61 protein-coding genes, 1 pseudogene and 2 riboswitches (1 of these 64 running past the window's edge) are annotated in these 56,711 nt (G+C 57.6%); of the genes and pseudogenes, 15 read left to right on the top strand and 47 right to left on the bottom strand.

Annotation, left to right across the window (positions count from 1 at the left end; all coding sequences use genetic code 11):
• The 22 genes from dxs to CLV97_RS12255 all read right to left on the bottom strand — a co-directional run.
• Positions 1-170, bottom strand: partial view of a 1-deoxy-D-xylulose-5-phosphate synthase gene (gene dxs, locus CLV97_RS12360; RefSeq protein WP_106345833.1) — the 5' portion only. The gene continues 1,720 nt to the left of window position 1, outside the view; 170 of the gene's 1,890 nt are visible here — the first part of the coding sequence; its start codon is at positions 168-170; its stop codon lies beyond the left edge, outside the window.
• Positions 151-765, bottom strand: a complete 615-nt coding sequence (locus CLV97_RS12355) for a hypothetical protein (protein WP_106345857.1) — start codon at positions 763-765, stop codon at positions 151-153. Before CLV97_RS12355 ends, dxs begins: the two co-directional genes overlap by 20 nt.
• 768 nt (positions 766-1,533) lie before the next feature.
• Positions 1,534-2,430 carry a polyprenyl synthetase family protein gene (locus CLV97_RS12350; RefSeq protein WP_106345832.1) on the bottom strand — a complete coding sequence of 299 codons (897 nt, stop codon included), beginning with the start codon at positions 2,428-2,430 and terminating at the stop codon, positions 1,534-1,536.
• Positions 2,431-2,694, bottom strand: a complete 264-nt coding sequence (gene xseB / locus CLV97_RS12345) for an exodeoxyribonuclease VII small subunit (RefSeq protein WP_106345831.1) — start codon at positions 2,692-2,694, stop codon at positions 2,431-2,433.
• Entirely contained in the window at positions 2,687-4,045 is a 1,359-nt protein-coding gene (gene xseA, locus CLV97_RS12340) for an exodeoxyribonuclease VII large subunit (protein WP_106345830.1), read from the bottom strand. Before xseA ends, xseB begins: the two co-directional genes overlap by 8 nt.
• A gap of 21 nt (positions 4,046-4,066) precedes the next feature.
• On the bottom strand, positions 4,067-4,936 hold the full coding sequence (gene folD / locus CLV97_RS12335) for a bifunctional methylenetetrahydrofolate dehydrogenase/methenyltetrahydrofolate cyclohydrolase FolD (protein ID WP_106345829.1): 870 nt from the start codon (positions 4,934-4,936) through the stop codon (positions 4,067-4,069).
• 91 nt (positions 4,937-5,027) lie between these two features.
• Complete coding sequence (locus CLV97_RS12330) at positions 5,028-5,999, bottom strand: tRNA (adenosine(37)-N6)-threonylcarbamoyltransferase complex transferase subunit TsaD (RefSeq protein WP_106345828.1); 972 nt, start codon at positions 5,997-5,999, stop codon at positions 5,028-5,030.
• Complete coding sequence (nusB, locus tag CLV97_RS12325) at positions 5,999-6,427, bottom strand: transcription antitermination factor NusB (RefSeq protein WP_106345827.1); 429 nt, start codon at positions 6,425-6,427, stop codon at positions 5,999-6,001. The genes CLV97_RS12330 and nusB overlap by 1 nt, the downstream gene beginning before the upstream one ends.
• 46 nt (positions 6,428-6,473) lie before the next feature.
• Entirely contained in the window at positions 6,474-6,704 is a 231-nt protein-coding gene (locus CLV97_RS12320) for a DUF2273 domain-containing protein (RefSeq protein ID WP_245891535.1), read from the bottom strand.
• A 14-nt stretch (positions 6,705-6,718) separates the two neighbouring features.
• Entirely contained in the window at positions 6,719-7,255 is a 537-nt protein-coding gene (amaP, locus tag CLV97_RS12315) for an alkaline shock response membrane anchor protein AmaP (RefSeq protein WP_106345826.1), read from the bottom strand.
• 35 nt (positions 7,256-7,290) lie between these two features.
• A complete protein-coding gene (locus CLV97_RS12310; RefSeq protein ID WP_106345825.1) occupies positions 7,291-7,689 on the bottom strand; it encodes an Asp23/Gls24 family envelope stress response protein in 399 nt (132 codons plus the stop codon).
• Entirely contained in the window at positions 7,682-9,049 is a 1,368-nt protein-coding gene (gene accC, locus CLV97_RS12305; RefSeq protein ID WP_211295744.1) for an acetyl-CoA carboxylase biotin carboxylase subunit, read from the bottom strand. Before accC ends, CLV97_RS12310 begins: the two co-directional genes overlap by 8 nt.
• Positions 9,050-9,066: 17 nt before the next feature.
• Positions 9,067-9,567 (bottom strand): acetyl-CoA carboxylase biotin carboxyl carrier protein, encoded by a 501-nt coding sequence (accB, locus tag CLV97_RS12300; protein ID WP_106345855.1) that lies wholly within the window; start codon positions 9,565-9,567, stop codon positions 9,067-9,069.
• Positions 9,568-9,724: 157 nt separating this feature from the next.
• Positions 9,725-10,264 carry a SpoIIIAH-like family protein gene (locus CLV97_RS12295; protein WP_106345823.1) on the bottom strand — a complete coding sequence of 180 codons (540 nt, stop codon included), beginning with the start codon at positions 10,262-10,264 and terminating at the stop codon, positions 9,725-9,727.
• Positions 10,265-10,295: 31 nt separating this feature from the next.
• Positions 10,296-10,928, bottom strand: a complete 633-nt coding sequence (gene spoIIIAG / locus CLV97_RS12290; RefSeq protein WP_245891528.1) for a stage III sporulation protein AG — start codon at positions 10,926-10,928, stop codon at positions 10,296-10,298.
• Positions 10,929-10,940: 12 nt separating this feature from the next.
• Complete coding sequence (spoIIIAF, locus tag CLV97_RS12285; protein WP_170070503.1) at positions 10,941-11,579, bottom strand: stage III sporulation protein AF; 639 nt, start codon at positions 11,577-11,579, stop codon at positions 10,941-10,943.
• Positions 11,580-11,591: 12 nt separating this feature from the next.
• Positions 11,592-12,782, bottom strand: a complete 1,191-nt coding sequence (gene spoIIIAE / locus CLV97_RS12280; RefSeq protein WP_245891526.1) for a stage III sporulation protein AE — start codon at positions 12,780-12,782, stop codon at positions 11,592-11,594.
• Positions 12,783-12,794: 12 nt separating this feature from the next.
• Positions 12,795-13,184: a stage III sporulation protein AD gene (spoIIIAD, locus tag CLV97_RS12275; protein WP_106345821.1), complete on the bottom strand. Its 390-nt coding sequence runs from the start codon at positions 13,182-13,184 to the stop codon at positions 12,795-12,797.
• A gap of 16 nt (positions 13,185-13,200) precedes the next feature.
• Positions 13,201-13,407: a stage III sporulation protein AC gene (gene spoIIIAC / locus CLV97_RS12270; protein WP_106345820.1), complete on the bottom strand. Its 207-nt coding sequence runs from the start codon at positions 13,405-13,407 to the stop codon at positions 13,201-13,203.
• A 24-nt stretch (positions 13,408-13,431) separates the two neighbouring features.
• Complete coding sequence (gene spoIIIAB / locus CLV97_RS12265; protein WP_106345819.1) at positions 13,432-13,950, bottom strand: stage III sporulation protein SpoIIIAB; 519 nt, start codon at positions 13,948-13,950, stop codon at positions 13,432-13,434.
• On the bottom strand, positions 13,944-14,912 hold the full coding sequence (gene spoIIIAA / locus CLV97_RS12260) for a stage III sporulation protein AA (RefSeq protein ID WP_106345818.1): 969 nt from the start codon (positions 14,910-14,912) through the stop codon (positions 13,944-13,946). The genes spoIIIAB and spoIIIAA overlap by 7 nt, the downstream gene beginning before the upstream one ends.
• Positions 14,913-15,065: 153 nt before the next feature.
• On the bottom strand, positions 15,066-15,527 hold the full coding sequence (locus tag CLV97_RS12255) for a CD1247 N-terminal domain-containing protein (protein ID WP_106345817.1): 462 nt from the start codon (positions 15,525-15,527) through the stop codon (positions 15,066-15,068).
• A 129-nt stretch (positions 15,528-15,656) separates the two neighbouring features.
• Here CLV97_RS12255 and CLV97_RS12250 point away from each other — a divergent pair, with 129 nt between their 5' ends.
• From CLV97_RS12250 to CLV97_RS12240, 3 genes are all read left to right on the top strand, one after another.
• On the top strand, positions 15,657-16,925 hold the full coding sequence (locus tag CLV97_RS12250) for an MFS transporter (protein WP_245891524.1): 1,269 nt from the start codon (positions 15,657-15,659) through the stop codon (positions 16,923-16,925).
• Positions 16,926-17,011: 86 nt separating this feature from the next.
• Complete coding sequence (gene comA / locus CLV97_RS12245) at positions 17,012-17,836, top strand: phosphosulfolactate synthase (RefSeq protein ID WP_106345816.1); 825 nt, start codon at positions 17,012-17,014, stop codon at positions 17,834-17,836.
• Positions 17,837-17,892: 56 nt separating this feature from the next.
• Positions 17,893-18,351 carry a DUF441 domain-containing protein gene (locus tag CLV97_RS12240; RefSeq protein WP_106345815.1) on the top strand — a complete coding sequence of 153 codons (459 nt, stop codon included), beginning with the start codon at positions 17,893-17,895 and terminating at the stop codon, positions 18,349-18,351.
• A 78-nt stretch (positions 18,352-18,429) separates the two neighbouring features.
• Here CLV97_RS12240 and efp read toward each other — a convergent pair whose 3' ends face one another.
• From efp to aroQ, 3 genes are read right to left on the bottom strand one after another with little or no spacing between them, the layout of a single operon-like run.
• Complete coding sequence (efp, locus tag CLV97_RS12235) at positions 18,430-18,987, bottom strand: elongation factor P (protein ID WP_106345814.1); 558 nt, start codon at positions 18,985-18,987, stop codon at positions 18,430-18,432.
• Between the two features lie 25 nt (positions 18,988-19,012).
• Positions 19,013-20,083 (bottom strand): M24 family metallopeptidase, encoded by a 1,071-nt coding sequence (locus CLV97_RS12230; RefSeq protein WP_106345813.1) that lies wholly within the window; start codon positions 20,081-20,083, stop codon positions 19,013-19,015.
• Positions 20,043-20,537 (bottom strand): type II 3-dehydroquinate dehydratase, encoded by a 495-nt coding sequence (gene aroQ / locus CLV97_RS12225; RefSeq protein WP_106345851.1) that lies wholly within the window; start codon positions 20,535-20,537, stop codon positions 20,043-20,045. Before aroQ ends, CLV97_RS12230 begins: the two co-directional genes overlap by 41 nt.
• Before the next feature lie 185 nt (positions 20,538-20,722).
• On the opposite strand from aroQ, the gene CLV97_RS12220 reads away from it, so the two are divergent.
• The 3 genes from CLV97_RS12220 to CLV97_RS12210 all read left to right on the top strand — a co-directional run bounded on the left by CLV97_RS12220 (position 20,723) and on the right by CLV97_RS12210 (position 22,451).
• Complete coding sequence (locus tag CLV97_RS12220; protein ID WP_106345812.1) at positions 20,723-21,715, top strand: DUF1385 domain-containing protein; 993 nt, start codon at positions 20,723-20,725, stop codon at positions 21,713-21,715.
• A 10-nt stretch (positions 21,716-21,725) separates the two neighbouring features.
• Positions 21,726-22,040, top strand: a complete 315-nt coding sequence (locus tag CLV97_RS12215; RefSeq protein ID WP_106345811.1) for a hypothetical protein — start codon at positions 21,726-21,728, stop codon at positions 22,038-22,040.
• 216 nt (positions 22,041-22,256) lie between these two features.
• The gene (locus tag CLV97_RS12210) at positions 22,257-22,451 is read left to right on the top strand and encodes a hypothetical protein (protein WP_146130484.1); all 195 of its coding nucleotides are present in this window, start codon (positions 22,257-22,259) and stop codon (positions 22,449-22,451) included.
• Positions 22,452-22,700: 249 nt separating this feature from the next.
• On the opposite strand, the gene CLV97_RS12205 is transcribed toward CLV97_RS12210, so the two are convergent.
• The 3 genes from CLV97_RS12205 to mntR form a co-directional block, all read right to left on the bottom strand.
• Entirely contained in the window at positions 22,701-23,093 is a 393-nt protein-coding gene (locus tag CLV97_RS12205) for a protease complex subunit PrcB family protein (protein WP_170070502.1), read from the bottom strand.
• Positions 23,083-24,060, bottom strand: a complete 978-nt coding sequence (locus CLV97_RS12200; protein WP_106345808.1) for a patatin-like phospholipase family protein — start codon at positions 24,058-24,060, stop codon at positions 23,083-23,085. Before CLV97_RS12200 ends, CLV97_RS12205 begins: the two co-directional genes overlap by 11 nt.
• Positions 24,061-24,134: 74 nt before the next feature.
• Entirely contained in the window at positions 24,135-24,572 is a 438-nt protein-coding gene (gene mntR / locus CLV97_RS12195) for a transcriptional regulator MntR (protein WP_106345807.1), read from the bottom strand.
• 283 nt (positions 24,573-24,855) lie between these two features.
• On the opposite strand from mntR, the gene hutH reads away from it, so the two are divergent.
• Positions 24,856-26,388: a histidine ammonia-lyase gene (gene hutH / locus CLV97_RS12190; protein WP_106345806.1), complete on the top strand. Its 1,533-nt coding sequence runs from the start codon at positions 24,856-24,858 to the stop codon at positions 26,386-26,388.
• Positions 26,389-26,393: 5 nt separating this feature from the next.
• On the opposite strand, the gene CLV97_RS12185 is transcribed toward hutH, so the two are convergent.
• Positions 26,394-27,143 carry a metallophosphoesterase gene (locus CLV97_RS12185; RefSeq protein ID WP_245891523.1) on the bottom strand — a complete coding sequence of 250 codons (750 nt, stop codon included), beginning with the start codon at positions 27,141-27,143 and terminating at the stop codon, positions 26,394-26,396.
• A 360-nt stretch (positions 27,144-27,503) separates the two neighbouring features.
• Here CLV97_RS12185 and CLV97_RS18195 point away from each other — a divergent pair, with 360 nt between their 5' ends.
• The gene (locus CLV97_RS18195) at positions 27,504-28,157 is read left to right on the top strand and encodes an SGNH/GDSL hydrolase family protein (RefSeq protein WP_170070501.1); all 654 of its coding nucleotides are present in this window, start codon (positions 27,504-27,506) and stop codon (positions 28,155-28,157) included.
• A gap of 49 nt (positions 28,158-28,206) precedes the next feature.
• Here CLV97_RS18195 and CLV97_RS12175 read toward each other — a convergent pair whose 3' ends face one another.
• Entirely contained in the window at positions 28,207-31,515 is a 3,309-nt protein-coding gene (locus CLV97_RS12175; RefSeq protein WP_245891522.1) for a vitamin B12-dependent ribonucleotide reductase, read from the bottom strand.
• A 375-nt stretch (positions 31,516-31,890) separates the two neighbouring features.
• On the opposite strand from CLV97_RS12175, the gene dat reads away from it, so the two are divergent.
• Both dat and CLV97_RS12165 read left to right on the top strand, forming a co-directional pair.
• Positions 31,891-32,760 carry a D-amino-acid transaminase gene (gene dat / locus CLV97_RS12170; protein WP_106345849.1) on the top strand — a complete coding sequence of 290 codons (870 nt, stop codon included), beginning with the start codon at positions 31,891-31,893 and terminating at the stop codon, positions 32,758-32,760.
• A gap of 53 nt (positions 32,761-32,813) precedes the next feature.
• Complete coding sequence (locus CLV97_RS12165; RefSeq protein ID WP_106345803.1) at positions 32,814-33,059, top strand: hypothetical protein; 246 nt, start codon at positions 32,814-32,816, stop codon at positions 33,057-33,059.
• Between the two features lie 85 nt (positions 33,060-33,144).
• Here the strand turns inward: CLV97_RS12165 and CLV97_RS12160 are convergent, their stop codons facing one another.
• The 3 genes from CLV97_RS12160 to CLV97_RS12150 all read right to left on the bottom strand — a co-directional run bounded on the left by CLV97_RS12160 (position 33,145) and on the right by CLV97_RS12150 (position 36,132).
• Positions 33,145-33,267: a MetS family NSS transporter small subunit gene (locus CLV97_RS12160; protein ID WP_106345802.1), complete on the bottom strand. Its 123-nt coding sequence runs from the start codon at positions 33,265-33,267 to the stop codon at positions 33,145-33,147.
• Positions 33,267-34,748 carry a sodium-dependent transporter gene (locus tag CLV97_RS12155; protein WP_106345801.1) on the bottom strand — a complete coding sequence of 494 codons (1,482 nt, stop codon included), beginning with the start codon at positions 34,746-34,748 and terminating at the stop codon, positions 33,267-33,269. Before CLV97_RS12155 ends, CLV97_RS12160 begins: the two co-directional genes overlap by 1 nt.
• A gap of 211 nt (positions 34,749-34,959) precedes the next feature.
• Complete coding sequence (locus CLV97_RS12150; protein ID WP_146130483.1) at positions 34,960-36,132, bottom strand: serine/threonine-protein kinase; 1,173 nt, start codon at positions 36,130-36,132, stop codon at positions 34,960-34,962.
• 504 nt (positions 36,133-36,636) lie between these two features.
• Between CLV97_RS12150 and CLV97_RS12145 the strand changes: the two genes are divergently transcribed.
• Entirely contained in the window at positions 36,637-36,987 is a 351-nt protein-coding gene (locus CLV97_RS12145; RefSeq protein ID WP_106345799.1) for a hypothetical protein, read from the top strand.
• An 86-nt stretch (positions 36,988-37,073) separates the two neighbouring features.
• On the opposite strand, the gene CLV97_RS12140 is transcribed toward CLV97_RS12145, so the two are convergent.
• The 11 genes and pseudogenes from CLV97_RS12140 to CLV97_RS12090 all read right to left on the bottom strand — a co-directional run bounded on the left by CLV97_RS12140 (position 37,074) and on the right by CLV97_RS12090 (position 47,583).
• Positions 37,074-38,042: an ArsA family ATPase gene (locus CLV97_RS12140; RefSeq protein WP_106345798.1), complete on the bottom strand. Its 969-nt coding sequence runs from the start codon at positions 38,040-38,042 to the stop codon at positions 37,074-37,076.
• Between the two features lie 45 nt (positions 38,043-38,087).
• Positions 38,088-38,369 (bottom strand): cory-CC-star protein, encoded by a 282-nt coding sequence (locus tag CLV97_RS12135; RefSeq protein WP_281257611.1) that lies wholly within the window; start codon positions 38,367-38,369, stop codon positions 38,088-38,090.
• A gap of 19 nt (positions 38,370-38,388) precedes the next feature.
• Entirely contained in the window at positions 38,389-40,068 is a 1,680-nt protein-coding gene (locus CLV97_RS12130; protein ID WP_106345797.1) for a carbon starvation CstA family protein, read from the bottom strand.
• 193 nt (positions 40,069-40,261) lie between these two features.
• Positions 40,262-41,035 carry a lipoate--protein ligase family protein gene (locus CLV97_RS12125; RefSeq protein ID WP_106345847.1) on the bottom strand — a complete coding sequence of 258 codons (774 nt, stop codon included), beginning with the start codon at positions 41,033-41,035 and terminating at the stop codon, positions 40,262-40,264.
• 119 nt (positions 41,036-41,154) lie between these two features.
• Positions 41,155-42,135: an NAD-dependent epimerase/dehydratase family protein gene (locus tag CLV97_RS12120; RefSeq protein ID WP_170070500.1), complete on the bottom strand. Its 981-nt coding sequence runs from the start codon at positions 42,133-42,135 to the stop codon at positions 41,155-41,157.
• A gap of 17 nt (positions 42,136-42,152) precedes the next feature.
• Positions 42,153-42,920 (bottom strand): 2,4-dienoyl-CoA reductase, encoded by a 768-nt coding sequence (gene fadH, locus CLV97_RS12115; protein WP_106345846.1) that lies wholly within the window; start codon positions 42,918-42,920, stop codon positions 42,153-42,155.
• A gap of 205 nt (positions 42,921-43,125) precedes the next feature.
• On the bottom strand, positions 43,126-43,794 hold the full coding sequence (locus CLV97_RS12110; RefSeq protein ID WP_245891539.1) for a methionine ABC transporter permease: 669 nt from the start codon (positions 43,792-43,794) through the stop codon (positions 43,126-43,128).
• Complete coding sequence (locus CLV97_RS12105; RefSeq protein ID WP_106345845.1) at positions 43,772-44,809, bottom strand: methionine ABC transporter ATP-binding protein; 1,038 nt, start codon at positions 44,807-44,809, stop codon at positions 43,772-43,774. Before CLV97_RS12105 ends, CLV97_RS12110 begins: the two co-directional genes overlap by 23 nt.
• Positions 44,810-44,845: 36 nt before the next feature.
• Positions 44,846-45,652, bottom strand: a complete 807-nt coding sequence (locus CLV97_RS12100; RefSeq protein WP_106345795.1) for a MetQ/NlpA family ABC transporter substrate-binding protein — start codon at positions 45,650-45,652, stop codon at positions 44,846-44,848.
• A gap of 143 nt (positions 45,653-45,795) precedes the next feature.
• Positions 45,796-45,910, bottom strand: a riboswitch (SAM riboswitch).
• Between the two features lie 128 nt (positions 45,911-46,038).
• Positions 46,039-46,879 (bottom strand): annotated as a pseudogene (locus CLV97_RS17910) (cation:proton antiporter); the annotation flags it as partial.
• A gap of 143 nt (positions 46,880-47,022) precedes the next feature.
• Positions 47,023-47,583, bottom strand: coding sequence for a cysteine hydrolase family protein (locus tag CLV97_RS12090; RefSeq protein ID WP_106345793.1), 561 nt, complete (start codon positions 47,581-47,583; stop codon positions 47,023-47,025).
• Positions 47,584-47,860: 277 nt separating this feature from the next.
• Between CLV97_RS12090 and CLV97_RS12085 the strand changes: the two genes are divergently transcribed.
• The gene (locus CLV97_RS12085; protein WP_245891520.1) at positions 47,861-48,316 is read left to right on the top strand and encodes a ferritin-like domain-containing protein; all 456 of its coding nucleotides are present in this window, start codon (positions 47,861-47,863) and stop codon (positions 48,314-48,316) included.
• A gap of 194 nt (positions 48,317-48,510) precedes the next feature.
• On the opposite strand, the gene gcvPB is transcribed toward CLV97_RS12085, so the two are convergent.
• The 3 genes from gcvPB to gcvT are packed head-to-tail and all read right to left on the bottom strand — an operon-like array spanning position 48,511 to position 52,455.
• Positions 48,511-49,980 (bottom strand): aminomethyl-transferring glycine dehydrogenase subunit GcvPB, encoded by a 1,470-nt coding sequence (gene gcvPB / locus CLV97_RS12080; RefSeq protein WP_106345792.1) that lies wholly within the window; start codon positions 49,978-49,980, stop codon positions 48,511-48,513.
• Entirely contained in the window at positions 49,977-51,323 is a 1,347-nt protein-coding gene (gcvPA, locus tag CLV97_RS12075) for an aminomethyl-transferring glycine dehydrogenase subunit GcvPA (RefSeq protein WP_106345791.1), read from the bottom strand. Before gcvPA ends, gcvPB begins: the two co-directional genes overlap by 4 nt.
• A gap of 37 nt (positions 51,324-51,360) precedes the next feature.
• Complete coding sequence (gcvT, locus tag CLV97_RS12070; RefSeq protein ID WP_106345790.1) at positions 51,361-52,455, bottom strand: glycine cleavage system aminomethyltransferase GcvT; 1,095 nt, start codon at positions 52,453-52,455, stop codon at positions 51,361-51,363.
• A gap of 177 nt (positions 52,456-52,632) precedes the next feature.
• A riboswitch (glycine riboswitch) is annotated at positions 52,633-52,724 on the bottom strand.
• A gap of 287 nt (positions 52,725-53,011) precedes the next feature.
• Here gcvT and CLV97_RS12065 point away from each other — a divergent pair.
• The 3 genes from CLV97_RS12065 to CLV97_RS12055 all read left to right on the top strand — a co-directional run bounded on the left by CLV97_RS12065 (position 53,012) and on the right by CLV97_RS12055 (position 56,501).
• Positions 53,012-54,727: a DEAD/DEAH box helicase gene (locus CLV97_RS12065; RefSeq protein WP_425440571.1), complete on the top strand. Its 1,716-nt coding sequence runs from the start codon at positions 53,012-53,014 to the stop codon at positions 54,725-54,727.
• Positions 54,717-55,520, top strand: a complete 804-nt coding sequence (locus tag CLV97_RS12060; RefSeq protein ID WP_170070499.1) for a YqhG family protein — start codon at positions 54,717-54,719, stop codon at positions 55,518-55,520. The genes CLV97_RS12065 and CLV97_RS12060 overlap by 11 nt, the downstream gene beginning before the upstream one ends.
• Positions 55,521-55,655: 135 nt before the next feature.
• Complete coding sequence (locus CLV97_RS12055) at positions 55,656-56,501, top strand: LPXTG cell wall anchor domain-containing protein (RefSeq protein ID WP_106345788.1); 846 nt, start codon at positions 55,656-55,658, stop codon at positions 56,499-56,501.
• Positions 56,502-56,711: the final 210 nt, after the last annotated feature.

Genomic DNA, 56,711 nt, shown 5'->3' with positions numbered 1-56,711 from the left:
TAATGAAGTGCAAGGGTGAGCTCCACCACTCCCAGATTGGATGAAAGGTGTCCCCCCGTCACCGAAAGGCTCTCGATCAAGAAACGGCGAATCTCCTCCGCCAACCGGGGAAGCTCTTCCACTGGCAATTGTTTCAACTGTTCCGGAGAATTAATTTTTTCGAGGAGCACGAGAAACGCCTCGCTTTCGCTTTCGTTTCCTGTTATTTTTTGCATTAAACAACCTTATATGAAGCTTGTCTTCCAGGAAAAAGAATAACTTGCCAACCTGAAAGATGATCGGATTGGCATAGTGGATGGAAAGGGTTTTCCCCAGCGCTTTCCATCCGACCGTGAGGGCGGAGATGACGGAGACCAAAAACACGTCCCACACCGTCCGGTCTCCACCCACGTCCATCACCAGGGAACCGACCACGGCGAAGGCGGCGGCGCCGCTGATAATCCCGCAGATATCCCCGATCACATCGTTGCAAAAATTGGAAAACTGATCCGCTCGGCGCAGTATCGCGATGGCATGCCGGGCACCCGGCACCTTTTTTGCTGCCATCGCGTGGAAGGGCCGCTCCGTTCCCGCCGCCGCCGCCGTTCCCAGCATGTCGAAGACCACATTGATCGCCACGATCACCAGTACCACCAACAGCCCGCCGCTCCAGGAGACCCCGTTGAGCAGCGCGGTGGAAACCACCGTCATCACCATGGCCATCAGGGCGGTGACAAAACCGATGAACGCGGCCCATCGAACCGATTTTCGCAGTAATTCGCTCATTGCAGAAACCAGCTCCCCGCCACGGACCCGGCGGCAGTAAAATGCCGGCCGCTCGAGGGCCGGCAACAGATCCCGGCTTGACCAGCCTCTTTCCGGCATGGTCCGCCAACGGACGCATGATATTCTCAAAAGGCTCCAAAAATAAAGAGGGACGGAGTGGTGACTACCCGGGTAAACCCTGCGACTTAGGTCCAGTAGGATTTCCCAAAAGGTCACTCGGTCGTCGCCGACCGAGCGGTTTCCCTTTAAGACCTTCTCGGCGCTGTCGCCAAACGCCGGACTGGATTGCCACTTAGTGCGCACTTCAATCCCCGGATAGCCTTGCATCATGCAAACAGTCTAGGAGTTTTCCTCGACGGCACCGCTCCTCCCCCTAGCCTCTTTTGCAGTGCAGGTTTCAGCGGAGCCGCTTACAGGCTACGCCTCCCCGCTGCACCACTCAAGGCAGGCTACACTGCACACAGTTTTTATCCCGCATGCAGGTTCATCCCCCAAGCCGTCCCCGATGGCTCATTGACCATTGAGCACGCACTTGGGCCTCCGCGGAAGAAGGGTCAACGCCCACATGCCCTTGTGGATCGCCCCCCTTCCTTAACTCTCAGCATCAACCCCCGACTGGGCGTCGGAAGCCAACACCAAGAACTTCATCGATGTGCCCTTTGACGGATTTTTAGCCCCGCCTTCAGGGGAGACGGGCCGACTAGAATACTGCACCACTCCTCGGCTAACCTCCATTATAACACACTCGATAATAGGCGACAATGACGCTCACTTTTCGCGAAGGGCGAAGTAATCGGCGACCTGCATCAGCCGCTCGGTATTCATTCCGCAGGGGCGGGTGAGCAACTGCTTCGCCTCCTCCACGGTCCTGCGGAGCAGCTCGCGGGACTTTTCCAATCCGATCAACGACGGATAAGTCGCTTTGTTTTTCGCCTGATCGCTGCCGACGGGTTTTCCGATCGTCTGCTGATCTCCGGCGACGTCCAGGATGTCGTCCTGAATCTGAAAAGCCAGTCCCAAAAGGCCCGCGAAGGAAGTGAGGAGCTCGAGCTGATCTTCCGTGGAGCCGGAGACGACGGCGCCGAGGCGAACCGAATAGACGATGAGATCCCCCGTCTTCCCCCGATGGATCGCCTCCAGTTCGGAAAGGGAAAGCCGGCGGTTCTCACCCTGGATATCCAGCACCTGTCCCCCCACCATCCCTTCGGCACCGGAACGCCGGGAACATTCCTCAATCAAAGCGAGGGCGGTCTCCGCCGGAAGTCCCGCCTCCCTGGCCGCCCGCGCCAAGAGACCGAAAGCTTTGGTGAGCAGCGCATCCCCGGCCAAGATGGCCATCGCCTCGCCGAAAACCTTATGATTGGTCGGCTTGCCGCGGCGGAAATCGTCGTCATCCATCGCGGGCAGATCGTCATGGATCAAGGAATAGGTATGAATCATCTCCACGGCGCCGGCAAAGGGAAGAGCCCTCTCCGCCGGACACCCGAGGGCCTCGGCGGTAGCCAGCACCAGGATGGGGCGCAACCGCTTCCCTCCCGCCAGCAAGGAATAAGCCATCGCCTCACGGAGCGGCCGGGGAACATCCGTCCAGCTCTCCACTTCCCTCTGCAGGAATCGGTGCACCTCTTCGGCCCTCGATTCCAGGTATTTTTCAATCGGTTCCACTTATTCCGCGTCCTCCTCAGGCCGGAAGGGCCTTTTCACCCAATCCCCGTTTTCCCTCAGCAGGATTTCCACCTGCTGCTCCGCCCGCTCCAGCCTCTGGCCGCAAAGGCGGGCGAGGCGCATGCCTTCCTCAAAGAGGCGGATGGATTCCTCCAGGGAGGTTTCGCCGCTTTCCAGCCGCTCCACCACCTGTTCCAACCGCTCGATCGCTTCCTCGAAGGAAAGCGCTTCCCGGTCCTGCTTCTTTTCCAAGGGTTCACTCATCGGACAACGCCTCCCGTCCCCACACTTGACAATCGATCCGCCCGTCGGCGAGCCGGACCCGGATGAGATCTCCGGGCTCCACGTCCGAGACGGACTGAATCAGCCGATCTTCCCCGTAGCGATATACGAGAGAATATCCCCGCCGCATCACCTTGAGCGGGCTGAGGCTGTCCAGCTTCCCTACCCGGTTTTCCCAAAGGGCGCGTCGATTGTGCAGAAGATTGATCATCCCCGCCGCGCACGACCGCTCCAACCGGCCAAGCCGCTCCCTGAGGGAGGAGATCCTCTCCGTCGGGCGACGAGCCCCGAGTCGGGCGACCAAATGCCCCAGTTCGCTGCGCCTCGCGTCCAGGCAGGTCCGAAAGGATTTCTCCAGATCCCAAACCAATTGATCCAGCCGCTGGTCCTGCTGTTTGAGCCTCACCCGGGGATGCTGGAAGGCCGGACGGTTTGTCAAGGATTCCAGCCGCTCCCGCTTGCGGATCAGAAGCTTATCCAGGGAGCGCACCAGGCGATCCGCGAGCAGGGCAAGCCGCTCCTCCAGATCCCGAAGGGCCGGGGCGACCAATTCGGCGGCGGCCGTCGGGGTGGCCGCCCGGACATCGGCCACCAGGTCGGCAATGGTCACGTCCGTCTCATGCCCCACCGCGGACACCACGGGAATGCGCGAACGGGATATGCTGCGGGCGACAACCTCTTCATTGAAGGCCCACAACTCCTCAAGGGATCCTCCTCCCCTGCCCACAATCAGCACATCCACCTCATCCCGCCGATTCACGAGCTCCAGGGTTTCGGCAATCGCCCGGGGGGCCTCCTCCCCCTGGACGGGAACGGGATAAATCAAAATCCGGGCGATCGGAAAGCGCCGGCGCAAAGTGGTGATGATGTCCTGGACGGCAGCGCCGCCGGGAGAGGTGATGACGCCGATTCGCCGCGGCAGAAAGGGAAGGGTTTTTTTCAGCTCGGGTGCGAAAAGCCCCTCGGCCTCCAATTTCTCCTTCAGCCTCTGAAAGGCCACATAAAGCTCCCCGACACCGTCGGGTTGCATCTCCAAGACATACAGCTGAAGCAGGCCGTCTCTTTCATAGACAGACACATAGCCCCGGGCCAACACCTGGTCGCCGTCGCGGGGCATGAACCGAAGGCGGCGGTTGTTTCCGGAAAACATCACCGCCCTTATCCGGCTGTTTTCATCCTTCAGGGTGAAATACATGTGCCCGCGGACGTGGTGATGAAAATTGGAAATCTCCCCGCGGACCCATACCGAAAAAAGACCCTCGTCCTCCTCCAAAACCGTGCGCAGATATCGCACCAGCTCGGTAACCGACAGCGCCTGCCGCTCGGATAACATTCTTCCGTCCTCCAAGATCCTCTAGCCTTGACCGATCCCGGCCGTCCGCTCCGCCGCCCGGACCGTGTTGACCAAAAGCATCGCCCGGGTCATCGGCCCCACGCCGCCGGGAACGGGCGTGATATGCGAAGCGATCGGACGGACCGCTTCAAAATCCACATCCCCCGTCAATCGGCCCTCCTCCGTTCGGTTGATTCCCACGTCGATGACCACGGCATTCGGACCGACGTGCTCCGGTCCGATCACATGGGCCTTTCCCACGGCAACCACCAGGATGTCGGCCCTCCGGGTGTGGGCCGAAAGGTCTTTCGTCTTGGAATGGCACATGGTGACGGTGGCATTCGCTTGCTGAAGAAGAATGGAGATCGGCTTTCCGACAATGTTGCTCCTGCCGACCACCACCGCATGCTTTCCGGCGACGGAGATTCCGGTGCGCCGGAGCATTTCCATGATCCCGTAGGGGGTGCACGGTAGGAAGGCCTCCTGACCGATCACCATTTTCCCCACGTTGATCGGATGAAACCCGTCCACATCCTTTTCCGGCCGAATGCGATGGATGACCCGTTCGGCGGAAATATGCCGGGGAAGCGGCAGCTGCACCAAAATGCCGTGGAACGAGGGATCCTCGTTCAGGCGATCGATCTGACGGAGCAAAACCTCTTCCGGAGTGTTCTCCGGCAATCGGACCAATTCCGAACGGATCCCCACATCGCGACAATCCCGAATTTTCCCCCGCACGTAAGTCTCGGAAGCGGGATCGTCTCCCACGAGGATCACCGCCAATCCGGGCCGGATGCCGGACTCCGAATCCAGCCGGTCGATCCGGGCCGCGAGTTCCCGCTTCACATCCGCAGCCATCGATTTTCCGTCAATCAGTTGTCCAGCCGCCAATCAAATGCTCCTCTCTGTTTAGGGACTGACCCTTTTTTTCTTGAACACAGTGTATCCTTTTTACAAATCGAAGTAAAGAAACGAAAGCGATTTATCCCGACTGCCTTCGCCACATTTCCAGTCCGATCCGGGCTACCCCGAAGCCGTTGTCCCCCGAATAACGGGGATCGGCGAAATGAAGGCGCGCCCCCACCGCCGGATGCTCCAGGCGAAGGCGCAATCGCTCGCGAATCAGTCCGTTGGCGGCCACTCCCCCGACGATCAGCACGGTGCGGCAGTATCCGGACCGGAACGCGTTCAAAAGCCACCGTTCCAAGGTGTTGGCGATGCAGCGCAGGGTGGCGAAAGCGATCCCCTCGGGAGCCAATTCCCCTTTTTCCCACATCCGGAGCAAGGCGGTCTCCGGACCCGAAAAGGAACAATCCAGCCCCCGGACCGCCGACGCGACCGTCACCGGCGAACCCTCATAGCCAAGCGCCAATTTCTCCAACGTAGGGCCGGCGGGAAAGGGAAGACCCATCGCCACGCCCACCCGATCCACCAGCTGGCCGGCGTTCAGATCCCTCGTTCCGCCGAGCCGGTTGATCTCATAACCCTCATCTTTTTTCGCCACCTGCAACAGCTCGGTGGTGCCGCCGGAGAGATGGACCGCTAAAAAGGAATTCTCCGTCAGCGGAGGGCTGGCCGTGGCGACACCTGCGGCGATGTGCCCTTCCTGGTGCGTGGTCTTGCAAAAAGGAATTCCCCACGCCTTGGACAAGGAAAAGCCCCAGGAAAGCCCCACCTCGAAGACCGGCATGTAGGATTCTTCCTGCGGCCGGGGAGCCCGGCTGGCGGAGACCGCTACAACCCGGACATCCTGCAGGTTCATTCGGGAAAGCAGGCGCGGGAGATTTCGAACGTGGCCAAACACGGCGGTGGATTGCTGAAGACCGCGCTCTCCCCGGGGCACCTCCAAACCCTTCCGCTCGTCAAACAAGGGATTTCCTTCCTCGTCGACGAGACAGAGCGAGGTGAAATAATTGCTCGTGTCAATCCCGAGCACCGCCGGACGCTTTCCCATCACGAACCCTCCGCCGCCAGCCGTTTCAGGATGGCCTCGATATTCTCCACGACCCCTCCCAGCACTCCGTTGACGAAACGGCCCGAATTCTCGTCACCGAAGGTCTTGGCCAGCTCGACCGCCTCATTGAGGGTCACGCCGTACGGGATCTCCGTTTCAAAGAGCAATTCATACACCGCCATTCGCAAAATCGAACGGTCAACGACCGCCAACCGGGAAAGGGACCAGCCCCTTTTGAGGTGCTGTCCGATCACCGGATCGATGACCTGCCGTTTCTCCCACACGCCGCGCACCAAACGCCAAAAAAAGGAGCGTTCCTGATCCGGTACTTCCTCCGCCAGACTCTGAATCCCTTCCCCTTCCTCTCCCCGCACATCGGACTGATACAGCGCCTGGAGCGCTTTTTCCCTGGCCACTCTTCGACTCATATCCTCACCACCTCGAAAAAAGACCCGGGCCGTGGACAGCCGGGTCCTATTTGCGAATCCATTTGTCCGAGAGAATGGTAGACACCACCTTTTCCAAATCCTCCCGGCGATCCAACCGCCAGCCCCACAGATAACCCAACCCGACGAACATCGCAAACACCACCGTTTTCCAGAAGCCGACGATAAGATAGATGAATCCCAGAACAAATCCGAAAAGCGTGCCCACCATTCGGCCGCCATGCGTCTCAAACAACTTCTCCCAAGGGATAAAGTTCAAGAGGGATCACCGCCTTAATCGACACGGATGCGGGAGCGCTCAGGCTGAACCGTGTCCTTCACCAGCACCGATACCTGACTCACTTCCACCCCGGCAATCTCCTCCACCTGCTTTTTCACAATTCGTTGCAGCTCTTCGGAAAGGAGCTGAATCGGGGTTTCCCCGTCCACCGTGATTTTCAGGCCGATGCCGACGGACGAGGGCGAATCGCTGGAAAACCGGACCCGCGCCGTCAAGTCGCGGATTCCCTTTACCCCGCGGGCCGCTTTCGACGCGATGCTCTCCAACGTATCCAGGGAGATGCGGATGTAGCCGAACTCCGTCAGGCGGTCCACCCCTTCGTCCTTCGGCCCCCACATGGCCGAAAACAACAGACGAAGGCTCGACAGGAAGAGAAGCAGGCCGATCACCGCAACCGTCCACCGGAAGTGAGGAGTTTCCCAGACCCATTCCAGGGGCGCCGCTCCCGCTTTGGCGAGGGCTACAACGGCGGACAGGACGGCAACAACCAGGCTGTGAAGAATCAGGAGGAGTCTGTCGAACAGACTCATATCCCCTCCCCCTTCCGAATCATTACTCGCGGCCGTTACTTCACCCGTTGCGTCGCCTCGACCGTGTTCGTCTTCTCGGGAAACTTGACCGCTTCCACACGGACATTGACGCTTTCAACGCGCAGTCCCGTCATCGTCTCCACCGCGTTTTTCACTTGTTCCTGAACCGCTTTCCCCACATCCGGAATGTAGGATCCGTATTTGACGAGAATGGCCACCTCGATCGACAGCCCCTCCTCAAATTCCACGCGAATCCCCTGCCGCGGGTTTTTCCGGCCGAGAAACTGGCTGATGTCGTCAACGACACCTCCGCTCATGCCGGCAACGCCGTCCACTTGGACGACGGCCAAACCCGCGATGATCTGAATCACTTCCGGAGCAATCTCGACTTTCCCCAAGTCGGTTGACTGATACTCGACATCCCAGTTACTCATTTCCGCTCGTTCGCTCCTCATCGAGATTGGTAGTTTCCAGGAATTGAATATGGACATCCCCTTCCAAGAACTTCGGGTGATTCAAGAGCTTCAGGTGGAAGGGAATCGTCGTTTTTACGCCCTCAATGGCGAACTCGTTCAGGGCTCGGATCATCCGACGGATCGCCTCATCCCGGTCCTTGCCCCAGACAATCACCTTCGCGATCATCGAATCGTAATAGGGCGGGATGCGATAACCGCCGTAGGCGGCACTGTCGATGCGAACGCCGGCTCCTCCCGGAGGAAGGTAAAACTGGATCGTCCCCGGGGAAGGCATGAAGTTCCGGTCGGGATCCTCGGCGTTGATGCGGCACTCGATGGCCCATCCATCCAGCCTCACATCCTCCTGGCGGATGGAGAGGGGTTCTCCCGCCGCCACCCGGATCTGCTCCTTCACCAAATCCACCCCGGTGATCCATTCCGTCACGGGGTGCTCCACCTGGATCCGCGTGTTCATTTCCATAAAATAAAAATTCCCGTCGCGATCCAGCAAAAACTCCACCGTTCCGGCGCCGGAATAATTCACCGCCTTGGCAGCGGCGACGGCGGCCTGCCCCATCTTCTCCCTCAACTCCGGGGTGAGAGCGGGAGAAGGGGCCTCTTCGATCAGCTTCTGATACCTTCGCTGAATGGAACAATCGCGCTCTCCCAGATGGATCACATTTCCGTGTTGGTCGGCCAAAACCTGAATCTCCACGTGTCTCGGACGAGACAAAAACTTTTCGAGGTATACCCCGGGATTGCCGAAGTTGGCTTCGGCTTCCTGCTGTGCCATCCGGATGGTGCGTCTCAGTTCATCTTCGCTGTGAACGACGCGCATCCCTTTTCCGCCGCCTCCGGCGGTGGCCTTGACCATCACCGGGTAACCGATCGATGCCGCCGTCTCCAGCGCGACATCCAGGTCTTCAATCACGCCTTCGGTCCCCGGCACCACCGGTACCCCGGCCTTTTTCATGGTTTCCCGGGCGGTCGTCTTGTCTCCCATCTTGCTGATCGCATCCGGATGCGGGCCGATGAAGGTGATGCCGCAAGCGGCGCAGAGCTCGGCAAAATCGGCATTTTCCGCCAAGAAACCGTATCCGGGGTGGACGGCGTCCGCTCCGATCAGGGTAGCGGTGCTGATCAGGTTGGTCATGTTCAGGTAACTGTCCCGGGATGGAGCGGGGCCGATGCAGTACGCCTCATCGGCCAGTTTCACATGCAGTGAATCTTGGTCAGCTTCGGAATAGACGGCAGCCGTGGCAATTCCCAACTCGCGGCAGGCTCGGATCACGCGAACCGCAATCTCTCCACGGTTGGCGATGAGCACCTTTTTAAACAAACGGCTTCCTCCCGCGCTCATTCGGTCTTCACCAGGAACAGGGGCTGACCGTATTCCACGAGCTGACCATTTTCCACCAGGATCTCGACGATTTCGCCGCGCACTTCCGCCTCGATTTCGTTCATCAGCTTCATCGCTTCAATGATGCAGACCACGGTCTTTTCGTCCACCCGGTCGCCGACCTGAACGTAGGGATCGGCATCCGGTGCGGGCGCCCGATAAAAGGTCCCCACCATCGGAGAGACGATCTTATGTAATTGGGCGTCATCCTCCGCCTTGACCTCGGCCGCCTTCGGCTCGGGGGCGGCGGCAGTCTGCGGCGACGGAGTCGGTGCGGGCTCGGTTACAGCCGGCTTCGGCGCCGCTTCCACCTTTTCCGGAGCAGGCTGAGGCGTCACGGCAACGGGCTGTTCCTTCGCGCCCTTCTTTATCACCAGTTTCGCGCCGTCTTTTTCCATCTGGAATTCGTCGATTCTCGATTCATCAATCAAACGGATCAGTTCGCGCAGTTCATGCATTCGGAACGGCACGAGCTTCACTCCTCTCACTTTTCAAGCGGTGACGATTTTATCATACATGTTTTTAGCCCCGCTTGGCCACCCCTTCCCTCCATTTTAACCTGGAATGAAAAGAAAAAACCCTCCGGGTGCGGAGGGCGAGAAAGCGCCGAGAGCGTCACGGGCGGTATGCGACGGATACCTGCGTCGCGGGAACGTCCATGTGTTTTTTCACCAGGCTGATCAACTTGACCACCTGGGAATGGGTAAGCTTCTCGCTCTGGACGATCACATCCACGTGTTTGTCTCCCGAGATCACCACCGCGTCGCGAAATCCTTCGTTCCGGATCAGCTCTTCCAATACGGATTCCGTTTTATCCACCTTCATCAGCTGGTCGATCTTGCGCTGTGCCTCCTCCAATTCCTCCTTCGACGACTTGGGATTGGTCAAGATATTCATGTATTCTTCCGTCATCTTGGAGCGAAGGTTGTTACGCTGCAGCTGGTATCCCACGAAATAGTCGCTGCCCGCATTCTGGATGTCGTCCTTTGAATCGGCCTCTTCCGTTTTGAGATCCACCTGCACCTCATTCTCCTTGGACGGCTGACCGGCCTGCTCGACCGGTTCCACGGGTCCCGTGACAATGTAATAGGCGGACAGGACCACCATCAGCGTGAGCATCGTCACCAGCCAGACCGTCTGTTTGTTCATCGTCATCCTGCATCCCTCCCGTCATGGGTTGAAATCGCTATCCTTTCGGCAGCACGGAGATTCGATGAACGGGCACGTCCAACACCCGTTGCACCGCTTCGATAATCAGCGCTCTCCTCTTCAAATCCTCCGCCCCCTCCGCAACGATCAACACGCCGCGCACCCGGGGCTTGATCCGCTTGACCACAATCGGCTTTTCCCCGTCATCCGTCCGGTGAAGGACGACCTTGTCCTCCACGGTGTGCTCGTTGATCTTCCGCGTGCCGCCTTTCTTGTCGCTCTCTTCCGTCACCTGCTGCGTTTCCCGCCTGTCCTTTTCCACCACCGTCTCCTCGGAGGACTCCAGATTGACCATCACCGACACGTTCTCCACGCCGACAATCTTCCCCAGGACATCCCTCAGTTGGGATTCGTACATCTCCTCATAGTCCTGCATGGTCATGTCCTTGTTTCCGAAGGCCGCGGCAGGGACCGAACCCTCCTTCGAGTCCGCCGAAGAGTATGAATTGCCCGGCACCTCCTGCTCAACGGAAAAGAAGGAGGACAAGATCATCAGCGCGGCACCCAGGCAGCCGATCAGAATCAACCAGCGGAAGGTGTTCACCCTTTTGGCTCCCTGTTCGCCACCTCCCCACATTTTCTCCAGCCGGTCAAACAGCCCTTTGAACACCGGTACCCCTCCTCAGGAAGCATCCTCCCAGGCCACATGCACCTGTTCGGGTGACAATTCCCATTTCTGCTGCAGATAACTGGCGATCCGGGAGGGCGCCCGGGGAGAGGGGGAATCCCGCTCCGCGGAAGCGGGCTGATCGGGACCGATGACCACGGGTTCCACCGGTTGAACGGGCATCACTTCACCCCCTTCCCCTTCGTTCCGCCGAGGGGAAATCACCAGCCGAACCCGTTGGATGGCGGGAGATTCCTTTTCCCCGGCCTGGGAGACGGACACTTCGCTCCTTACAACCCTCACGTCAAATTGCCTTTCCACATCCTGTTTGATCGACTCCGCCAACTTCTGCTGCACCTGAGAAAGAACCAACTGTTCCTGGGTTTTTTGAAGGGCTTCCCCTTCCCGGCGGATGGTGCTCAAGTCGGTGACGTTCCCCTCCGGCACCCCTTGACTTTCCGCGGTGAAGGATGCGAGATCCAAATTCTTGTCCAACAGAGAGAAAATCGGATTTAAAATCGCCAAGATGATCAACAATCCCATCACCAGCTTCACATAGCGCTCCATCGAGTGATTGGGAAGAAGGAGATCGAAAAAGGTGGCGACGAGCACCAACAGGATGATCTGTTTGAGCCATCCGCCGACGAATTCCATCATTTCCCTCACCTACCGGATCATCACCGAGATGTTCCCGGCCGCTACGATAATGGTGACCGCCAGGAAGAACATCAGCCCGACGGTGGCCAACGCCCCGAAAATGTACATCAGGGTTTTCCCGATGATGTTCAGGCAATCGATGATCGGGCCGCTCCCGAGGGGCTGCATCACCGCTGCCGAAAAGTTGTAGATGATGGCAAGGGAAATGATTTTCAGTGCCGGAAAGGCGCTGATAAACAGCAAAATCAACACCCCCGCCATTCCCACCGCATTTTTCACCAGCAGAGAGGCGCCCACCACCGTGTCCGCCGCGTCGGAAAACATCCGCCCCACAACCGGAACAAAATTTCCCGTCAGGTATTTCGCCGTACGGATGGTCACCCCGTCGGTGACCGCCGCCGTCGCCCCCTGGATGGAGATGATGCCCAGAAAGATGGTCAAAAGCCCTCCCAACAGCGCCACGCTCACCCTCCGAAACAGATCGGCCAACTGGTTCAACTTGTATTTTTCCGAAAGGCAGCTGACGATGCCGAGCACCGCCGAAAAGAACAGGAGCGGAAAAATCACGGTGTAGATCAGTGTTCCGACAATGTGGATCATGAAAACGATCAGGGGGTGAAACATGGCCACGGAACCGAAATTGCCCATGGACGCGAGCAGCGTCAACACCAGCGGAATCAGCGCCAGCATGAAGTGGATCATCCGCTCGATGGCCGTTTTGGCCGACTCGACAGCCACGGAAAAACTGTCCACCGCGAGGATGATGATCACCATGAACACGACGGCAAAGGCCACTCGGCTCACCTGATTGTGCTGAAAGGCGGTGGAAAGGAGCTGTAGGATCATGCTCAATACGGTGAGGACGATCACCGTGCCGAGCAGCTTTCCGCTGTAAAGGATCTCGTGGAAAAAGTACCGGGCCAAAGCCGTCAGCGTTCCCTCCAGGGAAAAACCGCCCTCCGGGGAAAGGACCGCGTCAAAAAGGTTCCCTTTTTCTCCCCCCGGCATATACCGGCCGTACTCCTGCTTCAGGTCCCGCCAAAAAGACTCCAGCGGTTCCGTGTCCAGCTGCTCCAGCTGGGTCCGCACCAATTGGTCGCTGACGGAGGAATCCGGCTGGTTTTCGGCGGCGGCGCAGAAAATCGGCGCCATCAGGAAGATCACCATCATAAGCCCGATCCGCTTCAGGGACCGTTCCATGGGCAACCATCCTCACGATGGAAGGATTTTGATGATCGTCTCGATGATCATCATCACAATGGGAATCGCCATCACCATGATCAGCACTTTTCCGGCCATCTCAATTTTGGAAGCGATGGAGCCCTGCCCCGCGTCCCGCGTCACCTGTGCGCCGAATTCGGCGATGTAGGCGATGCCGATGATCTTCAGCACCGTCTCGAGAAAGGTCGTCTTCACACCCGCCTGGGTGGCCAGCTGTTCCAGGGTTCGGATCACATCGGCCAACTTGCCTGCAAGGGAGATAAAAATGACAATCCCGGCGAAGGTGGCGAGCAAAAAGGCGAAGACGGGTTTTTGTTCCTTGATGACCAGGATGAGAAAGGTGGCGATCAAACCGAGGCCGACCACCTGGATGATTTCCAAGGGGATCGCCCCCTTCTCACGACTTGAACAGGAAAACGTTTTTGATCGTCTGGAACAGATCCTCCACCATCGTGGCCACCATGAACAAGACCACGATAAACCCGATCAGCGTCACCCATTGGGCATAATCTTCCTTGCCCATCTGCTTGAGGACCGTGTGCATCATGGCGACGATGATCCCGATTCCGGCGATTTGAAAGACAGCGTCCACATTGAACGACATCGGTGACCCCCCGGTCGTAAAAGGCTAGATCATCAGAATGACGAGGAGCGCTCCGGCAAGAAACCCCAGGGTCTTGCACATCTTTTCGTAACGCACCTGCTCGTCCCTGGCATGATTCTCCTCCACCTTCAGATTGGCGATCGCCATCCTCAGATGCTGCAGTTGATCCTGGCGGTCGGACAGACCCAAGGTCTTGCCGAAATCAATCATCACTTCCCGCTCGGGCACGCCCATCGCCGTACGCGGCCACGTCTCCTCCACGGCCTTTTTCCAACACTGGTACGTGGATGCTCCATCGAGGGTCTCCAGATATCGGACGCAGGAGGAAAAGAGGGAAGCGACCGGGTCCCGCTCCCGTTTCCCGATCAACCGAAAGGCTTCCACCAGCGTGCGGGATCCGTAGGCGATATCCGTCTCCAACAGGGACAGGGACTGGCGGAGCTGTCGGATTTGCCTGGGGCGTTCGGCATAACGGCGGGCCATGCGAAATCCGGTCATGGTGGTGGAAATCAGGATCAAAACGGCTCCGATCAACTTCAGCATGGTGAACGGACCATCTCCATCCGTCCGACCCGTCGAAAGGACCGATCGAACACGCCTTCCACCGTGCCGGGACCGCGACGCCGGCTCAGCAATACATACCGGCCGAACACCCCGTCCCGCGCAAGAGCGGAAATCGTGGGCCTTCGGCACACCTCTTCCAAGGTGCGGCCGTGGGCTGTGGTAAACACTTGCACCCCGGCATGAACCGCCTCGTACACCGCCTCCCCGTCCTCCCTGCGACCGATCTCATCCACCACCAGAATGTCCGGCGACATGGAACGGATCATCATCATCATCCCTTCCGCTTTCGGGCATCCGTCCAACACATCCGTTCGGGGGCCGACATCATGCTGGGGAATTCCCTGCACGCACCCGGCCAGCTCCGATCGCTCATCCACAATCCCCACCTTTAGGGGGGAGAGGCCCTTGTCCCCGGTGCTGACGATCCGCGCCAGATCCCGGAGCAGAGTGGTCTTCCCGCATTGCGGCGGCGAAACGATGAGCACGTTCTCCGCCCGCCCTCCTTGAAAGAGGTAAGGGATGAGATCGCCCGCCACCCCGGGGATCTGTCGTGCGATCCGGACGTTGAATCCGGTGATGTCCCTCAGGTGTTTCACCCTCCCCCCTTCGACGACCACTTTCCCGGCCAACCCGATCCGGTGTCCACCTTCGATGGTGACGTATCCCCTCCTCAGCTCCTCTTCCAGCGCATACAGGGAATGGTTGCTGATCAGATTCAGCATCTTCCGGCAATCTTCCCCGGAAGGCCGGTACGCATCCCGGGGATCCCGGGTAAGCCCGCCCTTCGGAGTGACAAACCGGGACTTTTCCGTCGTGATGATCTCCAGAGGGCGATCCTGCCGCACTCGGATTTCCTCCAGCCGGCTCTTCACCTCCGCCGGCAGGGATTCCATCAAGTTCCGGATGGACAGCGGAAGCACGCCGAGCACTCGGTGAACCATGGGGAAGCCTCCTGTCCACTCGGTTTACCTCATACTTATTGCCCGTCCCGGTGCAATATGACCAAGCCAACAAAAAAGAGCGGCCAAGCCGCTCCGATTTTTCCGCAAGGGGGATAATCCCTTCAGGACCGATTGTGACGATTGAAGCACTGCTCAATTGATCCGCGGGGGCTCCATCTCCTCCTTCGCGTATTCTCCGTTTGCAGGAACCTTCCGCTGCCCTTCTTCGTCCCGGTTGACCAGGAGCACCGTGCGGCAGTCGGGACAAATCACTTCCTCCACGGAATCATCATCCAACACCTTCTCGTCAACCCATACATCCTCCCGGCACTCCGGACACTCCACCTTCAGATATCCGGCATCTTCCTCCTGCAAATCTTCCTCATCGTACACGGTCATTTCCAAATCATTCAGGTCCTCGTCGATCGCCTCCACGTACTCCTCCAACTCCTCCTGCCTTCGGCTCAACTGTTCCGTTTCCTCCATCCACTCATCGAGAAGCTGGATGAGGCGCTGGAACGCCCGGAGGCTCAACCGATGATCCCGCTCTTCTCCTTCGGTCATCCCCTTGAGATAGGACAACTCCCGTCGCAGGCGCTCAAATGATGTTGCCATGACTGCATCCCTCCTGTTTGCAAACTTCACCGTTATTGTCGCCCGAGGACCCTTCCCGAATACCCCTGATACAAAAAGCCGTTTTGGATACCCTAAGGGGAGCACCACCAACGGAGTGAGGTGAACCCCTTGTTTCAACAAGAACGGACGGAGGAGAACCGCCGAGGCTTTTGGGTTGTCCTCCTCACACTGAGCACCATCCCCTTGCTCATGGTCCTCGGCAATTCCATGCTGATTCCCGTCCTGCCTGCGATCCGATCGGAGCTGAACATTTCCCAACTTCAGGTAAGCCTCTTGATCACGCTGTTTTCCATCCCCGCCGGAGTGGTCATCCCCATTTCCGGCATCCTCTCAGATCGTTTCGGGCGAAAAAAAGTGATCATCCCCAGCCTGCTGCTGTATGGTGCGGGGGGAGTTCTGGCGGGGTTTGCCTCCACTGCGGGCTCGTACATGACCATGCTGGCGGGACGAATCCTTCAGGGTATCGGGGCGGCCGGCACCGCTCCCATCGCCATGGCCCTGGTCAGCGACCTGTACCGCGGGGAAAAGCGGAGCAAGGCCCTGGGAATCCTGGAAGCCTCCAACGGCATGGGAAAAGTGCTCAGCCCCATCCTCGGCGCGCTGCTCGCCCTCATCGTTTGGTACGCGGTTTATTTCGCCTTCCCCGTCCTCATCGTCCCCGCGGCCGCCGCCCTGTGGATTTTCGTGAAGGAACCCGAAAGAACCTATCAGGTTCCCCCGATTGCCCAATATCGGAAACACCTGAAGAAAATATGGAAAAGACAGGGGAAGTGGTTGCTCGTCGCCTTTTTGGCCGGAGCGGTCACGCTTTTCATCCTGTTCGGCGTCCTTTTCTACCTGTCGGACATCCTGGAAGCCAAATACCGGGTCGACGGGATTCTGAAAGGGCTGATCCTGGCCATCCCCCTGTTGGCCATGAGCTCCACCTCGTACTGGACGGGGGGACACATCCGCCAAAAGACGCGACGGATGAGATTTTTCATCAGTGGCGGATTGTTCGCCATCTCCCTGGCGATGGCGGTCATCCCCTTTTTCACCAATACCTATGTGCTCCTGGGACTCCTCGTGCTGATCGGAATCGGCAGCGGACTGGTCCTTCCCAGCCTCAACACCCTCATCACTTCCGCCGTCGGAGCCGATGAACGGGGAATCGTCACCTCCCTGTACGGCAGCGTCCGCTTCTTGGGGGTGGCGATCGGTCCCCCGATCTTCGGAGTATTGGAAAACCAGCGCCTTCTGCTGTTCCTGGGGGCCAGCGCCTTGGCCGCCCTGTCGGGCGTTCTCGCCCTGAAAACCATCCGTCAGACGGGCCTTCTCCGGGGAAAGGGCGGACAAACCCGCGTCCTCCTTCGCAAAAGAGGGTTGCAACCCACTTGATTCTCTGGGCACCCGCCGAGCGCTTCCGCATAACATGAAAACAGAAAACCGCGTTGGGGAAAGAAACAGGAAGCGAGGGAAGACCGATGGAACGGAACACGGGAACTGTTTGGGATCCCAGGCTTACGGATCCCACCCTGAGCCGGCGGGGCAAGCCGCGCAGCAAAGGATTGACCATGGTGCTGGACAAGGGCTTGGGACTGTCCGCCTTTCTCGATCTGCTGGAGATGTCCTCCGAATACATCGATTGGATCAAACTGGGATTTGGCACCGCCGGGCTCACCCCCGCCCCCCTTTTGACCCGGAAGATCGAGCTGGCTCGCGCCTTCGGGGTGTTCCTCTACCCGGGAGGCACCTTTTTTGAAGTCGCCCGGAGCCAAAACCAATGGATTGCCTACCTGGACACCCTCCGGGAATTGGGATTTGAATGGATCGAAATTTCCGACGGAACCATCTCACTGACCCCCACGGAGCGGAGCCGGATCATCCGGACGGCCAAAGCAAAGGGGTTTCAGGTGATCACGGAGGTCGGCAAAAAGCAGTCGGGATCCGTCATCCCGGACGATCTCCTCGTCGAAACCTACATCCGGGACCGGGAGGACGGGGCTTCCTACGTCATCGTGGAGGGGAGGGAATCGGGAGAAAACGTCGGAATCTACGATCCCAAAGGGGACATGGACGAAGATTTTGTTCTCCGCATCCGGGAACGGATCGATACAAGCCGCCTGATCTGGGAAGCTCCGAAGAAATCCCAGCAGGCGCATCTCATGCACCTCCTGGGCCCGGGCGTCAACTTGGGGAACATTCCTTCACAGGAAGTGCTCGCCGTCGAATCCCTCCGCCGCGGGCTACGCTCGGATACCTTTCAGTTCGGCATGCAAAAGGAGGAGGTTGAACTGCTGGAAGGCTAATAATTTGTCCCCTCCGAACATAATGTGGTAGCAAACACATCGGACAGGGGATGCCCATGAATCCGGATCTGTTCCTCGTCATCCTCATCGTCATCGGATTGGTCGGACGGTCTCCCATCATTTCCACCGCCGCCAGCCTTTTGTTGATCCTGAAATTGACCCACCTGGAACGCTATTTTCCCGCCGTGGAAAGGCGCGGTTTGGAATTGGGGTTGTTGTTTCTCACCATCGCCGTCCTGGTCCCCTTTGCCACCGGGCGGATTTCCGTCAAGGAGATCACCTCCATGTTCACCTCTCTTCCCGGGATCCTGGCCATCATCGGGGGAATGCTGGCCACCTACATGAACGGAAAGGGATTGGATCTTTTGAAGATGGATCCCCAACTGATCATCGGGCTGGTGATCGGGTCCATCATCGGGATCGTCATGCTGAGGGGAATTCCCGTCGGCCCACTGATGGCCGCGGGAATCACCGCCTTTTTGCTCAAAGTGCTCAACTGGATATGGTCCAGATGAGCATGCAATCATCCTAAATCCGTCAGATACGCACAAGAGGGAGTGCGCCTGTGGCACACTCCCTCTTGTGATGTTCCTCTAGGCCCGGGAGACGTACTCTCCGCTCCGGGTGTCGATGATCAGCCGATCTCCCTCCTGGACGAACAGAGGAACCTGGACAACCAATCCCGTCTCCAGCTTGGCAGGCTTGCTGCCGCCCGTCGCCGTGTCCCCCTTGATGCCGGGTTCGGTCTCCACCACTTCCAGCTCGACGGTGTTGGGCAGCTGAACCCCGATGGTGTCCCCCTTGTAGATAACCAGGTTGACGTTCATGTTTTCCTTGAGAAATTTGACTTCCCGCTCCAGCCGCTCCCTCGGCAGGCTGACCTGCTCGTAGGTTTCGTTGTCCATGAAGGTGTATTCGCCGCCGCTTTCATACAGATACTGCATCTGCCGCGTCTCCACGTGGGCGCGGGGAACCTTTTCTCCCGCCCGGAAGGTCTTCTCCTGGATGTTTCCGTTGCGGAGGTTGCGCAACTTCGAGCGGACAAAGGCGGCTCCTTTTCCGGGCTTCACATGTTGAAACTCCATCACTTGCCAGACGTCCCCGTCCAGTTCGATGGTCAATCCCACGCGAAAATCATTGGTTGAGATCATGATTCATCCTCCTTGCTCTCTGTCCCTATTGGATCACGATGAGATGTTTCGGACTCTGCGTCAACACTTCGCACCCGTCCTCCGTCACGATCACGTCATCCTCGATGCGGACGCCCCCGAAATCGGGAAGGTAAATTCCCGGTTCCACCGTAACCACCATTCCCGGCTGCAAAATCTCCTCCCCCCTCGGGGAAAGCCGCGGCGCCTCGTGGACTTCCATTCCCAGGCCGTGGCCGGTTCCGTGACCAAAGTAATCGGCATATCCGTGATCCTTGATCCGGTCCCTGGCCACCCGGTCCGCCTCCTTTCCGGTCATGCCGGGACGGATCGCATCGACGGCGGCCTGCTGTGCCTCCCTGACCACTTCGTAGATCTTTCGCTGCTGGTCGTTCGGCTCTCCCAACACCACCGTCCGGGTGATGTCCGAACAATAACCGCGATACGAGGCCCCGAAATCGAGGGTAACCAGGTCCCCCTTTTCCAACACACGGTCGCTGGCCACACCGTGGGGAAGGGCCGACCGGGGACCGGAAGCCACAATGATGGCAAAGGCGGAGCCGTCCGCCCCCATCTCCCGCATCATGAACTCGAGGCGCAGGGCGATCTCCCGTTCCGTCCGGCCGGGACGAAGCTCCTCCAGAATGCGGTCAAAGGCCCGATCGACGATTGCCGCCGCTTGCCTGATCACATCCAGTTCCTCTTCGTCCTTCACCGCCCGGAGGGACTCGACCATGCGGCTTGTGGGCACCGTTTCTCTGTCCCCCATGGACTTTCTTAGTCTTGCCACTTCCCCGTAGGTTAAATGATCCTGCTCAAAAGCCAGGGCCTTTAATCCGCGCTGCCGGCAGAGATCGGCGACGGCCTGAAAAATGTCGCCGTCATGGCGGTACGCCTCAAAATGAGGCGACTGCTGCCTCACCTGGGTCATATAACGAAAATCGGTGATCAGGAGCGCATCCTTTTCCGTGACAAGCGCCATTCCCGCCGTTCCGGCAAAGCCCGTTATGTAACGCCGGTTGATGGGATGACTGATCAACAAAGCCTCAAGGTCCTTTTCAGACATTTTCGCCCGCAGCCGGGCCAATCGTTCCTCCATCTGGATCCCCCCTCTGCAAGACGCCCAACCTCACTGCCACCGCGTACAGGGCAAGCTCGTATCCGAGCGGACCGAAGCCCACGATCTGCCCGTCACTGATCGGAGCGGTCACCGAATGGGACCGAAAGGTTTCCCGGGCATGCACATTGGACAGGTGGACTTCGACAAAGGGCACATTCACGGAAGCGAGTGCGTCCCGAATCGCGTAACTGTAATGGGTGAAAGCCCCCGGATTGATGATTATGTAATCGAAGGTGCCCTCGGCGGCGTGGATCCGGTCGATCAATTCCCCTTCATGGTTGGATTGAAAGCACTCCACTTTCAATCCCCAGGCCTTCGCCCGACTCCGGACCCGCTCATTCAACTCGTCCAGGGTGACCCGTCCGTATATGTCCGGTTCCCGCTTTCCCAATCGGTTCAGGTTGGGGCCGTTCAAGATGAGAATGCGAGCCACACGCCCCCCTCCTCTCGTTTCTGCCAGCCATTTTATCACAAAATCCCCTTCGAGAGGATCGCTTTTGTTCATCCTCTCCGCCTTTCGTCCGTTTTGTGTTAAAATGAGGGAGAGATTTGCATTTCAAGCAAACCCGCGGCGAGCTTCCCCCGGGTTCCAATCCTTTACCCAGTGGTGGTTGCGATATGAGCAAACCCGTGGCCTACGGCGGCCAAGCCGTGATCGAAGGCGTCATGTTCGGCGGACGCTACGTTCAAGTGACGGCAGTCCGGCGAAAGGACGGCCGGATTGAAACCTACGAAACCTTCAGCCGACCTTCCCCTCTCATTCGCGTTCTTCGCAGGATTCCCTTCGTCCGGGGGATGGTCGCCCTGATCGAAGCCGGCATATCGGGAGCGAAACACCTTCAATTCGCCTCCGAACGGTACGAACTGGATGAGGCTCCAGACCGTCCCGACGAGGAAAAGTCCTCATCCCCATCCCAGCTGGAGATGATTCTGGGCGTCGCCGTCGCCGGCGTGCTGTCCCTCTTGTTCGGCAAGATGCTGTTCACCGCCTTGCCCGCCTTTTTGGCCAGCATTCTGTTTGACCGATACATCAGCAACCTGATCGTCCAAAACCTGATTGAAGGCGGAATCAAGACCCTTTTGCTTCTGGGTTACCTGTTCCTCATTTCACAGGCACCGGCCATCAAGCGCCTGTTTCAGTATCACGGGGCCGAGCACAAGGTGATTAACGCCTACGAGGCAGGGGTAGAATTAACTGTAGACAACGTCCAACAGCGCTCCACCCTCCACTACCGATGCGGAAGCAGTTTCATCGTGCTCACGATCCTGATCGGGGTGGTCATCTATTCCTTCTTCAGCTACGAAAACGTCTGGGATCGGATTGCCACCCGCCTGCTGCTTTTGCCCATCGTCGTCGGATTGTCCTACGAGATGCTCAAATTTACCAACGCAGTGCGAGACATTCCCATACTCAACTACCTCGGCTATCCGGGACTGTGGCTTCAGAAATTGACCACCCGCGAGCCTCGGGACGATCAAGTGGAGGTGGCCATCGCCGCCTTTGAGCGCATGCGCATCCTGGACGATCAATACGCCGAAAAAGCCGCCGTCTCCTCCAAGGTTCCGATCGGAATGACCGGCTTGACCGGTGACGAACCCCTGGGGAAATGAGGTTGGTCGGATGTACGGTCGAAGGTGGAAAATCTGGCGCTATACCGTCTACGCGCTGATCGGGATCGGGCTGTTGAGTGTCTTCAGCCAAAAACCGGGGGGAATTCTCTTCCCCCTGCTGTTGGTGGGGATCATCTATTTCCTCTACAAACGTCCCCCGCGATGGCTGATGCGCTTGGTCTACCCGTCGCGCCCCCATTCGTCGAGAAGGCCCCAGCCCCTCAGCGGCAAACGGACAGCCAAAGGGAGGCCCCACCTCCGGGTGATCAAGGGAAAAGGCTCGAAGAACCCCGGAGAAAAAACGACCAAAACCAGCACCCATTGAAGGGAAGAGTGTGAAGTCTCCCTGAGACACCGCTGACAAGGAACCAAGTCAGCGGTTTTTTTATTGCCGAAAACCCGCTCAAAGGCAAGGCGTGCCCGTGTACCGTGCCCGTTGCGGAAATAGCACCAGGCGAAGGAAATAGGAAACAACTTGACAAAATAAAAATTGGAAAAAGGATACCCATCGCCATTGACCCGGCGGGTGATGCGAATGCCCTTGAAAACCAAAATGTTCATCGTGCGCGCCCTCGTGATCATCTCGGCTTTATCGGTTTTGGTGCTGGTGCTGACGACCTTTGACGACCCCGATACCACGGGCCGGATCTATATGTTGCTTTGGGTTTGCATTTTGCTGTTGCTCTATCACAACTCCCTCGCAAGGAGAATGAAAAACCGGGAGAAAAACGATTAGACGGGAAGAACCGGCGATTGCTTCCATGCCGACGAAGATCGGACTTCGGCCGGAGACCCGCCGATGTCCCGTCCCCGGCGTGTCGGAATCCCGGCCCAAAGCATAAAAAAACCTGTTGATGAAAAGGTCAACAGGGTTTTAGCTCTCGTTTGTCGAACCGCGGCAACCATCATTACTCAAGACGGCAGGGGATTTGCGGTAAACCAAAACTCTTAGACTCCCGCGCGAGGAGCGGAAACACACGCTTCCTCATTGAAGGGGGGCATCGGGATCTCGATCCGCCCCGAAGGGTTTTCCCGTCCCCTCTTCGATCACTTTGACGGTTTTCCGAACCTCTCCCAACAAATAGGGAACGAAGAGGACCTGAGGGTAAACTTTTCCGGGCTGAGGTCCCGATTCCTTGACAACGATCTCCCACCCCTGCTTGCCGGAACGGATCTGGGAAAGGGTCAACCGATAACCCGGATTCGGACGAACTCCCGCGGTGATGAGCAGATACTGCCGATCGTCGTATGTAAAAAGATGAGTCCCCCGCTTTGCCTTGGCGGAAGCGATCCAGCGGACAACGGGAGAAGGAAGTTTTTTCTCCTCGTCCCGGGTGATCAACTGGAATGGAGCCGGCTCCCTTCGTTTATCCTCCATGCTCCATAACATCTCCTTCACTTCTGGGCGCCGGACGCACCGTGTAACGGACCGGCGAAGAGCCGGAACGCATGGCCAAATAATCCGAAAATCTCCATTTGCTGAAAAAGGCTTCGGCGGCCTTCCGTCCCGCCTCGTACAACTCTTGCCGCTTCTCGCGGGAAATGTGGAAATCCGTCAAACCGACGCCCGTCGTCGGAACCTGAATGGTCCGCAGCCGGTCCTGCTCCTTGATGTGCCGGTTGTCATGGGCTTCCATCATCGTCAAAAACATCGCGCGAAACAGGGAAATCGGGCCGTGTATCTCGTGGGGTTGCCCCTCTGTTTCCGAAATGAGGCGAAAACCGAAAGTGGGCCAGCGGGGGCGTTCCCTGTCGAACAGCCAGACGGGAAAATTGCTCAACAAGCCCCCGTCCACAATGTAACTCACGCTTTTGGAAGGACGGTACAAAACTTTGGCCGGATCAAAAAAGTACGGAATGCTGCAACTCATCCGCACGGCGCGGGCCACCGTCAGCCGCTCGGCGGGGTATCCGTATTCCTCCAGGTCCTTCGGCAGCACCAGGAGCGCCCCCCGGCTGATGTCCGACGCGATGATGCGGAGATTTCGGTCCTTCAGATCGGCGAACGTTCGGACTCCTTTCTTCGCGAGCAACTTTCCGATCCACTGTTCCAGGGGGCGGCCGGAATAAAGCCCCTTCTTCACCAGCAATCGCGAAGCGGGACCCAGATACGGAATGTGGTGAACCCAGGTCTTGGAGAGAAATTGGCCAAAATCCTCTTCGATCATCAGCTCCGCCAGTTCGTCTCCCCGATAACCGGCAGCCAACAGCGATGCGATGATGGCCCCTGCCGAAGCTCCGGCCAGCTGCTTCCAGCCAAACCCCTTCTCCTCCGCCACCTGCAGCGCACCGACCAAAGCGACCGCCTTCACTCCACCGCCTTCAAACACGGCATCCGCCCACACGGGCAACCCCTCCCTGAATCTTACGAATCATCCCTCTCTTAAAAGCCTATGCGCCTCTTGGGGTGATTCACTCCTTACGGATTGACGTCCTCCTCCATTTCGCCCGCTTCCTTCAAAGCCCGCAACTCGGCGATCCGCTCCGGATTTTGCTGGAAATACTGAACCAGATATTCGATGCACGTGATCGAATCCCAGCTGAGATGGTGCTCAATCCCCTCAACATCATCGTAGATCAATTCCTCGCTGACACCGATGATCCGCAAAAATTCCTCCAACAGTTGGTGGCGGTCCACCAACCGCTTGCCCATTTTCCGCCCTTTGGGGGTCAGCACCAAACCCCGATACTTCTCATAGACCAGATATTTCCCCCGATCCAGCTTCTGAACCATTTTGGTTACGGAAGAGGGGTGAACCTCCAACGCTTCGGCGATGTCCGAGACCCTGGCATATCCCTTTTGATTGATCAGTTTGTAAATATTCTCCAAATAATCTTCCATGCTGGGCGTTGGCATGAAACTGACCCCCTGTCACTCGCGAACGATTTATGCGACTGTACGCCTTGAACAACGGTCCTGCTCTGGGTTTTTATTTTATCATAAAATAACCAAAGCTCACATCCGTTTTAACCAAAAAACCCGCCGGTCATTCCTTCGCTTGCAAAGTGAGAATGAATCGCATACAATACATTCGTCCATACGCATATTCCGAAAGTGATCCGAAAGGGGGGATTGGGTTTCTAACCTGATCCCCCCTTCCACGTATCACTTCGCTCTGATAAAGGAGGAAAGCGATCTCATGGATCAACGACCCGCCCTCGTCCTGAGCGGCGAAGCCTTGACCCTGAAGGATTTCGCCGATGTCGTCTTCCGCCGCCGCCCCGTGGTGCTCGATCCGAAGGCGATCGAGCGGATGGAGTCTTCCCGTCGGATGGTGGAACAGCTGGTCCTCGAGGAACAGACCGTGTACGGCATCACCACCGGATTCGGGAAATTCAGCGACACGGTCATCAGCCGCGATCAATCGGCGGAACTGCAGCTCAATCTGATCCGCAGCCACGCCTGCGGAGTGGGAGAGCTCCTGCCTGTGGAAGCCGTCCGGGGCATGATTCTGCTCCGGGCCAATGCCTTGGCCAAGGGGTTTTCCGGAATCCGCCCCGCCGTCGTGCAAAGGCTGATCGATCTGTTGAACCGGGAGATCCATCCGTGCATCCCGTCCCAGGGTTCCTTGGGCGCCAGCGGAGATCTCGCCCCCCTCGCCCACATGGCCCTGCCCCTGCTCGGGAGGGGGAATGTGTGGTATCGGGGAAAGCGGATGCCGTCAGACCAGGCCCTCCGTCTCGCCGGACTGGCCCCCGTTGAATTGGAGGCCAAAGAGGGGCTGGCGCTGATCAACGGCACCCAGATGATGACCAGTCTGACCGCTTTGGCTTTGGTCGCTTCCGAGCGCCTCCTGCTCTCCGCAGACATCATCGGTGCGATGACCCTGGAAGCCCTCGGCGGCATCCCCCATGCCTTCCATCCCCTCCTGCAAAAAGTGCGGGGCCACCGGGGGCAGATCACCTCTGCGGAAAACCTGCGCTCCTTGATCCGTGAAAGCCTGCTGGTCAGCCGCCCCGGGCAGAGACGGGTTCAGGACGCCTACAGCTTGCGGTGCATGCCTCAGGTGCACGGGGCCTCCAAGGATGCCTTCCGGTATGTGGAAGGCGTGATCACGCGGGAGATGAACGCGGCAACGGACAATCCCTTGCTTTTCCCCGAGGAGGAACTGGTGATATCGGGAGGAAACTTTCACGGTCAACCCGTCGCCCTCGCCGCCGATTTTCTGGCCATCGCCCTGGCGGAGCTGGCCAACATTTCCGAACGCAGGACGGAACGGCTGGTCAACCCGAATCTGAGCGGCCTCCCACCCTTTCTCACCCGCAGGGGCGGCCTGCATTCGGGATACATGATCCTGCAATACGTGGCAGCATCCCTGGTATCGGAAAACAAAACCCTCTGTCACCCGGCATCCGTCGATTCCATTCCTTCCTCCGCCAACCAGGAGGACCATGTGAGCATGGGGGCCATCGGCGCCAAAAAACTGCAAGCGGTCGTGCACAACGTGACGCGGGTGTTGGCTATCGAATACCTGTGCGCCGCCCAGGCTTTGGAATTTGCCGGGAAAACGCCGGGAGTGGGAACCCGAATTGCCCATCGCCTGCTCCGCGATCGCGTTCCGCCCCTGAAGGAGGATCGCGAAGGATCCCCCGACATCGAGGAAGCCGCACGGCTGATCGAAGAGGGTACCCTGGTCGAAGAAGTGACCAAAGAAATTCCCTTGTCCCTCTGACGCGGTCAGCGGGAGGAAACTTCCTCCAGATGAAGGGGAACGGGACGAAAGTTCAGATAATCGCAGGAAACCAGCTGAAGGTGGATTCCCTCAAACTCCCCTTCAACCGCCTCCTTGTGGGCGGCCCCGTGCAGATGGCCGTAAACGCAGGTGCGCACATCAAACTCTTTCATCACGTCCAGAAAACCGGATGCGGTAATCTTTTTGGTGACCGGAGGAAAATGAAGCATCGCCACCCGGGGCAGGTCCGGGCAATCCCGCACCACCGCTTCCAGCGCCAGTCGAAGGCGCCCCACCTGTCGCTCGTAGATTCTCCGGTCCCTCCCCTCGTCCCAATACCTGTCTCCGGGGAGATTCCATCCCCTGGTGCCGGCAACGGCCACTCCTTCAACGACGGTGTAGTCCGCGTCAATCCACTCCATTCCCCCCGGCAGGGCTTGGCGCACCTTTTTTTTGCTCTGGGCGTAATAACAATGATTGCCGGGGGACATCACCTTCCGCCCGGGCAGCTGGGAGATCCACTCGAAGTCGTGGCGCGCCTCCTCCAGATTCATGCCCCAGCTGATATCCCCGGGAATCAGCACCGTATCCTCTTCCCCCACCGTCTCCAGCCAAGCATCCCGGATCTTCTCGTAATGGCGATCCCATCCGAAAACATCCATCGGCTTGTACACGTCTTCGTCGTGCTCCACATTGAATAATCCCGTCGGTTTGTTGAAGGAAAGATGAAGATCGCTGATCGCAAATATCGCCACTTGCCATACCCCGTCCTTCTACCGGCTTTTAAAATCAGCCGTCAGATTGAATCAACTCAACATCTCCTTACCCAAAAAAGCCGGACGTCATACCCTTCCGCCGGTACGGGGCGGATCGGAAGAAACATCCGCCCTGTCCCCGATGCCCTTCCCGTCATAGAATATCCTGTAACTTCGTTCCGACAAAAGCGGAAAAGGCCGGACCCACTTTCATTTCAACGCTGCAAACCAATCCGCACCGGGCCGCAGGGGGCGCTTCGGATCGAACAAGGCGCCCCCTTTTCTCGACATCCCGTCATCGGACGCGCTGGCTCCGGCGGACCTGTTCCACATGCCTTCAGGGTAAAGGGGAGAACACGATTGAAACCCTTTCACTACGTGGCCTTCGGCGATTCGATCACAGCAGGTTACAGCGCTCCTCGCCGGCGCGGCTTTGTGGACATGCTGGGCTTTCGACTCGGTTCCCGCTTTCCGCGCGTAAGGGTTGCCAACTGCGGAAAAAAAGGGGCGACCAGCGGTGATCTCCTGTTTTACATGACCTTTTCTCCCTTTTTTCATTCCGCTCTCCGGCGGGCGGATCTGATGACGCTCTGGATCGGAGGAAACGACCTCCTCCACGCCTATCTGAAAATGATCCTCTTCCGACACCCGGACGCCATCCCCCGATCCATGCACCGTTACGGCCATCATCTGGATCGGCTGATCGGCGTGATCCGCCGCGCAAACCGCAGTCCCCTGCTCCTTCTAAACCTGTACAATCCCTTCCCCCTTTCCCCTCTGGCCGTCCACCGGGTGGAGGTGATGAACGCCATCATTGACGGAGTGGCCTCCCGGTGGAATATACCCGTCATCGACATCCATGATCGATTTTTGGGGAGGGAGCCTTTCCTGATCGACGGCTTCCGCACGGGCAGCCTTTCAGACTACCGCCTGTTGGGAGAAAACCCGATCCATCCCAACGGGGAGGGCCACCGGGTCATCGCCGAAGCGGTGTGGGAGAAAATCAACGGATAAAAAGAGAGTCCCGTGCCGCAAAAAATCGGCACGGGCACAGGAGGTTTCCTCAGGAACAACCGGTGGTCGCCCCGCAATCGAGGCAAACATAGCAGGAACCGTTGCGCTTGGTCATGCCCCCGCATTCGATGCACAGGGGGGCGCCGCTGCTGGCCCGGATCGCATCCAGATTGTCCTGAGGGGTCACGCCGTCCCGTTCATCTTCTGCGAGACCTCCGGTCACCTCTCTGTATCCCTGATCCAGTTCCTGGTTCGCCCGGGCATCCGCCGCCTCCTGCTCTTCCCGGCGGATTCGCTCCTTCTTGAGACGGTTGGCGTACATTCTCAATTCTTCCTTCTTCGGCGGAACCTGAACAAAGTCGGTCCGGCCCAGATACTCCATCCCGAGCATCCGGAAAACGTAGTCGATGACCGACGTCGCCATCTTGATGTTGGGATGCTCCACCGGGCCCGCCGGTTCAAACCGGGTGAAGGTCATCGAGTTAACGTACTTTTCCAGCGGCACCCCGTGCTGCAGACCGAGGGACACCGCCACGGCAAAGGCGTCCAACAGTCCCCGCATCGTGCTGCCCGCCTTGTGCATGTCGATGAAAATCTCGCCGAGGGAACCGTCTTCGTATTCGCCGGTCCGGACGAAGATCTTCTGTCCGGCAATCCGCGCTTCCTGAGTGAATCCTTCCCGCTTGCGGGGAAGTCTGCGCCGGACGCTGGGCACGTGTCCCGTCGCGTAAATTTCGGTCAGTTTCGTCGCGGCGGAAGCGGCACCGGCGGTAGGCTCCTCCTCCGCTTCATCCTCTTTGTTCTCTCCCCGCGCATTCAGCGGTTGCGAGCTCTTCGAACCGTCCCGGTAAAGGGCCACGGCTTTCAGTCCCAGACGCCAACCCTGCTCGTAGGCGTCCAGGATGTCGTCCACGGTGGCATCGGCGGGCATGTTGATCGTCTTGGAGATCGCCCCGCTCAGGAAGGACTGGGCCGCGGCCATCATCCGCAGATGGCCCATGTAGTGGATGAACCGTTTCCCGTGTTTGCCGCAGGGATTCGCCGTGTCAAAGACGGGATAATGTTCCTCCTTCAAGTGAGGCGCCCCTTCGATGGTCATCATCCCGCAGATCACGTCGCTGGCTTCCTCGATCTCCCGCTGGCTGAAACCCAGTTCCTTCAGCAGATTGAAACCGGGATCACGGTATTCCTCCGGTTTGAAGCCCAGCCGCTTCAGGCAATCTTCCCCCAGGATCCACACGTTGAAGGCGAAGGGAAGCTCAAACACCGTGGGCAGGGCCTTTTCCACCTTCTCCAGATCTTCCTCGGTGAACCCCTTCTCCTTGAGCGTTTCCCGGTTGATGTGGGGCGCTCCCTCCAGGGAGAGGGTTCCCATCACGTACCGGAGAATGTCTTCGATCTGCTCGGAGTTGTACCCGAGATTTTTCAGGGCGGGACGGATCGATTGGTTGGCGATCTTGAAGTACCCTCCGCCCGCCAGCTTTTTAAATTTGACCAGAGCAAAATCGGGCTCGATGCCGGTAGTGTCGCAATCCATCAGCAAACCGATCGTCCCCGTGGGGGCGATGAGGGTGGTCTGCGCGTTGCGATAGCCGTATTTCTCGCCCATCTCCAGGGCCTCATCCCAACTCTCCCGCGCGGCCTTGAGCAGATCCGGGGGGCATTTCGTGGGATGAATCCCCATCGGCTTGATGGTCAGTCCTTCATACTCCTCCTCCGGTGCGTTGTAGGCCGCACGGCGGTGATTGCGGATCACCCTGAGCATGTGCTCCCGGTTGACGGGGAACGCCTTGAAGGGGCCCAGCTCTTTGGCCATTTCCGCCGAGGTGACGTACGCGGTGCCGGTCATCAGCGCGGTGATGGCTCCGGTGATGGCCAAGGCCTCCTCGGAATCGTAGGGAATCCCGGACACCATCAGCAGCGTTCCGATGTTGGCATAGCCCAATCCCAGCGTGCGGTACTCATAGGAGAGCCTGGCGATCTCCCTGGAGGGGTATTGGGCCATCAGGACGGAGATCTCCAAAACGATCGTCCACAGGCGGACCGCATGTTTGAAGGACGGAATGTCGAAGGACCGGGTTTCGGCGTCGTAAAACTTCATCAGGTTGAGGGACGCCAGGTTACAGGCGGTGTTGTCCAAAAACATGTATTCACTGCAAGGGTTGGAAGCATTGATCCGATTGTGGCGGGCCCCCACCTGTCCGTCCATACCGCCGGGGCAGGTGTGCCATTCATTGATCGTCCCGTCGTACTGGACGCCCGGATCGGCGCACTCCCAGGCGGCATGTCCGATCTGATTCCACAATTCCTTGGCGCGGACCACCTTCTTGACCTTCCCGGTGGTCCTGTATTTCAGCGCCCAGCCGCCGTCCTCCTGCAGCGCGTAGAAAAATTCATGGGGAATGCGCACCGAGTTGTTGGAATTCTGTCCCGAGACGGTATCGTACGCCTCGCCGTTGAAGGAGGGATCGTAACCGGCGCGAATGAGTGCACGAACCTTCTTTTCCTCCTCCGATTTCCAGTTGATGAACTCCTCCACATCCGGATGATCCAGGTCGAGGCAGACCATTTTCGCCGCCCGCCGGGTGGTGCCTCCCGACTTGATGGCTCCGGCCGCCCGATCCCCGATTTTCAGGAAGGAGAGAAGCCCCGACGATGTACCCCCTCCGGACAGGGGTTCCCCTTTCCCGCGGATGTTGGAAAAGTTGGTTCCCGTGCCGCTTCCGTATTTGAAAAGACGGGCCTCCCGCAACCACAGATCCATGATGCCGCCCTCGTTGACCAAATCATCCTCGACGGACTGAATAAAGCAGGCATGGGGCTGCGGCCGGCTGTAAGCGTCTTCCCCCTGCTTCACTTCCTCCGTCTCCGGATCCACGTAATAATGGCCCTGCGGCTTGCCGGAGATTCCGTAGGCGTAATGGAGCCCCGTGTTGAACCATTGGGGGGAGTTGGGGGCGGCCATCTGGTTGAGCATCATGTAGACCAGCTCATCGTAAAAGGCCTGGGCATCCTCCTCGGAATCGAAATAGCCGTATCGCTGACCCCAGTCTCTCCAACAGCCGGCAAGGCGGTGAACCACCTGTTTGACGCTCCTTTCGGGCCCGGTTACCGGACGCCCCTCTTCGTCGAGGATGGGTTTGCCCTCCTCGTCCAGCTGGGGAACTCCCGCCTTGCGAAAATACTTGGATATCAAGATGTCCGACGCGACCTGAGACCATCGCTTCGGAACTTCCGCTCCCTTCATTTCAAAGACGACAGATCCATCCGGGTTGGTGATGCGGCAATCCCGCCGCTCATACTCCACGGATTGATAGGGATCTTCTCCGTGACGGGTAAATCGGCGTGGGATTCTCAAAGGGATTCCTCCTCGATCTCAATATGTAGGCACAATGCAATTATATCACTACAATATATTGTGTAAAATCCGGAATTTGCGGTTTCGGGACAAGGAGTCGCATTATCTGCCTCTCTCTGATTCTTCCACGGATTATCGAACCGATTCACCGGTTGATTTTCTCCGGGGATCGTTTCCATCCCGTTTCCATCGATCCTTTCCGGATTTTCTTCTATGTTGCGATAAAGCGGAACTTGAGGCAAACTACAAATAAGACGGAAAACGGTAAAGGATGCCGTTGACAAGGCATATCCCTAAAGCGTGCCCATCCGTCTGGACCGGCTTGCGGCCTGGCCGCGTGATGAAAAAACATCCGCCGACGAGGGGGAATCAGCCGTGATTTTGTGGAACGATCGATTGATCCCGCGAAACGAAGCATCCGTGGACATCGAGGATCGGGGATATCAGTTCGGAGACGGTATATACGAGGTGATCCGCGTTTACGGCGGAAAGGCCTTTTACCTCACGGAGCATCTCAACCGTCTGGAAAAGAGCGCCCGGGAAATCCGTCTGCCGCTTCCCTGGGACTTTGGACTTCTGGCCGAACGGATCAACCAATTGGTGGATGCCAACCGCCTTGTGGAGGGAACCATCTACCTTCAGGTCACCCGCGGCCGGGCTCCCCGCAATCACGCATTTCCTGAAAAGACAGAGCCCGTGCTCGTCGCCTACACAACGGAAGTGCCCCGGCCGGAGGCCATGCTGAAGGAGGGGATCCGGACCTGCACCCACAGGGATATCCGCTGGCTGCGCTGCGACATCAAAAGCCTCAATCTGCTGGGGGCGGTTCTGGCCAAACAGGAAGCCGTCGAAAAGGGGTGCAAGGAGGCCATCCTGGTCCGGGACGGGACCGTCACCGAAGGCAGCTCCTCCAATGTCTTCATCGTCAGGGACGGCACCCTGTACACCCACCCCGCCAACAACCTGATTCTCCACGGCATCACCCGGTCCATCGTTCTGAAATGCGCCGGGGATGAAGGAATTCCCGTGAAGGAGGAGACATTTTCCGTCGACGATCTGTATGCCGCCGACGAAGCCTTCATCACGGGGACGATGGTGGAAGTTTGTCCGGTCATCCGCGTGGATGACAGGAAGATCGGAGACGGCGTTCCCGGCCCCGTCACCCGGCGCCTGCAGAAGGCCTTTGACGGACAAATCGCCCATCAGTGCGGGCAAATGGATGGTATAATGGGTGAAAGGCGCTGATCAAACCCAGATCATCGGGCCTAAACAACTGTCACGGATGGAGGAGGCCGACCATGGGCGGTGTCAAACACATCTTCGACGTGATTCAAGGGCGCGAGGAAGACATGAAGAAACAGATGGAGGAAGCCCTGCAGCACATCGCCGAAGAGATGAAGGATTATGAGGGAATGGTGCTGGTCGCCATCGACAAGGAGGGGAACCCTTGCATTCACACGGTCGGCGTCAATGTCTTTGAAGCCGTGGGACTCATCGAACTGGGAAAACAGATCATCTTGTCGGAAGAACCCGATTCCCCGTAACCCCCGCCCGGCGGGGGTTTTTTGCGGGATCGGATCGGCGTCAACATTGAAAAAAGCCCCCGAGCCAGGGGGGCTTTTTTCGCGATCAGGACTGACTTTCCTGTTGGAATCGCTTCTCCGACTTGATGTGATACCACAGGAAATAGGCCAGCCCTCCCCACAAACCGACGGCGCCGATCAAGAACATGATCCAGGCGGAAACGCTCATCACGCATTCCCCCTTTCCGGCCGCAATCTCATGAAGTACAGGGCACCGATCAGGACGATACCCAGCACGCTCCACCCGAAGGCGAGCAATCCGCTGTAGGGATAACCTTCATAGGGCTTGCTGAACTCGTCGGCCAGCGTCATCAACAACATGACAGTGAGCAGAATCGGCGTAACCCACCGAAGGCAGATGTTCCACCAGCCGCCGAGCCGCACATAGGAAATCTGGTTCGCGTGCTCCCGGAATTCATTCAATTTCCCGGCAATCCAAGCGACCAGAATCACTTCAAGCAAACCGCCGAGGACAATCCCGTACTGGTTGGTGAAATGGTCCACCACGTCGAGGTAACGGAGACCTCCGCTGGTCGTGTAAAGCAGACCGACCAGGAAAGCAAAACCGCATACCCAGTTGACGGCGCTTTTGCGGGACAGATGGAATTTCTCCCGAACGCCGGCGACGACGGGTTCCAAAATCGAAATGGCCGACGTAAATCCGGCAAAGAGGAGCGAACCGAAGAACAGCACCCCGAACAGGGAATTCCAGAAGGGGAAGGCATTGATCACCTGAGGGAAGACGACAAAGGCCAAACCGACCCCCGCCGTGGCCACTTCGTCAACGGCAACCCCCTGCGCGGACGCCAAAAAGCCCAGAGTGGCGAAAACACCGATGGCGGCCATGAATTCAAAGCCGCTGTTGGCCAATCCTGCGATCAATCCGGAGTTGGTCAGGTCCGTCTTATCCGGCAGATAACTGGAATAGGTAATCATGATGGCAAAGGCGATGCTGAGAGAAAAGAACACATGACCGTATGCCTGCACCCACACCTTCGGATCGGCCAAGGCTCCAAAATCCGGGGTGAACAGGACATTCAACCCTTCGGCCGCGCCGGGCAATGTCACTCCGCGAATCGTCACGATGATCAACATGACGATCAAAATGGGCATCAGGATTTTGTTGGCCATCTCAATCCCCCGGCTCACGCCTCGCTGCATGATCCAGTAGGTGACGGCCCAGACGATGACAAAGGGAATGAGAACCTTCCACTGAATGCCTCCAAATCCCCAGAAATCCCCGGAAATGCTGAGGTAGTGATTGAAGAAGAACCCTTCCGTGTCCTCTCCCCACTGGGTTCCGAAGGAATAGTAGGTGTAGCTGAGCGCCCACCCGAGAATCGCCATGTAATAAGTGACGACGAAAAAGGCCACGATGACCTGCCACCAACCGATCCATTCCGCTCCTCTGCGAATGTTTCGAAATCCGAAAGGCGGAGAAGCCTTATATTTGTGACCGATCACATACTCCAGGAGCAAAATCGGAATTCCGGCGGTCAGCAGGGCGATGAAATAGGGAATCAGGAAGGCGCCGCCTCCGTTTTCATATACCACGTACGGATAACGCCAGATGTTTCCCAGACCGATCGCCGAACCGACCGCAGCGAGAATAAAACCCGCTTTTGAAGCCCAACGGTCTCGCTGTTCCATAAAACACCTCTCCTCCACTCCACATAAGTGATATTAATATTTTGTTTTTTTCTACATACGAAATACCATATTCGACAATACTCGACAAATCTCCTTCTTCAGAAAAAGGGTAATCATTACCAAAAACAAACTTGTCCGTCCGATGATCCAAAACGACATCTCCCGGGCAAGGGCGCCCGGGAGAATTCTCAACCCTATCGTTCTTAGGGTTTCAGGAAAGATTGCTTGCAATCCCATCCCGATTGTCCGTCTGACCCGTATCGTCCAACCGAATCGCCCTCAGCCGGTGCAACACGGTTCCCTCTCCCCCCTGAAATTGCACCCAGGAGGGCTTTTCGACCGGAATCGGACCGACGACTCCCCGCTTGTTTCTCCCGCTGTTCTCCATGACCGTGACATAGAGGGGTTCATCCGGAAAATACACTATTTCAAGGATATATCGTTTGCCGGGTTCGACGGGAGGAGTTGTCGGATCCTGATCATTCAGGATGGGTTCTTCACCATCCACTTTTTCCAAAAACAAAACCTTCCCCTGCTCGTCTATGTATATCCCGTATCCCCGGAGCGGCTCTTCCGACACCAGAGCAAGGGTAAAGGAACGATTTTCCCCCCGGGTCAGCTCCGCCCGGATTCGTACCGGTTCCCCTTTCCGCAGGCTGAGGGAGTACACCTGGTCTGAATCATCCAACCGGAATTGAGAAACGGTTTCCAGTTGACGGGGGTGGGCATCCAGGTTCAACGGTTCGGACATCGCCGTGTTTGATGTAAGCTGGATTCCCAGGAGAATGCCGAATACCACCAGAACCGATACCGCTACCGGATACATCCACTTTTTCAAGGGGTTTTTCTTCTCCGGCAGCTGAATGCGGGTGGATTCCGCGAGAGCCAACACATCTTGAAGGGTGTTGGCGGGATCGAAGCAAGCGGCGATCAGCCGCCTCAATTCCGGAGGGATATTTTTTTGATCCTCGATCGACTGGCGCACATCCCCATCCGGTTCCTCTCCGGTCAGCAAAAAATAAAGCAATTCCCTCCATTTTTCATGAAAACGGGGAGGCGACAACTTCTTGAAGTTGAGAAAGAGCACATGCGGATGGTCCTCGTTCATGATCACGTTTCTCGGATCCAACGTGGTAGTCATCGGAAGGGGAAGATTGTACAAATCGACCATCGTCCTCAGCAGCCTGCGAAAAATGCGAAGCGCTTGGATTGGGGGCATCGGGTGCTCCGGATCGACAAGCATGGAGAGCGGCTCCCCGATCATGGGCGGATGGACCAATATGATCCGACGATTTTCTTCGATGACATCATGGATGGGTGCCACGTGGGGGTGGTCAAAATTGCGCAGCACCTCCCGGATTCCCGGAGGAACGAACCGATTCATCTCGATCTCCTGGAGTAAGACCTGATCCCCGTTCGGATCCCTGGCAAGAATCAATTTTCTGTTAAAAAAATGAATGGTATCTACAACCTGAAATCGTTCATAGTACCGCCCCGCGGCTCGGTTATCTGACTGCATCGATGCACTTCCTTCCCACTAAACGTTTTTGCAGCGGCGGAGAAGCGGCAACGAAGTACAAAAAATGAAATAAGTCCTTCCCCTTTGTCGCCATAATGCGAAAAAATATTCTTCTACCAATGTAACATAATTTCAGGGAGGCATACAGGGTGATAAACAATCTCATTGCCCCATTTTCAGTATAACTATGCTACACAAACGCACGGACGGTTGCAATTCCGTCGGGTCAGGAAACCGGTGCTCGTCCCGGCTTCACCGTATAGAAAGCCGCCGATCACGTCAACATATAAAAAAGATTTACCCCCTGCGCCAAGAAAAGCGGGTCTCATCGGGGAAGGATGCCGCAGCAAACGGACGGGAGGTGAAGACTTGTCCTTTCGCAGAGGAGTGTTCGTCGCCTTTTCCCTCTTGTCTCTGATGTTGAACACCGCCTGCCAGCTGACCGAACGGCCTGAAAATCGGGAAGGCCTTGCAAACGACAGCCGATCCTACAGTTACGTCTCCTATCAGAAGGACTACATCACGCGGGCAGCCCTCCAAACGCCGGGGGTGAAGGAAGCGGAGGTGTACTACACGGGCCGTCGGCTGATCGTGAAGATCACGCCGAATCCGGATGTTCCTCCCGACCAGTACGATGCGATCCGGCGAGAAGCCCGCAGGAGGATTTCCGCCTCCGCACCGAGGAATCCCGTTCACATCGTCATCGATTCGGGAAAATAGCCTCCTCCGTCATGGTGAGAAAAAAGGCCCCGCCTGTCTGAAGGCGGGGCCGCTGCATGAAAAAACGGACAGCATACTGGATAGTTTTATTGGATCCCCCCGAAACTTTCCCGTCGGAAGCGTTCGGAGATTGTACGGACCCCTGCGATTCCCTGAATATCCTCGGGTTCCAGCGGGACATACAGGAGGGGAAGGTCGCCGAATCGCTCCTCCACCTCCTTCAAATGGAGTTTTTCCTGCTTTCGTCGCTGCGCCAGAAAGGCACCGTCCGCCTGTTCGGGAATCACCCGGTTGACCACGACACCCCCGACGGGAATCCCATACTTGTTCAGCATCTTTCGGGCATTAAACGCTTCCAGTATGGACAGCCTTTCGGGGTTGACCACAAAATAAAAGGTGGTGTACGACGGGTCGAGAAGCCGCTCCCGGGCGGAGGCAAACCGGTTCTTCCGCCTCTGGAGCAACGCGTACACCCGATCTTCCGGTTGGTCGTCATCTGCCAGGCCCGAAGCATTGTGGAGCATCCGTTGCAATTCACGGGTTTTTCTGCGGCGGGCAAGCATCCCCTCGATCCATACCCCCATCAGTTCCGGCAAAGAAAGCAGTCGCAGGGTGTGACCGGTCGGAGCGGTGTCAAAGACGATCCGGTCGTAAGCGCCTTCCGCCTCGAGGATCACCGACACCATCTCATCGAAGAGGGCCGCTTCATCCGCACCAGGGGAAGCGGCGGCAAAATCCATCTGCCGCTCCACTTCCTTCCACAATCTGGGCGCAGCCAATTCCCGCATATTTTCCTTTACTTCCTCCAGGTAACGACGGGAAGCCCGCTTCGGGTCGATCTCCCGCACATAGAGGAAATCACTCACCTTCAAGCTATCATCCCCGATCCGCACATTCAGCAAATCGCCCAAGGAATGCGCGGGATCCGTCGAAACAAGCAGCGTCCGTTGCCCCTTTTCCGCCAAGGATAAAGCATAGGCGACGGAGCAGGTTGTTTTCCCCACTCCGCCCTTTCCGCCGAAAAAGGCGATTCGCTCACCTGTGTGTCCCTTCACATCCGACGACTCCTTCTGCCTTTTCCAACCCCTGAGATGGGGAACCTAACAGCACCGAAAACCATCCAGAGGCGATTTCTCCATTCCCATGCGCCGATGCCACTCGTGGAAATCCTCCAACATGAAGGGGATCAACTCCAAGGTGTAGTAGGACACCGGATTGGGAATCCCCAGCATCTCGGAAAACGCCAACAGCTTGAAGACATCTTCTTCGTCACGGATCTCCCGTTTCATCGTCCGACGGTACGGGACAAAATACATTTCTTCATAAAAGTTCTTGATCTGTTTCAGATGCTTACGCCACTTCGAAAAGAACGCTTGACTCAACGGGATATCCCTCCTCGGTTCATGCCGAAATCCGGTTCTCTTGTCTCAGGCGGTTCACCGCCAACAGCCCCTCCAATATCAGCCAAGCATTCAGGGCGAGGATGATCGTTCCGATCACCACCAGCAAAGTGTTCCCTTGATTGATGAAATCAATAATGCTGAGCACCATGCTGGACATGGTCATGGCGACGATAAAGATCAAGGGAATCAGCGAAACCAGGTAATTGCGCCCCCACCGCCACAGAATCAGCGTCAGCACCAACAGGGACAAGCCGGCCGTCAACTGGTTGGTCGTCCCGAACAGGGGCCACAGGATCATCCCTCCGGCTCCCGGGTTGGAGGGATCCGCCAGGAAGGCCAGAGCGGCGCAGGTGATCAGCGTGACGACGGTGCTAACATTGATGTTTTGCAGGGATTTGATCTTGTATTGTTCCCCGATCTCGGACAGGATGAACCGCTGCAGCCGCATCGAGGTGTCCAGTGTCGTCGCGGCAAAGGCGATGACCATGATGGAGATAAAGGTCGTCCCGATCGCTTCGGGAATCCCCAGATTGGACAGGAAGTTGCCGGCCCCCGTCACAAAGGCGGCCGTTCCGCCCGCACTGGCCGACTTCCAGCTGGCATAATGCTCACTCCAGGCATCCAGGGAAGCGAAGCCCGCCGCAGTGGCCATGATGGCGGCAAGGGCCAGCATTCCTTCGCCCATCGCTCCGAAATATCCGACAAAGCGGGCATCCGTTTCCTTATCGATCTGCTTGGAGCTGGTTCCGGAACCGACCAATCCGTGGAAACCGGAAATGGCCCCGCAAGCAACCGTGACGAACAAGAGCGGCAAAAGCGGCGGGGCATCCGCCGGCGCCTCCCGGAACGCGGGAGCGATGAACTCCGGATTGCCGGCGAACAGTCCGAGATAAATCACGATCAATCCCAAAAACAGCATGTGGGAGTTGATATAATCCCGGGGTTGCAACAGCAGCCAGACCGGCAAGCGGGAGGCGATGGCCCCGTAAAGGAGCATGATCAGGACCCACCAGGCCGTGGAAGAGAGACCGCCGATCTCCTTCGGCAGCTCCACCGGAAAAGCCTCCCCGACGAAGATAAAGGCGAACAGGAGGACAAGGGCGATGATAGACGGCCAGAAAAGCCCCGCTCCCCGCTTGTACACCAGGACCCCGACCGCGATGGCCACGGGCACCTGCAACCAGTACGGCAGCACGCTGGCAGGGAAGGCGGTGAACAGATTGGCGATGGTCACCGCAAAGACCGCATTGACCAGAACCAACAAAAAGAAAATGATCAGAAGAAACAGATTTTTGGCGCGTTCGCCGATCACATTGCGAGTGATCGAACCGATCGACTCTCCCCGGTTGCGCACCGAAGCCCAAAGGGTTCCGAAATCGTGCATCCCCGCAAAAAAGATCGTCCCCAGGGCCACCCACAAAAGGGCCGGCCCCCAACCCCAGATCATCGCGATGGCCGGTCCGACGATCGGCGCAGCACCCGCCACCGAACTGTAGTGGTGTCCCCACAGCACGAACTTGTTGGTGGGGACATAATCCACCCCGTCGTTAAATTCGTGGGCAGGGGTGCGAAAATTTGGATCCAGCCGGAATACCTTTTCGGAGAGATATTTCGAATAAAACCGGTACCCCAGGAAAAACAAAATAAGTACGCCAATTGTGACAACTAGCGGGCTCATTCTTGACCCCCCTTGGTCTTCAATTCAGAAAGTGGAGTTTTTGCACATTTTTATCGTAATCTGAATCATCCATCTTATCAAGGGCAAACCCTCCCCTGAAAAGGAAAGGATTGGCATCTCCGGCGCTCCGCTACTTAAAAACAAATTCCCGGGAGGGCGCGTTTCCCGGGAATTGGTTGCACAGGTCGCCTGTTCAGCGCCTCATGTTCCATTCATCGGAGGCATAGCGATTTTCCGCCAGCTCCTCCGCCAACTTCTGTTCATAGGGCGTCAGCTCCCCTTCGACGAGTCGGACGCCCAATCCGCGGGCAAACCCCTCAACGAAGGCCTCTTCCGCTTCCTCCAGGGTCACCGGCGACCGTCGAAGCTGGTTGATCGCCGCCGCCTTCCCCAAAAAGGTCCGCTTCATCCGCTCCTTGACCCGTTCCGAAGAAAACCTGAGCACATCGAACAGCAGATCCACATCCAAATCGAGCAGAATGGAGCCATGCTGCAAGATCATCCCCCGCTGCCGGGTCTGGGCGCTCCCCGCCACCTTCCTCCCCTCCACAACCAACTCATACCAGGAGGGGGAATCGAAACAGGCGGCGGAATCGGGGGAACCGCTTTGCGCCGACTTTCCCTCGAGGGAAACCATCTCCGCCGCCAGGCCCAGCAGGCGGAACCCCTCCAGAAGTCCCGTGCTGATCACCCGGTAGGACTGAATCACCGAGGACGGCATCCCCGGAACATCTTCCGCGACGATGACGCTGTAGGTCAGTTCCTGATCATGCAGCACGGCCCGGCCGCCCGTGGGCCGCCGGACAAATCCGAGCCCCCGCTGCTTCAGCCGCTCAAGATCCACTTCGCGGGATGCCCGCTGAAAATATCCGATGGAGAGGGTGGGCGGTTCCCATCCGTAGAAACGAATCGTCGGCGGGGCCTTCCCCTCCCCTCCGGCAATGAGAATCGCTTCATCGATGGCCATGTTTTCCGCACCGCTCCTTTTTCCGGTGCGAAGCAGGCGCCACTGTTGGTCCGTCGTCAATGCGCGTCACTCTCCAAGTCAATGTCCACCTCCCATTGTAGCCGGTTGTTCGTCTCCCCTCAACCGCGGTCCGCCGACTTCCAGCGTTCCTTCAGCCACCGCACCGTCTTTTCCACCGTCTTTTCGAAGGGGGTGGGGGAATAACCCAACTCCCGCGCGGCCTTGTCGGAGGAATAATAGAGCTTCCGCCCGGAAAGCTTCGCCAAATCCCACGCGAGGGCGGGCTCCCCGCCGCTCAGCAGCGCCGCCGCCTCCGCCGCCAGCGAAAGGGGTATCGCCACCGGCTTGCGGAGGAGGCGCATCCTCCCCCCATGTCCCCCCGCCTCGGCGATTTTTTGGAACGCCTCCAGAAAGGACAGGTTGGTTCCTCCCAAAAGGTACCGCTCCCCCACCCTTCCCTTTTCCGCGGCCAGCAAATGCCCGCGGGCCACGTCCTCCACATCGACCAGGTTTACCCCGCCGTCGGGTGCGATCCTGAGCCGCCCCTTGGCCACCGCGGCAAAAAAGGAGGAGCTGTAGGTGCGGATGCCTATGACGACCGTCGGATTGACCACCACCGCGGGGAATCCCTGCACCGCCCGGTCCAAAACCGCTTCCTCCGCCTGGCGCTTGGCGATGGCATAGCCCACGTTCAGCTCGTATCCGTTGAAGGGAAACGTCTCATCCGCCAGCTGCTCGGAATCGGGAAGTCCGACGGCGGCCGCGGAACTGGTGTAGACAAAGCGTCTGACGCCGCTTCGCTCCGCCTCGGCGAGGAGATTTCGGGTGGCTTCCAAATTGTTGGCAAACATCCGCTTGCGCAGGCGTCTCCCCCAGGTGACGTCTCCCGCCACGTGAAAAACCCAGTCCATTCCCTTGCAAACATCGCGGATCGTCTCGGGGCGGGTCAATTCCCCCGTCACGCGGCGGATTCCTTCCGGCAAGTCGATCAGTCTGGAGGTGGGACGGTGAAGTAGGGTGATGTCATGACCCTGTTCATGCAAGTGGTGAAGCAGGTTCCGACCGACAAAACCGGTTCCTCCCGTTACCAGCACGCGCATCTTATCACCCCCATCCTTCAAATCATCCGCCGCCCCGCCAACCACAGGCCGGCGTCGACGGTGATGCATGCACCGTTGATATACTCGGCCCGGTCGGAAAGGAGGAACGCCACCACGTCGGCCACTTCCTCCACCCGTCCCAGCCGGCCGAGGGGGATGTGGTCGAGCAGCTGCTTTCTCATCTCGTCGGAAAGAATCAGCTTCTCCGTTCCGCCGGTATTTTCAATCGGTCCCGGGGCCACGCAGTTGACGCGGATTCCGTACTTTCTGCCCCATTCCACCGCCAGGGTCTGGCTCATGGCCAGCACGCCCGCCTTGGCCGCCGCGGAATGAACCACGCCGGCGCACCCCGTCCAGGCATAGGTGGCGACGATGTTGACGATGGAACCCTTCCCGCCGGAGGCGATCCAGTCCTTCGCCACCGCCTGGGAACAGTACCAGGTCCCGTTCAACACGATGTTGATCACCGCATTCCATCCGTTGATGGACAAATCCTCCGCATGGACGATGAAATTGCCCGCCGCATTGTTGATCAGATGGTCAATCCGGCCGAACCGCTCCTTGGTCTTTTCCACCATCTCCGCCACCTGATCCGGATTGCGGACATCCATGGGAATGGTCAACACTTGGCCGTCAAAGGTTTCGATTTCCGCCCTGGCCCGGCTCAGCTTCTCCTCGTCCCGGCCGATGATCGCCACATGGGCTCCGTCCCGGCACAGCCTGGCGGCGATCCCTTTCCCGATCCCGCTGCTCCCGCCGGTGACGATCACGGTTTGTCCTTTCATGCTTAACCTCCCGCCCTGATGTTTCAAAATGATTCCCTTGCGCAACGATGTCCCTTTCGGCAACGCTGTTTCAAATTTCAGTCTCCTAGGAACATCCTATTATCACCGGAAAAGGCTTGTCAACCTCGAGAACCGAAACCCTTGCGTACGCAAAAAGATCTCCCCCGCCGGGAAGGAGATCTTTTTGCAACTGAAGCCAAAGGGATTAATCCTTTTTCAATAAATCCGCAAGCCGGTTTCCGAGGGTTTGCAATCCTTGAACCAGCAGGATCAACAATCCCACGGTAAAATACATAACGTCCGCCTCATATCGCAGATGTCCAAAACGGTATGCCAAATCCCCCAGTCCTCCTCCGCCGACCAATCCCGCCATGGCTGTGGCTCCGATCAAACCGATGGTGGCGATGGTCAGTCCCAAAACAATGGAAGGCCTCGCCTCGCGAATCATCACGTGCCAGATGATGTCTCTGGTCCGGATCCCCATCGCTTCGTAGGCTTCGATCACTCCGCGATCCACCTCGAAGAGCGCTTGCTCCATCAATCGGGCGATATAGGGAGCGGTGTAAACGACGAGGGGAACGATCACTCCTCTGACCCCGATGGTGGTACCCGCAACCAATTTCGTAAACGGCAAGATGAAAAAGAGGAGAATGATAAAGGGAACGGAACGGATCATATTGATGATCAAATTGAGGATCTGGTAAAGGAGCGGATTGGACCAACTTTTCCCCGGACGGGTCAAAACCAACAGTACCCCCAAAGGCAAGCCGATGACAACGGAGAAGAACAGGGAGATGCCCACCATTTGAAACGTCTGCAGCGTCGCTTCCCAAAGGGTATCCCCCCATCGGTCAAGAAATCCGCCGATTGAAATCTGCACGCAAATTCACCCCTTCGATCCGACCCCCCTGATTTTGCAAAAAGAGCATCGCTTGTTCAATTTCCTCCTCATCCCCTGTAAAGTGAACCACCCACCTGCCCAGGGTTCCTTTTTTGAGGTGAAGAATGCCTCCCGAAAGGAGATGGGGAAACACGTCAAACCTCTTGCTCACCTGCGTCAAGACGGTCTCTCCGACGGAGGAGGGGACGAATAGGGAGACGAGCCTCCCGGTTTCGTACCGTCGATGAGACGGCGCCTGGGGCAATTGGACATGGAACAGGCTGTTGACGAATTTTTTCGTCGTCTCATGGACCGGCGAAGTGAAGATTTTCAGAACCGGACCGGTTTCGACGATTTGCCCCTTTTCCATGACCGCGACGCGATCGCAGATTTTTCGAATCACGTTCATTTCATGGGTGATCAGGAGGATGGTGATCCCGAATTCCTCATTGATCTTCAACAGCAGTTCAAGGATCGCATCGGTGGTTTCCGGGTCCAGAGCGCTTGTCGCTTCATCGCACAGAAGTACCTCCGGTTCATGCGCCAACGCCCTGGCAATCGCCACCCGCTGTTTCTGTCCGCCCGACAACTGACTCGGATAATCATCGCGCTTTTCCTCCAGTCCGACAACGTCCAAGTATTTTTCCACCCGCTCCTCGATATTCCCCCTCGGCACTCCTGAAAGTTTCAGTGGAATCGCAACATTTTCATAAACCGTTGCTGTTTTCAGCAGGTGAAACCCCTGAAAGATCATCCCGATCTTCCGCCGGGCATCCCTCAGTTGTTTGGGCGACAGAGACATCAAATCAACCCCGTTCCACAGCACCGTTCCGGAGGTGGGACGCTCCAGCAAATTAATGCAGCGGATCAACGTGCTCTTCCCGGCCCCGCTGTGCCCGATTACGCCGAAGATCTCCCCCTTTTTCAGTTCGAGGGAAACATTCTTGAGTGCCTCCACTTTCCCCTTTTTTGTGACAAAGGTTTTTGACACGTTGATCAGCCGAATCATCATCCTCCCCCTTTTCAAGAGCGGCATTTTTTCCGGTTACCAGGAAGGAACCACGGAACCTTTAAAGGTCTCTTCCACGAAACGCTTCACCTCTTCCGAATGGTAGGCCTTGATCAGCTTCTGGATCACCGGATCATCCTTGTTCTCCGTCCGCACCGCCAGCACATTCACCCAGGGGGAATCCTTCGGCTCCATATAAATGGCGTCGCGGGTGGGCAACAAACCGTGTTCGACGGCGAAGTTGGTATTGATCGCGGCGGCGGCAAATTCATCCAGCTGGCGGGGGATCTGCGCCGCCTCCAGTTCGACCAACTCCAGGTCCAACGGGTTTTCCACGATGTCTTTCACCGTCGCTTGGATGCCGATGCCTTTCTTTAACTTGATCAGCCCGGCCTGGTCAAACAGGAGCAACGCGCGCGCCCCGTTGGTCGGGTCATTGGGCAGACCGATTTTGTCCCCTTTTTTCAGCTGTTTCAAGTCCTTGATCCTGTTGGAGTAAATCCCCATCGGAAAGTTGACGGTATCGGCAACCGCCACCAGGTCCAAATTCTTGTCCTTTTTCATTTGCTCCAGGTAGGGCTCATGCTGAAAGGAATTGACATCGAGTTCCCCCTCCGCAAGGGCGACGTTCACCATCGGATAATCGTTGAACACCTTGATGTCGATGTCCAATCCGTCCTTGGCCGCCACCTCTTTGACCTTCTCCATGATCTGTTCATGGGGGCCTGCCGTAACCCCGACCACCAGCCGATGCTCGTCCAACGGTTTTCCGGCATCGGTGCCGCAGCCGACCGCCGCAAACAAAAGGGCACCGATCAGTACCGACTTGACTAAATTTCTCACGGGTCATCCATCCTTTTTCAAGTATTTGGATCAGAATAACAGGAATTATGGCAATGCCCGGCGGGGGTTGCACCCGAAAAAACCATGAAAAATGCCCCTCTGAAAAGACAGAGAGGCATGAAACGATCATCTTCTTCCCGCCTCTCTTATCTCTCAAAACGGATTCACCGTTTTGCAGGAATTAGCACCTTTCTCGCTCAGCGCAAGAAGGTTGCCGGGCTTCATCGGGCCAGTCCCTCCGCCTACTCTGGATAAGAGCGCAGCGCCATATTCACCTGTTATTCCCATAAGAATTCTTTCATTTATTATAGGAGATCCGAGACGCGGCGTCAACATTTTTTCAACGGTCAGCCGGATGTGCGTCTGAGGCCGGATGTCTTACCGATTCAGATACGGGGAGATTCCTTCGCCAACAACGGCCCAAGCCCCCCATGCAGGGGGCAAAGGGGTGCAATATGGAAAGCAACCCGGTTGCAGCACCGAGATTGGCCGCGACGATCGAGAACCCTCCCCTGGCCACAATCGTCAACCCGATATTCATCGACGCCTTTGGTGAAAGTCCAGCACTTCGGCCTGACAGTATTCCAGCTGCATTGTTGCCTATGATCGAAAACAGGACGGCACTCAAGGCCAACCATGCCGCATCACTCAATGCCATTGGATCAATGGTGAGACCGAAGTTGAAAAACAGGGCGCCAAAGAAATCCCGAAACAAGAAAATCATATTTTCGATGCGCCTCATATGTATCGTTCCCGCCGAAACAAGCCCCACAAGAAGCACTCCACCGAAAAACCAACGATCAGGAACAGCAGAGAAAGCATGGACACTTCGTTGGATTTGATGTTCAACGCCGGATTGATCAAGGGAACGGATTATTGTCCCAACAGGAAAATCAACAGCATGTACCCCGGAGCAAGAAGGGCAGATACAATTAAACCGCTAAGGGAAGCGGCTTCACTTAAGAGCAATCCCGAGCGGAATGACGGATAAACAGCCAGGAACACATCATCAAACATGACGATCCGGAGAATCATTTTCGATTCCGGGTTTGGCCACGACACTGAAAGTGATGGTGCCCATTCCGGCAGTCAGCAAAATCTCCATTAAAGAAAAGCCTGCAATCCATCCGAATAGAAGGCCCGGGGTAAAGTTGAGACCGTCATGAATGCTTCCTCCGATCGCGCCGACCGACCCGCTTTGATGAGTCGACCTACGGAAAACTCCAGGTCCGAGGTAATAACTCAATCAATTCACCACTGATAAGCTGTTTTCAGGGTCCGGCATCGATCATCCGAAAGAAAAGTGGAACGGGCATGTGAAATGTGAACAAGCCCCCGTTCCATCCGTGCCGTACCCAAAACGCTCACTCTCATTCAGAGCCGTTACGCATGCGGCGAATCCACTCTCCGGCGGTGATCACTTGGCTGAACCGCGCCGCTTGGCCGACCAGAACCGCCCGGTGCATCTCCTCTGCGGAGACGGAGCCCGCCTGGTTGGTCACGTCAAGGGTTCCGGTGGCGTCGGACAAAAACTCCACGGCGAAACCGCGATGGTATGCCTGCTTTGCCGTGGAATCGCAGCACATGTGCGTCATATACCCGGCGATCGTCACCGTGTCCACACCGTTATTCTTCAACCATTCCTCCAATCCGGTTCCCGTAAAGCTACCGGGCAGACGTTTGTCCACCAGGAGATCCCGGCGGCGTTTCGCCACTTCCGGATGAAGCTTCCACTCCTCCGTCCCCTTCCGGAACACCCCGGAGCCTTCCACCGGTGACGTATGACGGATCACCACCACCGGAATTCCCTCCTCCGATGAGGCGTCCATAACTTCCAAAATGCGGTCGAGACTCCCCTCCGGGTACGTCACCGGCAACCGTCCGGTGAAATACTCGTTCTGAACATCGATGACCAACAGCGCCCGTTTCACGGCAACCGCCTCCTTGGCAAGTCGTGATATCCTTGGATTCACCCCAAGGATATCACGACTTGCCAAGACGCTGAAACCTTCTCCAAGACGACGGACGTAGAATGCCTGCAGCCGGCGCCGCAAAAACGGCGTCTCGACAACCAAACCTTTGTACTTGCCTCTGCACCCCCTCCTTGGATTCCGAAGGGGCATTCCCCCAAAATGGGCGCACTTATCGGGATATGTAACCATATGGTGAAATGAGCATACAGCCTGAATTCCCCCGGGAGGGTCACGGATGAATGCCTTTCATTACCCCGGCACCGACTCCAGCAGTTCGGAACCGATGAACCGGCTCATCGCCGACATCGCGAAAGCGATCAACGGGGAATACCATGCCATCGGCTATTACGAGGCGTTGGCCCGGTTGGCGCCGACGGAGAAGGAGCGAACCAGCATACGGGAAATCCGAAGGGATGAAATCAAACACTACAAACTGTTCCTCAGGATCTACAAAAAACTCACCGGACACAGGCCGATGGTGATGGAGGGATCCCCTCCCGAGAATTATCGGCAGGGGCTGAAATTTTCCATCGAAGACGAACTGGAAACAGTCGATTTCTATCTCGACATTTCCGACAGGGCCTACGATCCCCGCATCCGTCGGGCCTTCAGGCGCGCCGCTCTGGATGAACAGCAACACGCCGTCACTTTCAACTATTTCCTGACTAAACTGTGCTGCAAAGATCCGTGAAACTTCCGCAGAAGTCAGCCCAAGCATCCCGCACATCTGGGGGAGGGTGGGACTGATGACCACTTCCGAGCCGAGGAGGGTCGCGATGTTCCGCCTCTACTCCAGTCAGCAGGAAACACATGACGAATAGCCTTTCAAACGCCGGACCCCAACCGAAAACGGTTGGGGTCCGGTGTTTCGATCCGTATACAAGGTCACTGCGCTTTTTCGCTCTTCTCCCAACGCAGCACCGGCTTCCGGGCGGCGGTCACCTCGTCGAGGCGCTTCACCACCGTGGCAGTGGGGGCATCCTGGACCCGTTCCGGGTTTTCCTCCGCTTCCCGGGCGATCTGGATCATCGCGTCGATGAACTGATCGAGGGTTTCCTTGCTTTCCGTCTCCGTGGGCTCGATCATCATACATTCATCGACAATCAGCGGGAAATAGATCGTCGGCGGATGGAAACCGAAATCCAGAAGCCGCTTGGCCATGTCCAGGGTCCGCACGCCCAGTTTCTTCTGACGCTTGCCCGAAAGCACAAACTCATGCTTGCAGTGTTGCGGATACGGCAGGTCAAAGTACGGCGCCAACTTCCGCATCACATAGTTGGCGTTGAGGACGGCGTTTTCCGAAACCCGGCGCAGACCGTCCGGCCCCATCGTGCGGATGTAGGCATAGGCCCTGACCAAGATGCCGAAATTGCCGTAGAACCCCTTCACCCTTCCGATGGAATGGGGCAGGTCTTCCTTCAGATAAAAACCCTCTTCTCCCTTTTCCACGACGGGAACGGGCAAGAACGGGGCCAGTTCCTTCTTGACGCCCACCGGCCCTGCGCCGGGGCCGCCGCCTCCGTGGGGGGTGGTGAAGGTTTTGTGCAGGTTGAGGTGGACCACGTCAAAGCCCATGTCCCCGGGGCGGGCGATGCCCAGAATGGCGTTGGCGTTGGCTCCGTCGTAATAGAGGAGTCCTCCGGCCTGGTGCACGATATCGGCGATCTCCTGGATTTCCTTTTCAAACAGCCCCAGGGTGTTGGGGTTGGTCAGCATGAGGGCCGCCGTATCATCCCCCACCGCCGCCCGCAGCGCTTCCACATCGACAAGCCCCTTTTCATCGGAGGGGACGGTGACGGTCTTGAACCCGGCGACGGTGGCGCTGGCCGGGTTGGTTCCATGGGCCGAGTCCGGGACGATCACCTTGTTCCTGCCCGTGTCGCCGCGGCTTTCGTGATAGGCCCGGATCATCATCAAACCGGTCCACTCGCCCTGGGCTCCGGCGGCGGGCTGCAGGGTAACCCGGTCCATCCCGGTGATCTCCGCCAAGTATTGCTGCAGTTCATACAACAACTGAAGGGCGCCCTGAACCGTCTCCTCCGGCTGGTACGGATGGATCCGCGCAAAACCTGGAAGCCTGGCCACGTCCTCATGCACTTTGGGGTTGTACTTCATCGTACAGGAACCGAGCGGGTAGAAACCGTTGTCCACACCGTAATTGCGGCGGGACAGTTCAATATAGTGGCGAATCAGGTCCGGCTCGGATACCTCCGGCAGCTCGGGGGGTGCATCGCGAAGCAACTCCCCGGGAAGCACCTCCTCCGGTTCGACCGCGGGAACATCCGGTTCCGGCAGACTGTAAGCGACGCGCCCCGGCTTGCTGAGTTCAAAAATCAATTTTTTCCCCGGGTTCACAGCAATCCCTCCAATGCTTCGGCCAGTTGCTCAATCTCGCCCCTGGTCCGCACTTCCGTGACGGCCAACAGCATGGATCCGGACAGTTCCGGGTAATCCCTCCCCAGGTCGTACCCGCCGATGATCCCCTTTTGAAGCAGCCGGCGGTTCACTTCTCCCACCGGTCGGGAGAGCTTCACCGCAAATTCGTTGAAGAAGGGCCGGTCGAACAAGGGGCTCACCCCGGGAACCTGCGCCAACCGCTTCCGGGCGTAATGGGCCTTTTGCAGGTTGAGCCGGGCCATGTCCCGAATCCCCTGTTTCCCCAGCGCGGACATGGCCACCGCCGCGGCCAGGGCATTGAGCGCCTGGTTGGAACAGATGTTGGAAGTGGCCTTCTCCCGGCGGATATGCTGTTCCCGGGCCTGGAGCGTCAGCACGAATCCCCGCACGCCCTCCTCATCGGTGGTCTGACCCACGATCCGGCCCGGAATGCGCCGCATCAACGGACGGGTGGTGGCAAAGAAGCCGCAATGGGGTCCGCCGAACTGGACGGGGATGCCCAGCGGTTGCGCATCGCCGACCACAATGTCGGCCCCGCACTCACCCGGCGGCTTGATCAGCCCGAGGGCAATCGGGTTTGTGCTGACCACCAGCAATCCCTTGTGCCGATGAGCGATCGGCTCCGCAGCGGAGACATCCTCCAGATTTCCGAAGAAGTTGGGGCTCTGGAGGATCACCGCCGCCGTTTCCTCATCCGCTTCCGCCTCCAAAAGGGCCATGTCGGTAATTCCGTCTTTGTGGGGAATCTCCTTCACCACAAGCCCCAGTCCCCGGGACTGCAGGCGCAAAATCGCCCGCGCTTCGGGATGGACCGTCCGGGATACGAGTATCTTCTTCTTTCGCGTCGCCGCCGCGGCTACTCCGGCCGCTTCCGCCAGGGCCGTGGGACCGTCGTACATGGAGGAGTTGGCCACCTCCATGCCGGTCAGCTCGCATATCATCGTTTGAAATTCGAAGATGGCCTGCAACTCCCCCTGGCTGATCTCCGGCTGGTAGGGCGTATATGCGGTGTAAAACTCCGAGCGGGAGATGATATGATCCACCACGCTGGGGATGTAGTGCTCGTAGGCGCCGGCCCCCAAAAAGCACACCGCCTGATCAAAGGTGGTGTTTTTCTGGGAGAGGCGCTGCATGTGCCGGACCAGTTCCGGCTCCGACAGGCCGTCCGGAAGGTTGAGGCGCCCGCGGTACCGCACCCCTTCCGGAATATCCGCAAACAGATCGTCAACGGAATCGACGCCGATGGCGGACAGCATTTCCCGTCGATCCTCTTCCGTCATCGGCAGGTAACGGAATTTCATCGGATCCCTCCTCCGCTTTATATAATCAGCCGCCCGCCTATTTTCTAGGCCTTCTGTAGAAGGGCGTTTTGACGGTGATCGCCCGCAGGCGTCTGCCGCGAATCTCCACTTCCACCTCATTGCCCGGCTCGGCATATTCCGCCCGGATCAGGGCAAGGCCCACATTTTTCTTCAGGGTGGGAGACTGGGTTCCCGTGGTCACCTCACCGATCTCCTCATCTCCGGCGTAGACCGGATAACGGGTGCGGGGGATGCCGCGGTCGATCATCTCAATGCCCACCAGCTTTCTCGGAGGGCCTTCTTCCTTCTGTTCAGCCAGAACGTCCCGCCCGATAAAATCCCCCTTCTCCGTTTTGACAGCGAAACCGAGTCCCGCCTCGATGGGAGTGATCTCCGGAGACAGCTCCCTTCCGTACAAGGGCAGGCAAGCCTCGAACCGGAGGGTGTCCCGCGCCCCGAGACCGCAGGGGAGCACCCCTTCCTCCCTTCCGGCTTCCAGGATCTCCTGCCATACACGGGGGGCATCCTCCGGGTTGAGATAAATTTCGAATCCATCTTCACCGGTGTAACCGGACCGGGACACCATCGCCATGGTTCCGGCCAATTTCACGTCATCCCGAAAACGGAAAAAACCGATGGAAGAAAGATCCGCATCCGTCAGTTTACTGAGGACGCGTTCGGCCAGCGGTCCCTGGAGGGCGAGCTGAGCCATCTGACTTGACACGTTCCGGATCGTCACATCACCGGAGGCGTGTTTCTCGATCCATTCCACATCCTTTTCCACGTTTGCCGCATTGAGCACCAGTAGGAAAGAATCCTCCCCCCGGTAGATCAGCAAATCGTCCACGGTTCCGCCGTTCGGATAACACATAATGGAATATTGCGCCTTTCTGGGCTCCAGTTTGGATGCATCGTTGGTGGTCAGCTTCTGGACGAGATCCAGGGCGTCCGGACCGCTGATCTCCACTTCGCCCATGTGAGAGACATCAAAAAGGCCGGCTCGCGTGCGAACCGCTTCATGCTCCGCGATGATGCCGGAAAATTGGACGGGGAGTTCCCACCCGCTGAAGGGAACCATTTTCGCCTGATCCTTGTAGACTTCATAAAGCGGGGTTCGCTTCAATTGCGACACGTTGCCACCTCCACTGGATTCGACTTCAGTTTCTCACACTTTCCGCCTTTTCAAACAAAAAGGACAGAGAACCCCCCCTTGATGGCTGGCGTCTCTGTCCGGAAACCTGAGAGTTCTCCCGACAACGTCGGGATGCCCCGTGGGTGGCCCGCATGGGGCGGGCTCTCTCCAGAGTTGCGTCCGGCGGGCCTCCTTTTGCCTGAGAGATTCACCCTGCTCAGGGCTTGCCCCTTCGGCGCCGCAAATGCGGTCTCTCCTCCCGCCTTCACCCGCATCTTTCTTTTGTGACGAACAGAATAAGTGCGAAAATGCCACTGTTCCAATTTCGTATTTGGCCTATAAGAGAGTGTACCACACCTTTGGTCCTCTTTCACCCTCATGATCCCAAACGGTTTGGTCCCTTTTCATCCCCGGCGACAAAACCTCTTCCCTGCCGCGCCGGTCATGGTTTTTTGAGGAAAAAAACACGTAAAGGTCCGGAAAATTGTCAGCGGTCTGATAATCTTCTTCTTTCCAATCCATACTATGTAAGACGGAATTTCCGGGAGGGATGACTGTGCAATCGGTTCCCATCCGCATGGACCGCAAATGGCTCGGCCAATTCCAGGAACGGGTCGAAACCGACACCGGCTGGTCGACGTGGGAATGGTTTCAATTGGCCCTCGAGGCGGCGGAGGCCCAAGCCGTTCCCGACTTCGACACATTGCAGTGCCTGAACGCCTTGACCGGATTCACCCCCCTTCCCCATCAAATCGACACCGTCCGCCGCGTCATCAACGAGATGAACGGACGGGCCATTCTGGCGGACGAAGTGGGTCTGGGCAAGACGATTGAAGCGGGAATGATCTTGAAAGAATACCTGATCCGCGGCTTGGTGAAACGGGCCCTGATCCTGGTTCCCTCTTCACTGGTTCTGCAGTGGACGCGGGAGTTAAACCAGAAGTTTCAGATTCCGGCCATGGCCCACAAGCAGTCCTGGATGTGGGAGCAGTGCGACATACTGGTCGCCTCCATCGACACCGCCAAACGGGAACCGCACCGGGACCTGGTCCTCTCTCAAACCTACGACCTGCTGATCGTCGACGAGGCCCACAAGCTGAAAAACCGGCGAACGAAAAACTGGCAATTCGTCAACGGGATCCGCAAGAAATACTGTCTCCTGCTGACCGCCACCCCTCTCCAAAACCAGTTGGATGAACTCTTCAACCTGGTCACCCTTCTCAAGCCGGGCCATTTGGGACGGGAATCCACCTTCCAGACCGAATATGTGGCCGGCAAGCGCTTGCCGAAAAACGAAGAACGGCTGCGGGAAGAAATTCGCCGGGTGATGATCCGCAACCGGCGCAGCGACGGACACGTTCCCTTGACCAGACGGCACGTGACCACCGTTCCGATCACCCTCTCTCCGGAAGAGAGGGCCTTGTACGACGGGGTCACCCAGTTTGTCCGGGAGCGCGCCCGACAGGGAATCGGCGACTTGAAAAGCGCCCTCTCCCTGATCGTCCTCCAGCGGGAAGTGTGCAGCAGCCGGGATGCCGCTTTCCTTACCCTGTTCAAGCTGTTTCAACGCTCGGAAAAGGATGAGGAAGAAATCTCCCCCGAGGTGGCCCATCTGGTGGATCTGCTCCGAGCGGTCAAACGGCAGTCCAAAGTGGACCGGGCGATTCAACTCATCAAGGAAATCGGGGAAAAGGTGATTCTCTTCACCGAATACCGCGCAACCCAGGAAATGATCCTGCGTTCCTTGGCCGCCGAGGGGATTCCCGCCGTCCCGTACCGCGGCGGCTTCGCCCGAAACAAAAAGGATTGGATGATGGAATTGTTCCAGAAAAGGGCCCGGGTGATGGTGGCCACGGAGGCCGGCGGGGAGGGAATCAACCTGCAATTCTGCCGGCACATCATCAACTACGACATGCCCTGGAACCCGATGAGGGTGGAACAGCGGATCGGCCGGGTGCATCGCCTCGGCCAGACCCGCGATGTGCACATCTACAACTTCGCCACCGAAAACACCATCGAAGAGCACATCATCTGGCTGCTCCACGAAAAGATCAACATGTTTGAAATGGTGATCGGCGAATTGGAAACGATTCTGGAGCGGCTCAAGCTGAAGGACAACCTGGAACAGCGTTTGATGCAGATCATGCTGGAATCGGAGGATGACCGGCAGATCCGAAAGAAACTGTCGGCCATCGGAGAAAGCATCCGCGAAGCCCGCGAGGACATTCTCGCCGACTCCCGTCGTCAGGAGAGGTGGCTCCATGGAGGCTGATCGGATTCGCTCGTTTGCCGAACGGTTTTTAACCGCCCACGGCTGCCATTTTGTCGAGAAAAGCCCGGAACATCTCGTCACGCAGCTCTCCATCGAAGCGGACAAGGACCTGGTCAACCGGCCCTTTTATTGGATGTACGTGGAGAAAATGGGGATCGAACCCCAGCCCTCCCTTCTCACCTTCGTCTTTGATCCTCAACGATTGGAGGATCACGACCGGGGAGAATACTTGACCTCCGGTTCCCCGCGATTTGTTTCCATGCTGGAAGCCGCCAAAAGGCGCGGCCGATTTGTTCGCCTCTTCGAAGAAAAGCCTTCCTCCGTGGGAAGTCCCCTGAGCTCCCGCCCCTATATTCCGTGGCTGGGGGTCAATTTTCAGATCTCCCACATGTGCGATCAAAAGAAAGACGAGATCTGCTGCCTCGGCATCAATCTGCACAGCGGTGAAATCGTCGAGGATTTTTACCGCAGGATGAAACAGCGGCGGTGGACCGCCAGGCTGCCGGCCAACAGGCACACGGTTCAACCCCAGCTGACGATCGTCGAGGGAGTGGGAGAGCTGGAACGCTTCCTGCAGGACCGGATCGAACAGCAGGACTTGTCCTGGGCGGAACAGGCCCTGAAGCGGATGAAGATGGAACTGGAACAGCTGGAACACTTTTATCCCGAAGGGGTGAAAAACGAGGAAAAAAAGCAGCGAATTCGGGAGACCATCTGGCAATACCATCCGCGCGTCGAAGTGGAAGTGATCAATGCCGGCCTGTTTTATCTGGACGGAGCTGCAACGGATTAACCCGCGGGGAGAGCGGATGCCCGCTCCCCCGCATTTTTTGATTTTTTCTCGAAAATTAAAAATCAGTAGTTTTATAGATCCGGCAAATGTGATAATCTAAGGTTAGCAAAGCGGAACGGGAGGGTAGAAAACGAGATGAAACGATGGCACTTCTTCCTTCTCTCATTTTTTCTTCTTTTTGGAATCCCATCTGCCGTCACGGCTACTTCGGATGACGTGGCGGAACATGTCGTGAAGGTCTCCCACCGTCCGGACGGAGAAGGGAAATGGGTCTTCACCGCCACTCTTGAAGGGGAAGAAAATGTTCGGGGAGACTGGTCCTTCGTCTTGGACGGCCACGACTCGACCACCGTCGAATACGAGGGAGAACAAGCCCAGGCCAAATTCTCCATCGATTCTCCCGGCAAGCACCAGCTGAACGTCTCCTTCGAGGGCAGCCTGGGGGACCGCACCGGAAGGCTGAACAAGGAATACATATTTGAGGTCCCCGCCCTTTCCGTAAAGATCGACGGTTCCAAGGCCGTCTCCGCCAACCTCCTTTACACGGAACAGGCCGAGGGGAAATGGACCTTCGCCCTGGGCACCAATAGCGGAGAGCTGGTGGAGATCAGGGAGAGCGCGCAGGATCACGGTCCGCGCTTCTCCAAGAAACTCGCCGACCTGCAGCCCGGCACGTACCACCTGCTCGTCACCTACCAGGGCAAGGTCAACGGCGTGGAAACGGGATTCCAGAAGTCGCAGACACTGCATGTGGACGAGCAGGGCAAATTGACGCTCGCACCCGGTGAAACCGGGGATTCCCCCGCCGTGATCACCGCTCCCGAAAAGGTGGCCCAGGTCATCGAGAATTCCAAGCAGGGCGGAAAGCTGCCCAAGACCGCCACTTCCCATCCCGCCCAAGCTTTGATCGGTCTGTTCCTCCTCCTCGGAGGCTGGATGCTGCTCAAAAGGCCGAACGGGAAGCAAACGACGGTCTCATGAGAAAAAACTCCGGTCGTCGAAAACGAAAAAGGCCCGTAATACGGGCCTTGAGATTGATGACAAACCCCCTGGCTCTTTTCGCAAGAAAAGCGCCAGGGGTTGCATGTTTATGGGAAATAAACAGATAAAGGAAATTAGATTTGGTAAATTAGGCGGATCACAAAGCCTTTTCCTCTCTTCGAGAGGAGCAAGGCCATTTTTTTGATGTTT

The organism is Planifilum fimeticola (assembly GCF_003001905.1).
Lineage (GTDB): Bacteria > Bacillota > Bacilli > Thermoactinomycetales > DSM-44946 > Planifilum > Planifilum fimeticola.
The sequence above is the reverse complement of the archived record's forward strand: the minus strand, read 5'-3'. Positions and strand labels throughout refer to the sequence as shown.

Excerpts from the sequence above, each read along its gene's own strand:
- CLV97_RS12355 (WP_106345857.1), bottom strand. The coding sequence starts at position 765 with ATGAGCGAATTACTGCGAAAATCGGTTCGATGGGCCGCGTTCATCGGT.
- xseB (WP_106345831.1), bottom strand. The coding sequence starts at position 2,694 with ATGAGTGAACCCTTGGAAAAGAAGCAGGACCGGGAAGCGCTTTCCTTC.
- xseA (WP_106345830.1), bottom strand. The coding sequence starts at position 4,045 with ATGTTATCCGAGCGGCAGGCGCTGTCGGTTACCGAGCTGGTGCGATAT.
- CLV97_RS12330 (WP_106345828.1), bottom strand. The coding sequence starts at position 5,999 with ATGGGAAAGCGTCCGGCGGTGCTCGGGATTGACACGAGCAATTATTTC.
- nusB (WP_106345827.1), bottom strand. The coding sequence starts at position 6,427 with ATGAGTCGAAGAGTGGCCAGGGAAAAAGCGCTCCAGGCGCTGTATCAG.
- amaP (WP_106345826.1), bottom strand. The coding sequence starts at position 7,255 with ATGAGTCTGTTCGACAGACTCCTCCTGATTCTTCACAGCCTGGTTGTT.
- CLV97_RS12310 (WP_106345825.1), bottom strand. The coding sequence starts at position 7,689 with ATGAGTAACTGGGATGTCGAGTATCAGTCAACCGACTTGGGGAAAGTC.
- accB (WP_106345855.1), bottom strand. The coding sequence starts at position 9,567 with ATGCATGAACTGCGCGAACTGATCCGTTTGATTGATGAATCGAGAATC.
- CLV97_RS12295 (WP_106345823.1), bottom strand. The coding sequence starts at position 10,264 with ATGACGATGAACAAACAGACGGTCTGGCTGGTGACGATGCTCACGCTG.
- spoIIIAF (WP_170070503.1), bottom strand. The coding sequence starts at position 11,579 with ATGGAATTCGTCGGCGGATGGCTCAAACAGATCATCCTGTTGGTGCTC.
- spoIIIAE (WP_245891526.1), bottom strand. The coding sequence starts at position 12,782 with ATGGAACGGTCCCTGAAGCGGATCGGGCTTATGATGGTGATCTTCCTG.
- spoIIIAC (WP_106345820.1), bottom strand. The coding sequence starts at position 13,407 with ATGTCGTTCAATGTGGACGCTGTCTTTCAAATCGCCGGAATCGGGATC.
- spoIIIAB (WP_106345819.1), bottom strand. The coding sequence starts at position 13,950 with ATGCTGAAGTTGATCGGAGCCGTTTTGATCCTGATTTCCACCACCATG.
- spoIIIAA (WP_106345818.1), bottom strand. The coding sequence starts at position 14,912 with ATGGTTCACCGAGTGCTCGGCGTGCTTCCGCTGTCCATCCGGAACTTG.
- CLV97_RS12255 (WP_106345817.1), bottom strand. The coding sequence starts at position 15,527 with ATGGCAACATCATTTGAGCGCCTGCGACGGGAGTTGTCCTATCTCAAG.
- comA (WP_106345816.1), top strand. The coding sequence starts at position 17,012 with ATGGAACGGAACACGGGAACTGTTTGGGATCCCAGGCTTACGGATCCC.
- CLV97_RS12240 (WP_106345815.1), top strand. The coding sequence starts at position 17,893 with ATGAATCCGGATCTGTTCCTCGTCATCCTCATCGTCATCGGATTGGTC.
- efp (WP_106345814.1), bottom strand. The coding sequence starts at position 18,987 with ATGATCTCAACCAATGATTTTCGCGTGGGATTGACCATCGAACTGGAC.
- CLV97_RS12230 (WP_106345813.1), bottom strand. The coding sequence starts at position 20,083 with ATGGAGGAACGATTGGCCCGGCTGCGGGCGAAAATGTCTGAAAAGGAC.
- CLV97_RS12220 (WP_106345812.1), top strand. The coding sequence starts at position 20,723 with ATGAGCAAACCCGTGGCCTACGGCGGCCAAGCCGTGATCGAAGGCGTC.
- CLV97_RS12215 (WP_106345811.1), top strand. The coding sequence starts at position 21,726 with ATGTACGGTCGAAGGTGGAAAATCTGGCGCTATACCGTCTACGCGCTG.
- CLV97_RS12205 (WP_170070502.1), bottom strand. The coding sequence starts at position 23,093 with ATGGAGGATAAACGAAGGGAGCCGGCTCCATTCCAGTTGATCACCCGG.
- mntR (WP_106345807.1), bottom strand. The coding sequence starts at position 24,572 with ATGCCAACGCCCAGCATGGAAGATTATTTGGAGAATATTTACAAACTG.
- hutH (WP_106345806.1), top strand. The coding sequence starts at position 24,856 with ATGGATCAACGACCCGCCCTCGTCCTGAGCGGCGAAGCCTTGACCCTG.
- CLV97_RS12165 (WP_106345803.1), top strand. The coding sequence starts at position 32,814 with ATGGGCGGTGTCAAACACATCTTCGACGTGATTCAAGGGCGCGAGGAA.
- CLV97_RS12160 (WP_106345802.1), bottom strand. The coding sequence starts at position 33,267 with ATGAGCGTTTCCGCCTGGATCATGTTCTTGATCGGCGCCGTCGGTTTG.
- CLV97_RS12155 (WP_106345801.1), bottom strand. The coding sequence starts at position 34,748 with ATGGAACAGCGAGACCGTTGGGCTTCAAAAGCGGGTTTTATTCTCGCT.
- CLV97_RS12150 (WP_146130483.1), bottom strand. The coding sequence starts at position 36,132 with ATGAATCGGTTCGTTCCTCCGGGAATCCGGGAGGTGCTGCGCAATTTT.
- CLV97_RS12130 (WP_106345797.1), bottom strand. The coding sequence starts at position 40,068 with ATGAGCCCGCTAGTTGTCACAATTGGCGTACTTATTTTGTTTTTCCTG.
- CLV97_RS12125 (WP_106345847.1), bottom strand. The coding sequence starts at position 41,035 with ATGGCCATCGATGAAGCGATTCTCATTGCCGGAGGGGAGGGGAAGGCC.
- CLV97_RS12120 (WP_170070500.1), bottom strand. The coding sequence starts at position 42,135 with ATGCGCGTGCTGGTAACGGGAGGAACCGGTTTTGTCGGTCGGAACCTG.
- fadH (WP_106345846.1), bottom strand. The coding sequence starts at position 42,920 with ATGAAAGGACAAACCGTGATCGTCACCGGCGGGAGCAGCGGGATCGGG.
- CLV97_RS12105 (WP_106345845.1), bottom strand. The coding sequence starts at position 44,809 with ATGATTCGGCTGATCAACGTGTCAAAAACCTTTGTCACAAAAAAGGGG.
- CLV97_RS12085 (WP_245891520.1), top strand. The coding sequence starts at position 47,861 with ATGAATGCCTTTCATTACCCCGGCACCGACTCCAGCAGTTCGGAACCG.
- gcvPA (WP_106345791.1), bottom strand. The coding sequence starts at position 51,323 with ATGAAATTCCGTTACCTGCCGATGACGGAAGAGGATCGACGGGAAATG.
- CLV97_RS12060 (WP_170070499.1), top strand. The coding sequence starts at position 54,717 with ATGGAGGCTGATCGGATTCGCTCGTTTGCCGAACGGTTTTTAACCGCC.
- CLV97_RS12055 (WP_106345788.1), top strand. The coding sequence starts at position 55,656 with ATGAAACGATGGCACTTCTTCCTTCTCTCATTTTTTCTTCTTTTTGGA.